Annotated in this window: 46 protein-coding genes, 1 tRNA gene and 1 riboswitch (1 of these 48 running past the window's edge); of the genes, 26 read left to right on the top strand and 21 right to left on the bottom strand. The window is 64.1% G+C overall.

Annotation, left to right across the window (positions count from 1 at the left end; genetic code table 11):
• Positions 1–1090, top strand: the final stretch of a protein-coding gene (locus VGN46_RS12115; protein WP_331643954.1) for a TonB-dependent receptor. It extends 1922 nt beyond the left edge of the window; 1090 of the gene's 3012 nt are visible here — the last part of the coding sequence; the start codon falls outside the window, past its left edge; its stop codon occupies positions 1088–1090.
• A gap of 10 nt (positions 1091–1100) precedes the next feature.
• Positions 1101–3044 carry a CocE/NonD family hydrolase gene (locus VGN46_RS12110; RefSeq protein WP_331643953.1) on the top strand — a complete coding sequence of 648 codons (1944 nt, stop codon included), beginning with the start codon at positions 1101–1103 and terminating at the stop codon, positions 3042–3044.
• A gap of 110 nt (positions 3045–3154) precedes the next feature.
• Here the strand turns inward: VGN46_RS12110 and VGN46_RS12105 are convergent, their stop codons facing one another.
• The gene (locus VGN46_RS12105) at positions 3155–8581 is read right to left on the bottom strand and encodes an autotransporter outer membrane beta-barrel domain-containing protein (RefSeq protein ID WP_331643952.1); all 5427 of its coding nucleotides are present in this window, start codon (positions 8579–8581) and stop codon (positions 3155–3157) included.
• Positions 8582–8855: 274 nt separating this feature from the next.
• On the opposite strand from VGN46_RS12105, the gene asd reads away from it, so the two are divergent.
• Both asd and VGN46_RS12095 read left to right on the top strand, forming a co-directional pair.
• The gene (gene asd, locus VGN46_RS12100; protein WP_331643951.1) at positions 8856–9701 is read left to right on the top strand and encodes an archaetidylserine decarboxylase; all 846 of its coding nucleotides are present in this window, start codon (positions 8856–8858) and stop codon (positions 9699–9701) included.
• A 138-nt stretch (positions 9702–9839) separates the two neighbouring features.
• Entirely contained in the window at positions 9840–10283 is a 444-nt protein-coding gene (locus tag VGN46_RS12095) for a hypothetical protein (RefSeq protein WP_331643950.1), read from the top strand.
• 18 nt (positions 10284–10301) lie between these two features.
• Here the strand turns inward: VGN46_RS12095 and VGN46_RS12090 are convergent, their stop codons facing one another.
• Positions 10302–11882, bottom strand: a complete 1581-nt coding sequence (locus VGN46_RS12090; protein WP_331643966.1) for a lytic transglycosylase — start codon at positions 11880–11882, stop codon at positions 10302–10304.
• Between the two features lie 133 nt (positions 11883–12015).
• On the opposite strand from VGN46_RS12090, the gene VGN46_RS12085 reads away from it, so the two are divergent.
• The 3 genes from VGN46_RS12085 to greB are packed head-to-tail and all read left to right on the top strand — an operon-like array spanning position 12016 to position 15283.
• A complete protein-coding gene (locus tag VGN46_RS12085; RefSeq protein WP_331643949.1) occupies positions 12016–13515 on the top strand; it encodes a helicase HerA-like domain-containing protein in 1500 nt (499 codons plus the stop codon).
• A gap of 2 nt (positions 13516–13517) precedes the next feature.
• Entirely contained in the window at positions 13518–14786 is a 1269-nt protein-coding gene (locus VGN46_RS12080; protein WP_331643947.1) for a hypothetical protein, read from the top strand.
• Positions 14783–15283, top strand: a complete 501-nt coding sequence (greB, locus tag VGN46_RS12075; RefSeq protein WP_331643946.1) for a transcription elongation factor GreB — start codon at positions 14783–14785, stop codon at positions 15281–15283. Before VGN46_RS12080 ends, greB begins: the two co-directional genes overlap by 4 nt.
• 85 nt (positions 15284–15368) lie before the next feature.
• On the opposite strand, the gene VGN46_RS12070 is transcribed toward greB, so the two are convergent.
• Positions 15369–18866, bottom strand: a complete 3498-nt coding sequence (locus tag VGN46_RS12070) for an ATP-binding protein (protein WP_331643944.1) — start codon at positions 18864–18866, stop codon at positions 15369–15371.
• A 157-nt stretch (positions 18867–19023) separates the two neighbouring features.
• Between VGN46_RS12070 and VGN46_RS12065 the strand changes: the two genes are divergently transcribed.
• On the top strand, positions 19024–19659 hold the full coding sequence (locus VGN46_RS12065; RefSeq protein ID WP_331643943.1) for a response regulator transcription factor: 636 nt from the start codon (positions 19024–19026) through the stop codon (positions 19657–19659).
• On the opposite strand, the gene VGN46_RS12060 is transcribed toward VGN46_RS12065, so the two are convergent.
• The 3 genes from VGN46_RS12060 to VGN46_RS12050 form a co-directional block, all read right to left on the bottom strand.
• Positions 19644–20456, bottom strand: coding sequence for a DUF3025 domain-containing protein (locus VGN46_RS12060; protein ID WP_331643942.1), 813 nt, complete (start codon positions 20454–20456; stop codon positions 19644–19646). The genes VGN46_RS12065 and VGN46_RS12060 overlap by 16 nt on opposite strands.
• 5 nt (positions 20457–20461) lie before the next feature.
• Complete coding sequence (rimO, locus tag VGN46_RS12055; protein ID WP_331643941.1) at positions 20462–21784, bottom strand: 30S ribosomal protein S12 methylthiotransferase RimO; 1323 nt, start codon at positions 21782–21784, stop codon at positions 20462–20464.
• Between the two features lie 108 nt (positions 21785–21892).
• Positions 21893–22960 carry a serine hydrolase domain-containing protein gene (locus VGN46_RS12050; RefSeq protein ID WP_331643940.1) on the bottom strand — a complete coding sequence of 356 codons (1068 nt, stop codon included), beginning with the start codon at positions 22958–22960 and terminating at the stop codon, positions 21893–21895.
• A gap of 142 nt (positions 22961–23102) precedes the next feature.
• Here VGN46_RS12050 and VGN46_RS12045 point away from each other — a divergent pair, with 142 nt between their 5' ends.
• Entirely contained in the window at positions 23103–23774 is a 672-nt protein-coding gene (locus tag VGN46_RS12045; protein ID WP_331643939.1) for a dienelactone hydrolase family protein, read from the top strand.
• Positions 23771–24181, top strand: a complete 411-nt coding sequence (locus tag VGN46_RS12040; RefSeq protein WP_331643938.1) for an HIT family protein — start codon at positions 23771–23773, stop codon at positions 24179–24181. Before VGN46_RS12045 ends, VGN46_RS12040 begins: the two co-directional genes overlap by 4 nt.
• Before the next feature lie 115 nt (positions 24182–24296).
• Here VGN46_RS12040 and VGN46_RS12035 read toward each other — a convergent pair whose 3' ends face one another.
• The 3 genes from VGN46_RS12035 to apbC all read right to left on the bottom strand — a co-directional run bounded on the left by VGN46_RS12035 (position 24297) and on the right by apbC (position 26595).
• Complete coding sequence (locus VGN46_RS12035) at positions 24297–24797, bottom strand: hypothetical protein (protein ID WP_331643937.1); 501 nt, start codon at positions 24795–24797, stop codon at positions 24297–24299.
• An 86-nt stretch (positions 24798–24883) separates the two neighbouring features.
• Positions 24884–25450: a dCTP deaminase gene (gene dcd, locus VGN46_RS12030; RefSeq protein ID WP_331643936.1), complete on the bottom strand. Its 567-nt coding sequence runs from the start codon at positions 25448–25450 to the stop codon at positions 24884–24886.
• A gap of 59 nt (positions 25451–25509) precedes the next feature.
• A complete protein-coding gene (gene apbC, locus VGN46_RS12025; RefSeq protein ID WP_331643935.1) occupies positions 25510–26595 on the bottom strand; it encodes an iron-sulfur cluster carrier protein ApbC in 1086 nt (361 codons plus the stop codon).
• Between the two features lie 219 nt (positions 26596–26814).
• Here apbC and VGN46_RS12020 point away from each other — a divergent pair, with 219 nt between their 5' ends.
• From VGN46_RS12020 to nth, 4 genes are all read left to right on the top strand, one after another.
• The gene (locus VGN46_RS12020) at positions 26815–27261 is read left to right on the top strand and encodes a DUF2147 domain-containing protein (protein ID WP_331643934.1); all 447 of its coding nucleotides are present in this window, start codon (positions 26815–26817) and stop codon (positions 27259–27261) included.
• A gap of 150 nt (positions 27262–27411) precedes the next feature.
• Positions 27412–29517, top strand: a complete 2106-nt coding sequence (gene metG / locus VGN46_RS12015; protein ID WP_331643933.1) for a methionine--tRNA ligase — start codon at positions 27412–27414, stop codon at positions 29515–29517.
• Positions 29518–29542: 25 nt separating this feature from the next.
• Positions 29543–30151, top strand: a complete 609-nt coding sequence (locus VGN46_RS12010; RefSeq protein WP_331643932.1) for an RnfABCDGE type electron transport complex subunit B — start codon at positions 29543–29545, stop codon at positions 30149–30151.
• Positions 30148–30783 (top strand): endonuclease III, encoded by a 636-nt coding sequence (nth, locus tag VGN46_RS12005; RefSeq protein ID WP_331643931.1) that lies wholly within the window; start codon positions 30148–30150, stop codon positions 30781–30783. The genes VGN46_RS12010 and nth overlap by 4 nt, the downstream gene beginning before the upstream one ends.
• 96 nt (positions 30784–30879) lie before the next feature.
• Here nth and VGN46_RS12000 read toward each other — a convergent pair whose 3' ends face one another.
• The 4 genes from VGN46_RS12000 to VGN46_RS11985 all read right to left on the bottom strand — a co-directional run bounded on the left by VGN46_RS12000 (position 30880) and on the right by VGN46_RS11985 (position 35309).
• Entirely contained in the window at positions 30880–32397 is a 1518-nt protein-coding gene (locus tag VGN46_RS12000; protein ID WP_331643929.1) for a SulP family inorganic anion transporter, read from the bottom strand.
• Positions 32398–32409: 12 nt separating this feature from the next.
• On the bottom strand, positions 32410–33099 hold the full coding sequence (locus VGN46_RS11995) for a carbonic anhydrase (RefSeq protein ID WP_331643928.1): 690 nt from the start codon (positions 33097–33099) through the stop codon (positions 32410–32412).
• Between the two features lie 216 nt (positions 33100–33315).
• Entirely contained in the window at positions 33316–33657 is a 342-nt protein-coding gene (locus VGN46_RS11990; protein WP_331643927.1) for a hypothetical protein, read from the bottom strand.
• Between the two features lie 263 nt (positions 33658–33920).
• The gene (locus VGN46_RS11985; protein ID WP_331643926.1) at positions 33921–35309 is read right to left on the bottom strand and encodes a carbohydrate porin; all 1389 of its coding nucleotides are present in this window, start codon (positions 35307–35309) and stop codon (positions 33921–33923) included.
• A gap of 215 nt (positions 35310–35524) precedes the next feature.
• Between VGN46_RS11985 and rnt the strand changes: the two genes are divergently transcribed.
• The 6 genes from rnt (at position 35525) to phoU (ending at position 40934) form a co-directional block, all read left to right on the top strand.
• Positions 35525–36184, top strand: coding sequence for a ribonuclease T (gene rnt / locus VGN46_RS11980; protein WP_331643925.1), 660 nt, complete (start codon positions 35525–35527; stop codon positions 36182–36184).
• 145 nt (positions 36185–36329) lie between these two features.
• Complete coding sequence (gene pstS / locus VGN46_RS11975; RefSeq protein WP_331643924.1) at positions 36330–37352, top strand: phosphate ABC transporter substrate-binding protein PstS; 1023 nt, start codon at positions 36330–36332, stop codon at positions 37350–37352.
• Between the two features lie 118 nt (positions 37353–37470).
• Positions 37471–38502 carry a phosphate ABC transporter permease subunit PstC gene (gene pstC, locus VGN46_RS11970; RefSeq protein ID WP_331643923.1) on the top strand — a complete coding sequence of 344 codons (1032 nt, stop codon included), beginning with the start codon at positions 37471–37473 and terminating at the stop codon, positions 38500–38502.
• Positions 38502–39368, top strand: coding sequence for a phosphate ABC transporter permease PstA (gene pstA, locus VGN46_RS11965; RefSeq protein ID WP_331643922.1), 867 nt, complete (start codon positions 38502–38504; stop codon positions 39366–39368). The genes pstC and pstA overlap by 1 nt, the downstream gene beginning before the upstream one ends.
• An 82-nt stretch (positions 39369–39450) precedes the next feature.
• Positions 39451–40194: a phosphate ABC transporter ATP-binding protein PstB gene (gene pstB, locus VGN46_RS11960; RefSeq protein WP_331643965.1), complete on the top strand. Its 744-nt coding sequence runs from the start codon at positions 39451–39453 to the stop codon at positions 40192–40194.
• Between the two features lie 23 nt (positions 40195–40217).
• Positions 40218–40934 (top strand): phosphate signaling complex protein PhoU, encoded by a 717-nt coding sequence (gene phoU / locus VGN46_RS11955; protein WP_331643921.1) that lies wholly within the window; start codon positions 40218–40220, stop codon positions 40932–40934.
• Between the two features lie 109 nt (positions 40935–41043).
• On the opposite strand, the gene sugE is transcribed toward phoU, so the two are convergent.
• The 4 genes from sugE to rnr form a co-directional block, all read right to left on the bottom strand.
• Positions 41044–41361 (bottom strand): quaternary ammonium compound efflux SMR transporter SugE, encoded by a 318-nt coding sequence (gene sugE / locus VGN46_RS11950; RefSeq protein ID WP_331643920.1) that lies wholly within the window; start codon positions 41359–41361, stop codon positions 41044–41046.
• Positions 41362–41593: 232 nt separating this feature from the next.
• Complete coding sequence (locus VGN46_RS11945) at positions 41594–41866, bottom strand: CBU_0592 family membrane protein (protein ID WP_331643919.1); 273 nt, start codon at positions 41864–41866, stop codon at positions 41594–41596.
• The gene (gene rlmB / locus VGN46_RS11940) at positions 41863–42609 is read right to left on the bottom strand and encodes a 23S rRNA (guanosine(2251)-2'-O)-methyltransferase RlmB (RefSeq protein WP_331643918.1); all 747 of its coding nucleotides are present in this window, start codon (positions 42607–42609) and stop codon (positions 41863–41865) included. Before rlmB ends, VGN46_RS11945 begins: the two co-directional genes overlap by 4 nt.
• Positions 42610–42612: 3 nt before the next feature.
• Positions 42613–45492 carry a ribonuclease R gene (gene rnr / locus VGN46_RS11935; protein WP_331643917.1) on the bottom strand — a complete coding sequence of 960 codons (2880 nt, stop codon included), beginning with the start codon at positions 45490–45492 and terminating at the stop codon, positions 42613–42615.
• 126 nt (positions 45493–45618) lie between these two features.
• Here rnr and VGN46_RS11930 point away from each other — a divergent pair.
• A tRNA-Leu gene (locus VGN46_RS11930) sits at positions 45619–45703 on the top strand.
• 62 nt (positions 45704–45765) lie between these two features.
• Positions 45766–46110, top strand: coding sequence for a hypothetical protein (locus VGN46_RS11925; RefSeq protein ID WP_331643916.1), 345 nt, complete (start codon positions 45766–45768; stop codon positions 46108–46110).
• A 191-nt stretch (positions 46111–46301) separates the two neighbouring features.
• Here VGN46_RS11925 and VGN46_RS11920 read toward each other — a convergent pair whose 3' ends face one another.
• The 4 genes from VGN46_RS11920 to VGN46_RS11905 all read right to left on the bottom strand — a co-directional run bounded on the left by VGN46_RS11920 (position 46302) and on the right by VGN46_RS11905 (position 52026).
• The gene (locus VGN46_RS11920) at positions 46302–46892 is read right to left on the bottom strand and encodes a hypothetical protein (RefSeq protein WP_331643915.1); all 591 of its coding nucleotides are present in this window, start codon (positions 46890–46892) and stop codon (positions 46302–46304) included.
• 85 nt (positions 46893–46977) lie between these two features.
• The gene (locus VGN46_RS11915; RefSeq protein WP_331643914.1) at positions 46978–47856 is read right to left on the bottom strand and encodes an ADP-ribosylglycohydrolase family protein; all 879 of its coding nucleotides are present in this window, start codon (positions 47854–47856) and stop codon (positions 46978–46980) included.
• A 162-nt stretch (positions 47857–48018) separates the two neighbouring features.
• The gene (locus VGN46_RS11910) at positions 48019–49815 is read right to left on the bottom strand and encodes an RICIN domain-containing protein (RefSeq protein ID WP_331643913.1); all 1797 of its coding nucleotides are present in this window, start codon (positions 49813–49815) and stop codon (positions 48019–48021) included.
• Between the two features lie 234 nt (positions 49816–50049).
• Positions 50050–52026, bottom strand: a complete 1977-nt coding sequence (locus tag VGN46_RS11905; protein ID WP_331643912.1) for a CocE/NonD family hydrolase — start codon at positions 52024–52026, stop codon at positions 50050–50052.
• Between the two features lie 156 nt (positions 52027–52182).
• Between VGN46_RS11905 and VGN46_RS11900 the strand changes: the two genes are divergently transcribed.
• From VGN46_RS11900 to gcvP, 4 genes are all read left to right on the top strand, one after another.
• Positions 52183–53040 carry a LysR substrate-binding domain-containing protein gene (locus tag VGN46_RS11900; RefSeq protein ID WP_331643911.1) on the top strand — a complete coding sequence of 286 codons (858 nt, stop codon included), beginning with the start codon at positions 52183–52185 and terminating at the stop codon, positions 53038–53040.
• A 14-nt stretch (positions 53041–53054) separates the two neighbouring features.
• A complete protein-coding gene (locus tag VGN46_RS11895; protein WP_331643910.1) occupies positions 53055–53678 on the top strand; it encodes a LysE family translocator in 624 nt (207 codons plus the stop codon).
• A gap of 121 nt (positions 53679–53799) precedes the next feature.
• Positions 53800–54321 (top strand): type II toxin-antitoxin system HigB family toxin, encoded by a 522-nt coding sequence (locus VGN46_RS11890; RefSeq protein WP_331643909.1) that lies wholly within the window; start codon positions 53800–53802, stop codon positions 54319–54321.
• 253 nt (positions 54322–54574) lie between these two features.
• Positions 54575–54668, top strand: a riboswitch (glycine riboswitch).
• A gap of 41 nt (positions 54669–54709) precedes the next feature.
• Positions 54710–57580 (top strand): aminomethyl-transferring glycine dehydrogenase, encoded by a 2871-nt coding sequence (gene gcvP, locus VGN46_RS11885; protein WP_331643907.1) that lies wholly within the window; start codon positions 54710–54712, stop codon positions 57578–57580.
• The last annotated feature ends 91 nt before the right edge of the window (positions 57581–57671 follow it).

Raw genomic sequence — 57671 nt, 5'->3', positions numbered from 1 at the left:
GGCGGGTTCGCTCGCGACCAACGAGTACTTCACCTATACCGGCATCGGCGCGGATGGCCTGCCCACCGGCGTGAACTTCATCAAGTCGGCCACCGGTGGCGCCGTGTCGCCTAACGGCGAATACGGCCAGCCGCCCGACCCCAAGACCGTCAGCGCGAAGAACATCAAGTCGGAATACCAGGACGAATTCATCCTGGGCGCGGACAAGCAGATCAATGCGAACTGGGTGGCCGGTGTGAAGGCTACGGCGCGCAAGCTGCGTAACGCACTGGACGACGTCTGCGACAACGGTGCGATCAGCCGCGCCGCGATCGCCCAAGGTGCCGATATCGACGCGGTGACGGTCGGTAGCTGCTACCTGTCGAACCCGGGCCGCGCCAACGTGTATTCGCTGGCCAATGCCAACGGCGGCTACACGGATGTCACGGTGACCAACGCCGACTTCGGCTTCCCGCACCTGAAGCGCAACTACTACGGCCTCGACCTGTACCTGTCGCACCCGTTCGATGGCGTGTGGTCGGGCAAGGTCGATTACCTGTGGTCGCACAGCTACGGCAACACCGAAGGCCAGGTGCGTTCGGACGTGGGCCAGGGCTCGGTCGCCGCCTCGCGTGACTGGGATTACGCCACGCTGATGAACTACGCGAACGGTGACCTCGGCAACGACCGCAAGCATCAGTTGAAGCTGTACGGCTCGTACCAGATCGCACCGGAATGGCTGATCTCGGCCAACATCCTGATCCAGTCCGGCCTGCCGAAGTCGTGCCTGGGCCGTTACGGCGCGAACGAGAGCGATCCCTCGGGCTACGGCAGCTACTACCACTTCTGCTTTGGCGTGCCGTCGGCGTACGGCGCCAAGGGCCGCGAGCCGTGGGAAGAACTGGTCGACGTGAGCACCGAATACCGCCCGCTGTGGGCCGACAAGAAGCTCGCCTTCTCCGTCTCGGTGTTCAATATCCTCAACCAGCAGCGTTCGCAGCGGACCAACCCGGTCTCGGGCAGCACGAACTCGGTGAACGATGGCTACCAGCAGGTCATCGGCTACACCCAGCCGCGTTACGCCCGCTTTGGCATCACGTACGACTTCTGACGGAGTTTCCATGCATCCACTCATGCGACTGGGTATCGTCGCGCTTGCCGCCGGGGTCCTCGCGACCCCGGCGGTCGGCGGCGAGAAGACCTACAAAGAGCTGCCCACGGAAATCCCGGCGCATTTCGCGCCCACGAACCCGGGCTTCACCTACGAGCGGCGTACCGTCGATATCCCGATGCGCGATGGTGTGAAGCTGCACACCGTGATCCTGGTGCCGAAAGGTGCCACGCACGCCGGCATCCTGCTCACCCGCACACCTTACGGTGCCGATGGCATGGGCCATCGCGCCGATAGCCCGAACCTCGGGCCGACGCTCCGCGGTTACGACAACCCCGCTGACATCATCGTCCAGGATGGCTATATCCGGGTCATCCAGGACATCCGCGGCAAGAACGGTTCCGAAGGCGACTTCGTGATGAACCGGCCGCCGATCGGCCACGGCAACCCCACGGCGATCGACGAATCCTCCGATATCTACGACACGATCGACTGGCTGGTGAAGCGCGTGCCCGAGTCGAACGGCAAGGTCGGCATCATCGGCATTTCCTACGATGGCTTCGAGGCGATGATCGCCACGATCCATCCGCACCCCGCGCTGAAAGTGGCCGTGCCGATCAACCCGATGATCGATGGCTGGATGGGCGACGACTGGTTCCATAGGGGCGCCTTCCGCCAGCAGATGATCCCGTACATCTACGGCATGGTGAACTCGCGCAAGAGCAACATCGGCTGGACCACGGGCTACCGCGACGATTACGACCTGTACCTCCAGGGCGGTTCGGCGGGTGATATTGGCCGCGCCTACGGCATGGAAGCGCTCGGCTTCTGGCAGAAGGTGCTCGCTCACCCGGCTTACGACAGCTTCTGGTCGGAGCAGGCGCTCGACAAGATTGCCGCGAAAGAACCGATGACGGTCCCGACGATGCTGGTGCACAGCCTCTGGGACCAGGAAGACAACTACGGCGACATGGCGGTCTACCGCGCACTCGCTCCACGCGACCCGAGCCACGAGAAGCTGTGGCTGGTGCTCGGTCCGTGGCGCCACGCCAAGACCTGGGAAAACGCCAGCACCATCGGCGCGATCGAACTGGGCAGCGACACCGGCAAGACCTTCCGCCAGACCATGCTGCGCCCGTTCCTCGCCCAGTACCTTAACGATGACGCGCCAAAGGCGAACATCGCCCCGGTGAATGCCTTCGTGACGGGCGAGAACGCGTGGCGCCAGCTCGACACCTGGCCGTCATCATGCCGCTCGGGATGCGCCCCGACACAACAGCGCTGGTATGCGGAGCCGAACGGCGGCCTGGCCACGACCGCTCCCGCGAGCGGCGACGACGAGTACATCTCGGACCCGGCCAAGCCAGTGCCTTACCGCGTGCGTCCGATCCAGTCGTGGTCCCATGGCGTGGCCGATCGCGAAGACTCGTGGCCGGAATGGCTGGTCGATGACCAGCGCCAGTTCGCCACGCGCACCGATGTGCTCACCTACGTCTCGCCGGTGTTGGACAAGCCCATGGGCGTCTCGGGTGAACCACGGGTGCACCTGCTCGCATCCACCAGCGGCACGGATAGCGACTGGGTGGTGAAGCTGATCGATGTGTATCCCGATGACGTCGAAGAGAAGCCTTCCATGGGGGGTTACCAGTTACCCGTGGCCATGGAAATCTTCCGCGGCCGCTATCGCGAGGGCTACGACAAGCCCAAGGCGCTCGAAGCCAACAAGGCCCTGCCCTTCAGCTTCCCGCTACCGACGGTCAATCATGTGTTCCAGCCCGGGCACCGCGTGATGGTGCAGATCCAGTCGAGCTGGTTCCCACTGTACGACCGCAACCCGCAAACCTTCGTCCCGAACATCTTCAACGCCAAGCCTGGCGATTACGTGAAGGCCACGCAGAAGATCATCCGCGACGGTGAAAACGGTACCTACCTCGAACTCCCGGTAGTGCACTAACCCTGTAGGAGCGCGCTTGCGCGCGATAGGGGCTCGCGACAAGCCCCATCGCGCGCAAGCGCGCTCCTACAACATCATAGATCCTGGCGGCGAGGCCGTTCCCGATACCCTCAGAAATCCCAGCGCAGACCCAGGTTCGCCGCCCAACCCCGTGCGCCGGCGCTGCCGATCTTGTTCTGCCAATCGGCCTCTCCGTAGACAGACAGCTTGTTCCGCCACGCCCAGGTCCCGCCCAGACCCAGCTCCACCATCTGGCCGAACTTGCCACCGCCGAACTGTTGTGAGATGTCGAAGCCTTCGGCGCCCACCACCACTTTCGACACACCGCCCCAGCCCTTGATGTAATTCGCCCGGGCGTACGGTGTGAACAGGCTGCCCGCATCCGTGGTCCATGTGCGATCGAAGCGCAGCCCTGCGCGACCTATCGTCTGCTCGAAGGGTGAGTAACGGGTGGTCACATGATCCACATCGACCTGGTCACGTAGGCCGATGTGCTGGCGGGTGAGCTGCAACTGCGGTTCGAGTTCCCAGCCGCCATCGAAGCGGAATGGGTAGCCGGATTCAACCGAGCCGGCCCAGCCCGAACCGCGGATGCGTGCGGCATCCTTCGCGCGCGCCGTGTCGACGTCACCGGTGTGGCGATCGCCAGATGCCACGACGTCGATGTAAAAGCCGCTCACGTGCTGCCAGGTGACGAACATCGCGATGGAGTTGGTGGTCAGCTTCGCATGGCTGTAACCATCCGCCGCTTTCGGGTCCAGCCGTGTCGTGCCGTGCGTGTACGCCACGCCGGCACGCAGGGTGGATCGCTCGGCATCCAGCGCGAAGATGTTGGTGCCGACCTGCACCGCGCGCATGTCCACGTCGTAGTCGTAGCCGTAGTCGCGGAACGAACGGTTGGTGGCGTAGTGATAATCGCCGCCAAAGTAACGTACGAAGGTCTCGCCACCGAGGCCTTCGCCCTGATCATTCATGTTGCGTACTTCGCCGAGCCGGCGGTGCAGGTTATCGATCGCGCGATAACCATAAAACGCCAGCGCCGAGGGCGAGACGATCGAGACCGGCACCTGGGGCACCACAGCGGGGCGGGAATCCGCCTCGGCAAGTGGGCCGGTCGCTGGTGGCGGCGCGATATAGGCCTGCCCCGGTGGTGGCGTGGGTGCCGGCGATTCGGTCGTCGGTGCCGGGCAAGGGCCGTTGCAGACGATCACGTTACCAAGGCGGTAATCCCAGAACGCGTCGCCGGATGTCGTTCCACCGACCACGCGTTGCGCGGCGTCACTCGAACCCGGCTGGAACGCGTACAGGCCGTACTGGTACGGGCCAAAGGCGAGATAGCCCCCATCGACGCGGAACGCACCACCCGTCGAAGCGCCCGCAACCTGGACCACCGAAATGCCCTCGTCGGCGCCGACGTAGCCGTTGTGGTTGACATCGGTAAGCGCGCCGCTGCTCAGCACGGATGGCGTGATGTCGAGGACGGTCTCGCCACTGGCATCGCCCTGGACCAACAGGCGATCCGTGGTCTGCGCAGCCAGTGAGCCACCCGCATCAAGGGTTGTGACTAGCTTCAACGTACCGGTGTTACCCGTGTAGTTTCCGTCGATCGTTAGCGTGTTGCCTGGTGAACCCGCACCGTTGGTCAGGTCGATGGTGCCTGCGTTGGTCACGTTGGCGTCGCCCGGCATGGCGGCGGAGATCACGGGGTGCACGTTATCGCCCGCGAAGAGTGTGGACGACGCATCAATGTTGACGTCGCTGCCGGCGAGGACGAGCTTGTCGGTGAGCGTGAACGCCGCACCTTGCGTAAGATTGAACGTGTTCCAGCCTTGCAGGTTGATACCCTTGCCCAAGGTATCCGCGTTGAAGGTGCCGCCGCGCGCCGCTGTGCCGACCAGGGTCAAGGTGTTACCGCCGCCGCTGCCAGCCAGCAGGTGATACGTGCTCGAGGTATCCACGGCGCCCAGCGTGGCGCGATTCCCGGCGCTACCCATCGTCAGACCACCGTTGAGTGAACCTCCGCTCCAGTCGAAGGTATCGCCGCCTTCGCCCGTGGCGATCTCGCCCTGCACGCTGCCGCCGGCGAGCGTGACCGCGTCGCTACCTGCGCTGCCGCGGACCGCCGGGGCTGAAGGGGAAATCGCGGAGATGCTGCCGGTATTCGTCAGCGATGTCCCCGTACCGTTCGCGAGATCGACCACTGGCGCCACCGTGCTGGCCGACGACAGATTACCGCTGTTCGCTACGGAAGATGCCGTGCCAGCGACGAGGGCGGAACCACCCACGGCGTTGAGGATGCTCACGTTCGCCGCGGTATTCACCGCACCACTCGTCAAGGCCTGGATACCGGTGCTCCCTGCACCATTGCCGTGGATCGTGAAACCACTGCCAAGCGTGAGATCTGTGGTCGCAGCCGAGCGATCCGCCTTGCGGAACGCATAGCCGACGCCACTCCCATCGACCTCGAATGTCGCGGTCGATGCCGGGTCGATCGCTGTGGCCGTTCGCAGCCCGGCGCCATTGCCCGAATGCAGGGTGACGCCGTTCAAGGTGACTGCGCCGGTCTCCGCGGCGTTCTCGATCGCGTTGCCCGTACCCAGCGTGGAGATCGTCGTGCCGTTCGCGACGAGTGAAGTGGCGCCTGCATCCACAAGCACGCCATGGGCACTGCCCTTCGTGGTGATCGCCGCATTGCCGCTACCCAGGGTAAGGCTCGCGCCGGATGCCAGCCACACACCAGCGTGCCCGTCATTAACAGTGATGGTTCCCGCCGGATTGAGCGTGCTGCCAGCGCCCTCCACACGCACGCCGGTGCCGTTCGCGACGACGATGCTTCCGTTGTTTGCTAGCGAGCCGGCCGAGCGAAGGATGGCTCCGGTAGCTTCGGGGCCACCGAGATTTACCGATCCGCTGTTGGTCGCGACGGCGCTGGTTTCGACGATCAGGCCCGTCGTGTTCGCACCGCTGAAGTTGAGTGCACCGGCGTTGACCAGGGTCGCCTTGTTGCGGGCGATCAGGCCGATCACACCCGCAGTAGACGAGTTCAACGTCGCCAGGCTGTTCACCGAGGTCGCAGTGGACACGGCACCGCTGGCGGCACCCGTAAGGTCATGCTTCTGGCCATCCGCCACGCCGGCGATCGCGCCCGCACCGGTCAGCGACATGGTCGTTGCCGCGTCGATGGTCGCCTTCGAACCGCCTTCGGCCACGACACCCTGGGCACCCGCACCGGTGACGTTGATCACGGCGTTCTTCGTGCTCAGCACGGAACCGGTGCCCGACCCCACGACGCCCGTGGCCTGGGCTCCGGATACTGTCACGGTCAGTCCGGTACCATCGAAGTCCGCACCGCTATCCAGGCGGAACAGGGTCGATTGCGGGGTCGAGACATCCAGCGCCGACCCGGCGCCCACATTGATCTTCGCGTTGTCCCCGAAGGCGTAGAAGCCGATCTGCTTGCTACCCGACTGAAAGGTCGGCGCCGCCCCCGCTGCGACGTTCACCGTGGCCCGGCCGCGCGCGTGGATGCCGATAGCGCCATCGCCCTGTAGGTTGACCGGACCCTGGATATCGCCGGTCGCGGTCGCGCTACCCTGACCTTCGACCCATACACCGTAGTTACGCGTGCCGCTGGCCGGGTCAGCGCCGCCAGCGACGTTGACCGTGCCAGTGGAATGAATGAGCGACGCGGTCCCTGCCGTCGAGACCGCCTTCAGGCCCGTGCCATTGACGCCGGTCACATTGATGGTGCCGGTGTTACGAATGCCCGGGCCCGTGGCCCCGGCATTCACGACAGAAATGCCGATGTTTTCCCGCGGAACAGCCGCCGCGCGCCCATTGATATTGATCGTACCCGCATTGGTCACATTCGCCGCAGGCGCGGTCACCAGGATGCCTGCCGCGTTCTGCGTACCCGTCCCGATCGTGATGGTGCCCTGGTTGTTGACCAGCGCCGCCGTGGGTACGTTGATGCCCGTCGTGATCGTTCCCTGGTTGACGGCAAGATCGGCAGGGGCGTCACCCGGTGCATATTGCGGCCCACGGCCAATGTAGATCAGACCACTGGCACCGTTGGTGAACGAAGCCGTCGCGTCGTTGAGATAGATCCCATCCATGGATCCGTTCGAGCGGGAGCCGGTCACGCCGACGTTGACGAAGCCGTTGTTGGTCGCGACCGCATTGGAACCGACACGGATGCCGGTCGATTTGCCAGCTCCGTTCGTCGTACCCGTCGCAAGGTTGATGATGCCACCCGCGACGTTGTTGAACGTACTGCCCGTTTGCACATCGACGATGTTCGCGCCGAAGGCACCGCTGGATATCCCGCCACCCGCGTTCGGGAAAAAATTACCGTTGATCACACCCGCATTCGTGCCGCTGCTTGCGCCGGTGAGGACCAGGGCCGAGCCATCGCCACTGCTGTGTTGCGCGCCAAGCGAGCCGTTGTTGACGAACGAGGCACCGCTATCCGCACGCACGGCACCGCCGTTCGCGTTCACGACCTCAAGCACTGCGCCTGCATTGATCGTCCCATGCGCATTCGGCCCGACCAGGCGCATGACGATACGATCGCCAATCGGCTGGGCGACATCATCCGGCGGGCTATCAGCGGTGATGCCGTAGGTGATTTGTTCGGTCGTCGAGGTATAGCCGAGCGAGAACAGCGTGATGTACTGCGCGGGGTCGAGTTTTCCAGCGCTTATCTGGTTAATGAGGAACGTGTTGTAGTCACGCAGCTGCGCATCGTTGGTGACCGTGTGTGATGCCGTTCCATCCGCGGTCGTTACGTTGAAGGTGCCGCCATAGTGGGCGACGAACGAGACACCGTAGCTACGCGGCTGGGTGGGGTCGGCGACCTCACCTGTAAACGTGATCCGGTTCTGTCCCGCCCAGGTAAGGTTGCTTGCAGCCGTACCCGTGCCATCCGCATAGAAAAGGTTGGTTTGCTTCGCGGCCATCGACCAGCTGTTCGTAGGGTCCTGGCTGTTCGCACCGGAACCCAGCGCCACTGTCAACGTGCCGCCACCGGGACCGACCTGGCCCACGCGTGCATCGATGTACTGGTTGTCGCCGACGTTGATGATGTCCGGGACGACCGTGGAATACGCCACGACCGGCAGCGCGAAGAGATTATTGTTGTTGAAGACAGAGACCACACGGTTAGTACCCGTGATCGGATCCTTCACCGTGATGCCAAGGTTCTGCGCGCCGGGATTGAGGCGCCCGACACCGATCCACTGCGACCCGGAAATGATCCGGCCAAGGTCACTCAGCTGCTGCAACGTCGTGTCCTGGCCGCCCGTCTGCCCGGCGGCGAACTGCTGGGGCCCGTTGATGGTGACGCTGGCGCCGGCAGCCACATCGGTACGGCCGACTTCCTGGTCGTTGTCGATGGGGTTGTAGGGAGGTACCGCGACGGTCTGCGCCTGCGCCTCGATCCAGGGGCCGAGCAGCGCGGTGGCGATCGCAAGGGCAAGCACGACCCGGGGCGCGCCGCCCGTGGCCGGGCGACGGAGATACGCATCACAGGTTGTCATGATTGTTTTCCCGTTAGCGCCGCCGTCCGGAGCGACATGGCGCACGGGGGCAATCAAGTGCCCGGGTACCGCTGCAAAGGCCCCCTCCTCCGCTCCCACCCCCGGGGCCTCCTGGCCCTTCCGTGCAGAGCGGCGGACCGCACGTTTTCGTGGCGGCTCGCCTCCGCAACCGTCTATAGGTGCGGCCAGATGAAGGAAATGTGCACGCGCCCCGTCGGCGAAGCCTGCCGCGGGGGTGCTGGTGCATCGGCGCCAGTCCCCTATACTCCCCGCGATGAAACCCAGTGTCCTGTTGCAGTACATCCTCCCGCACCGGTTCCTCTCCCGGATCGTCTACCAGGCGACCCGCTGGGAGTGGGCGCCGTGGAAGAATTTCCTGATCGAGACGATCGTGCGGAACTACAACGTGGACATGGGCCAGGCCGCACAGCCTGATCCGCTGGCCTACCCCCATTTCAATGCGTTTTTCACCCGCAAGTTGAAACCGGGTGCGCGCGCTGCCGATCCCGATCCGCAGGCGATCCTCTGCCCGGCTGATGGCCGCATCAGCCAATCGGGGCGGATCCGCGATGGGCGTATCTTCCAGGCCAAGGGCCAGGAGTACACGGCCGCCGAATTGCTGGGCAGCGAAGAGGCCGCCGTGCCCTTCCGCAACGGCAGCTTCGCGACGATCTATCTCTCGCCACGCGACTACCACCGCGTGCACATGCCGCTCGAAGGCGAACTCACCGGCACCACGCACGTGCCCGGCCGCATTTTCAGCGTGGCGCCGTTCGCGGTGGAAGCCATTCCGCGCCTGTTCGCACGAAACGAGCGCCTGGTGTGCAGCTTCGAAGGCGCACATGGTCCGTTCGTGTCGGTGATGGTCGGCGCGATCCTCGTATCGAGCGTCGCCACGGTATGGGATGGCCTCGCCATTCCGCCCTACGCGTCGGACATCATCCGTACCGACTGCCGCAGCCGCGGGCTGAAGCTCGAACGGTTTGCCGAAATGGCCCGTTTCAACATGGGCTCTACCGTAATTCTACTGCTTCCCGAAGGGTACGAATTCGACAATCTCCAACCGCAACAACAAGTTGTCGTCGGACAGCGCCTGGGACAGTGGGCTGGTAGCGTCTAAAAGCGGTTGACCATACGCGTCACATTGTGACGAAAACGTCTTACATTTGACGTACCAGCACGGTATGCTTCGACCCTCGGACGCCATGGGGCAAAGGGTTGGCGTCCAGACACGCAGTGCCGTATAGGGGAAGCCGTCATGCGTCTGGTTACACATCTCATTGCCGTAAACCGCGAAATCCGCCTTCGCCGCCAACTGGCGGATATCGAGCGCGTGGTGCTCGCCCTGCCCGTCCGCACCCATGCGGATCTGCAGCAACTGGTTCGTCGTGAGATGGAACAGGCCGCCGCCTGCGATTTCCCCCACCTGTATGGCACGCCGCCGGAAGAGCGTTACAGCACGTATGGTCACGGCCCTGACCTGGGCCTGGGCAAGGCCCGCTCGGACAACCCGCTGATCGCCACCCGTGGCGTGGCATTGTGGATCGCGGCCGTGTACCACGAGACCCTGGATTCGCGTCGCCCCGGCATGGAAGAACTGCACCGCCAGGTGCTGCGCCTGATGCGCCAGATCAAAGAGCTTTCCGCCCCGGATCGTCGTGACTTCGGCGCCGAGTGGATGGAGCCTTCGGCGCTCGCCTGATCCTGATTCTGCCGCGACCTAGCGGCAGACCGGCACCTTGAGCGACTGCCCCACCCTGAGGGCATGGGTCTTCAGCCCATTTATCTTTGCGATGTCTTCCACATCGGCACAGCTGCTCTTACGCGCGATGCTCACCAGGGTATCGCCCTTGCGTACCGTGTAGCTCTTCGCACCCCCCGACGATTTCGAGGATGACGACGAACCGCTGCCGTACTGGTACTGCGGGCCCGGACCGTTCGGCCCGTTGGCGCCACCGTTGGCCAGCGCAGCCGAGGTAGCGGCCGGTGGCGGCGGGGCAACGATCTTCACCGCGCTATGCAGGTCACTGGCGAGGATCGGCCAGGGGCCGGTGGTGCAACTGGCCATGTATGCCCTTTCGAGCTGCTTGGGTACGTCGAGTCGTGTGCCAGCCGGTTGGCTCACCTGCGGATCGAGGCGCGGGTTGAGGTTGCGCAGCGTGCGGAACCAGCCCTCGGGCATATCGTCGGAGGAGCCCAGGCACACGGTCAGTTCGGTCAGCGACGCGGAGCGGGTCAGCGTGATCTGCCCCGCCACGCCATCGACCTTTGGCCATTTCAGGTGGTAGCTATCGGGGTGCAGGAACAGCCACGCGGCGGCGAGCACCATCGGCACATAGTCGCGCGTTTCCGCGGACATCTGGCTATAGATCGATGGATCGTAGAAGCCGGCACCGGGGCTGCTGGCCGCGATGCGGCGCATGCGCCCTTCACCACCGTTGTAGGCGGCAAGGGTCATCTCGAGATTGTTATTGAACGCGCCAAGCTGTTCGTTGATGTACTCGGCGTTGGCCTGGGCGGCAAGCATGGGGTCGAAGCGCTGGTCGAAGCCGCCATCGCTGGACAGGCCGAAACGCAGGCCCGTGGCATACATGAACTGCAGCGGGCCGGAGGCACCCGAGCGCGACACGGCGTGGACCTTGCCACCCGACTCCTTGGCCATGATGCCGAACAACAGCGCCTCGGGCAGGTCACCCTTCTGATAGGCCGGCCACATCTTGTAGCGCATCATCTGGTAATTGACGTACGCATCCATCAGGTTCGGGCGCAGCTGGGTCAGCCACATCTCCAGCGCGGCCTTCACCGGGCCGTTCATCACCATCATGTCGGAGAATTTCTGGCCCTTCAGCAGCGTGACGCTGCGCTGGGCTTCCGGGAGCGAACCGAGCGCGACGGATCCGGCCGCATCACCTGGCTGCTCGCCCACCTCGGCGGTCTGCTCGGTGTCATCCGAATCCTCGCCTTCGATGAAGCTGCCGTCCTTCAGGCGGAGCAGCCGGTCGAACACCGCGGCGAAACGCTGCGGATCGCAGCCAGGGGTCAGGCCGCAACGGGCCGAGGCATCCTTCAATTGATCCAGCGCCTGCTTGCGGGTCGTCGCCGCCTGCTGGGTATCGCCACGACGGGCCTGGTCGATCGCCGCCTCGTACCCCTTGCTCGCCTGGTTCATCCGGTCGTACAACGCATTCACTTCCGGCGTGGCCTTGCCACCCTTGCCGGGGCGGGGCGAACCGCCGGAAGCGCAACCCGCGAGGATCGCCAGGGGCAGCAGGAGAAGGGCGTAACGTGCGCGCAGCGGCATGCGTGGGACCAGGTCAGACAATGCCGGCAACGTTACGCTGTAACCCTACGTGACTCAAGCCGCTGAGCGGAAAAATCGCCGTAGTGGCGCATCCTTGCGTAGACTTGTTCAGGACATTCTTAAGGAACGGACCATGCCAGCCATCCTCATCGGACGCAACGACACCACGGCCGTCGAACTGGACTCCCGCTACGGCAACCGCCACGGCATGATCGCCGGGGCCACCGGCACCGGGAAGTCCGTCACCCTCATGCTGCTGGCGGAAGGCTTTTCACGCCTGGGCGTGCCCTGCTTCCTCGCCGATGCGAAGGGTGACCTCGCCGGACTGTCGCAGCCTGCCGGCGCGCCATCGGACAAACTGAAAGACCGCCTGGCAAAACTTGGCCTGAGCAGTTGGGCGCCCCAGGCGAGCCCGGTGGTGTTCTGGGATATCTACGGCAAGCTCGGACACCCCGTACGGGCGACCGTCTCGGAGATGGGCCCGACCCTCCTGTCACGCATCCTGGAACTTAACGACACCCAGGAAGGCGTGCTCGAGGTGATCTTCCGCGTCGCCGATGACGAGGGCCTGTTGCTGCTCGACCTGGCCGACCTGCGTTCGATGCTCGGCTTCGCCTCGGAGCACGCGAAGGACATCTCGGCGAAGTACGGCCTGATCAGCGCGCAGAGCGTGGCCGCCATCCAGCGCGCCCTGCTGAAGCTGGAACAGGACGGTGCCGATCATTTCTTCGGCGAACCGGCACTCGAACTCAGCGACCTGATGCGCCAGGACATGAATGGCCGCGGCGTTATCAACGTGCTCGCCGCCGATACGCTTATTTTGAAGCCACGGCTGTATTCCACCTTCCTGCTCTGGCTGCTTTCGGAACTCTTCGAACAACTGCCCGAAGTCGGTGATCTCGATGTGCCGAAGATCGCGTTCTTCTTCGACGAGGCGCACCTGCTGTTCGATGATGCGCCGCCTGCCCTGCGCCAGCGCGTGGAACAAGTGGTGCGCTTGATCCGCTCGAAGGGCGTGGGCGTGTATTTCTGCTCGCAGAACCCGGATGACGTGCCGGGCGAGATCCTCGGTCAGTTAGGCAACCGTGTGCAGCACGCGCTGCGCGCGTATACGCCACGCGACCAGAAGGCGGTGAAAGCAGCGGCCGAAACCTTCGCGAAGAATCCCGCGCTCGATGTGGTGGAAACCATCGGCACGCTGGGTACAGGTGAAGCGCTGGCTTCCACGCTGGGCGAAGGTGGCGTACCGTCACCGGTACAGAAAGTGCTCGTTGCCACCCCGCGCTGCCGCATTGGCGCTATTACCGCCGAGGAGCGCACGACGGTCCGCTCCCGTTCGCCGGTGGGTGCGAAGTACGACAATGCGGTGAACCGCGAGTCCGCCGAGGAAATGCTCGCCGCGCGCGCGACGGCGAAGAACGCCGACGATGCACCCCCGGTACGGAGCGCCGACAAGGGTGAGGACGAAGGCAATGGCTGGGGTGGTGCCGTGCGCGATGCCGTGTTCGGTACCAAGCGTCGCCAGGGCATGCTGGAAACCATGGCCAAATCGATGGTGCGCACGGCTGGCTCGCGTGCCGGCCAGCAGATCGTGCGCGGCATCCTTGGCAGCATCTTCGGCGGGAAACGCTGACCATGCCGAGGGTCGCACTGGCCGATGCGTCGACCCCGTTCTTCCGGCGTATCGTCAGCGGATTCCGCTATCCGATGCGCGGGTCGGCGATCGTCACCATCCTGGGTGTCACGGCGCTCGACCTGCTCGCCTTCTTTCCGATCGCGATACTGCGTTTGCTGGTGATCGGCGTGGGCTGGATCGCGCTCTACCGGTATGCGTTCGCATGCCTTCGCCACACGGCTGATGGCTTCGACGATCCGCCGGAGCTGGCCATGCACTCGGAGGGCGACGCGACCAAGGCGCTCATCCTCATCCAGATGTTCGGCAACGCGATGATGTTCCTCGTGCCGTGGCTGCTCGAGATGCCGGGGTTGCAGCTGCCGCTCGCCGTTGCGATGGCTTTCGTCCTCCCCGTGGTCACGATGTCGCTGACCTTTGACGGTGCGGGAACGGCCTTGAATCCACTGACCTGGGTGGCCGTGATCGGCCGCATCGGCGTCGACTATTTCAAGCTGTTCGGTGTCACCCTGGTCGCCAGCCTGTTACAGGCCAGCGCGCAATACGCGATGCAACAGCGCGGCCCGGTCTTCCTCGCCACCGCCGCGTATTACGGCATGGCGAACTATCTGGCGATCTATACGTTTCACCTGATGGGCGCGTTGATCCATCACCATCACGAACGGCTCGGCTATCGCCCGGAATCCGATGCCCTGGTCGAAGCGAGGTATCCTGACGACGACAATGCGCTGCTTGCGCACGTTAACGAGATCGCCCGCGACGATATCCCGGGCGCGACCGATATCCTCACCGAACGCCTGCGTGAAGGCCTTGCGCCCGCATCCATGCACACCCGCTACCGGCAACTGCTGCGCGCGCAGGAGCGCCTGCCCGAGCTGCTGGTGCATGGCCAGATCTGGATCGCGGCGCTGGTCGTCGGTGGCGAAACCCGCCGCGCGCTTGGCGTGGTGCAGGATTGTCTGGGTGTCGACCCCGGGTTCGTGCCGGACGCGCCCATCACCTGCGGCCCGCTGGCCGATACCGCGGCGCACGGCGGCATGCCGCGCCTCGCGCTACAGCTGGCCTTGGGTTACCTGCGCCTGTGGCCCGGGGATATGGGTGCGCCGAGCTACGGCCTGCTCGCCGTACGCATGCATTTTCAGTTGGAGGAGCGTGAGCAGGCGGCGACGCTGGCGCGATCGCTGTTGCATGCTTACCCCGGCCACCCCGTTTCGCAGGACCTGATGGATATGCTGGACATGCTCGACCCTTCCCGCCCGGTGACCCCATGAGCCGTTGGCGCCCACCTTCGCCATCGTCCACGGCCATCATCACGCGTGATGGCTTCGAACGACTGAAGGCCGAGCTCGACCACCTATGGCATACGGTGCGGCCGGAGGTCGTAAAGGCACTCGCCGCCGCCGCGGCCGAAGGGGATCGCTCGGAGAACGCGGAATATATCTACCGCAAGAAGCAGCTCGGCGAAATCGACCGCCGGGCGCGTTACCTGAGCAAGCGGATTCCCGTGCTGAAGGTGGTCGAAGCGGCGCCCTCGCAGGCTGATGCGGTGTTTTTCGGCGCGGTTATCGAACTGGAGCATGTAGAGACCGGGGACACGGTTCGCTACCGGATCGTCGGTCCCGACGAGACCGATGCGAAGCTGGGGTGGATCAGCATCGACTCGCCGCTGGCCCGCGCCGTGCTGAAAAAGCGTGTGGATGATGAGTTCGAGGCCGTACTCCCCGCCGGGCCGACCCGCTTCGCCGTGCTGTCGGTTGAGTATGTGTAGGAGCGCGCTTGCGCGCGACATCTTTCGCGAAAGAGCAACAGGGCCTGCTGCGTTGAGGCGAAAGATGTCGCGCGCAAGCGCGCTCCTACAGGGGGAGTTTCGCCAGGATCTTGGTGAACGCTTCGACGTCCGCGGCAAATTTGCGGACCGCGTCGACATCCAGCGCACCACCTTCTCGCAACGCCAGCTCCAGTGCCTCGCCTTCGCTAGCCACCGCCGACTCGCCGTAAACATTCACCCCGCCCAGCACGTGATGGATCCATCCGGCGATGGTGTTGGCATCGCCGCTGGCGATCACCTCGTCGAAACGCGCCAGCGCCCCGCGTGTGGCGTCGATGCCAGCCTGGATCACCGTGGCGACGTTAGCCTCGGAGCCAAACGCACGGCGCATGCGTTCCATGTCGATCGGTGCTGGCACGGATGGCGAGGCGGGCACGCCGGGAAATTCGGTGGCCGCCACCCCCAGCCAGCGCGCGACCGTCTCATGGAAGAGCTCGAGGCGAATGGGTTTGCGCAGAAGATCATCCATCCCCGCCGCCGTGCAGCGCTCACGCTGGTCCGCGCGCGCATCCGCCGTCATCGCCACGATCGGCAAGTGGCGCCCCGTGCCCTGCTCACGCCGGCGCACTTCGCGAGCCACCTCATACCCATCTACCTTCGGCATGTGGCAATCGACGAGTAACAGGTCGTAATCCGCCACCGCGAGTGCGGCAAGCGCCGCCTCGCCGTCGTCTACCATCTCGCAGCCAAGCCCGTGCATGCCGAGTTGCGCACGGACCAGTTGCTGGTTCACCGGATGATCTTCTGCGACGAGGATACGCACCGCGGCCACGGGCTGCGATGCCTGCGGCATGGCCGCCGCCGGGGAAGACGAAGCCACCGCGAGCGGATCCCCGATCGGTAACTCCACGGTGGCGGTCACGACCGTGCCCTTGCCCGGCTCGCTCTGGATCACGATGTGGCCGCCCATGCGCTCGATCAGGCGGCGCGAGATACTCAGGCCCAACCCCGTCCCGCCGAAGCGTCGCGTCGTCGACGATTCCGCCTGGCTGAAGGGCGCGAAAACATGGCGCAACTTCGCCGCATGGATCCCGATACCGGTGTCGCTCACCACGAAGCGGATGCGCTGCCTGCCGGCGTGTTCCTGGTCGACGTGCACGCCCACGCTGACGTAGCCCGCGGCGGTGAACTTGATCGCGTTCCCCACCAGGTTCAACAAGACCTGGCGAAGGCGGCCATCATCCACGAGTACCACCGGTGCGAGTGCATCATCGATGCGGACCTCGATGGCCAGCCCCTTGGCCTGCGCTTGCGCCGCCATGATCGCTACCGCATCGTCAACGAGCGCGCGCGGATCGGTGGGGCGTGGATCCAGCGCGAGGTGGCCCGCCTCGATCTTCGAGAAATCGAGCACATCATCAAGGATGTGCATGAGCGCCTCAGCCGAGTGTTCGATCGTGGCGACCATGCGCCTCTGCTCGCCATCCAGCGACGTGCGTTCGAGAACGTCGAGCAAGCCGATCACGCCATTCATCGGCGTGCGGATTTCATGGCTGATGGTGGCAAGGAAATCGCTCTTCGCGCGCGTCGCCGCTTCGGCCTCGTCTCGTGCCTTGGCCATGCCACGCGAGGCCAGTTCCTGCGCGGTCACGTCCACCCAGTAGCCATTCCAGCGTACGTTGCCATCAGCCGCCGCCAGCGGCACGGCATCGGAGCTGAGGTAACGCACGCGCTCGCCGACCTGCGCGCGCACGGTGACGTGCAACGGCGTGGTATCGCGGGCCGAGCGCTCAAAGGCATCGCGCAAGGCATCGCGATCCTCGGGCGCCACCGGCGCAGGAAGACCATCGCGATCGCCACCGCCGAGCAACTCGCCTGGTTCCATGCCAAGCAGGGTCTGCGGATCGCCACCGACGTAGGCCATGCTGTACTGCCCGTCGGGATCGCGCACGGCTTCATACACCACCGCCGGCACGTGCGCCGTGACTTCCGCGAGCCGACGCTCAGTCCGCTCTCTCCGGCGGGTTTCACGCCGCAGGTTGAGGTAGGCATAGCTGATGGCGATAAGCGAGGCCAGCAGCACGGCCACGAAGGGCAGGACGCGACTTGCGATCTCGCGCCAGGTCGGGCCCACCACATAGTGCGAGGCGAACCAGGTATTGCGGATTTCCTGCTGGCGATGCGTGGGAAGATTCACCAGGACGCGGTTGATGAGCGGCAACAACGGCGCCAGCTCACGGCGCACGCCGATCGAGATAGCCTCGCTATCGCCCGTGGGCGCAGCCACTTTCAGCTGGCCCAGGAAGTGCTCGCGAATAAGGTAATCGACCGAGGCGAGATTGCCGACAAACGCATCGCCCTCGCCCGCCGCCAGCCGGCGCAGGCCATCCTCTTCGGTACCCACCGGCACCACGGTCAGGCCCGGGATGCGCGCGAGCAGGCGGCGGATGGGTTCACGCGTCGTGTTGCCAAGCACGAGCTTGCCAGAGAGGTCGTCGCGCCCGGCGATCACCGGCGCGCCCTCGCGGGTGACGATCATGATGGGGAAATCGAGGTAGGAGGTACTCGGCTCCAGGTAGGGCCAGGTGGCGCTCTGCGGATTGATCGCGGCGACCAGGTCCACCTCACCACGCTTGACGCTCGCCACCGTCCCCGCCCAGTTCTCGCTGGGCACCTGGGTGAGGCGCAGGCCGAGTTCGGCGGCGATCTCACGTACGTAGTCCAGGGCCAGGCCTTCCGCCTGGCCCTGGCCGGTAATCAGGCTGAAGGGGGCATAGCTCGGATCCACGCCAAGGCGCAGGGGCGGCAGGTCGTGTAGCCAGGCCTTTTCACGCTCGCTGAGCGGGATGGCGAACTGGCGCGGCCGCGGTGCGATGTCACGTCCCACCCACGGTGCGCGGAGGCGACCATGGTCGGCGGCACTCAGCTCGGACAGCGCGTGGTCGATCGCGCGCCCCAGCGGCGCCTCTGTGCTCGGCACAGCGAACGCCAGCGCGCTGATCGGCAAGGCCAGCGGATCGCCGATGTGCAGCTCATGCTCCATGCCCAGACGGGCGACGAACTCGCGTGCCGAATACGGGTTATCGATGTACGCGCTGACCTCGCCCATGCGTACCCGCTGCAAGGCCTCGGCCGTGGAACCGACCTCCACCAGGGTGGTGTCGGGCAGTTCACGGCGAAGGGCAGCCATGTCGAAGTAGCCCGCGTGGACGGCCAGGCGCTTGCCCGCCAGTTCGCTGGTGCGGTGAATAATCGGAGCGTCGTTCCGCTGGACCAGGGACGGCAGGGATTCGAAGTAGGTCGCGCCGACCCGAATACCCGGCATACCCAGCTCCAGCGGGGTCACGCTGGTGGCCACATCAATCTCACCACGCGCGAGAGCGGCGAGCAGCTGCGGCCAGGTGGCGAACACCTTGGTCTGGAACGTGACCCCGAGCTCGCCTGCCACCTCATGCAGGTAATCCGGCCCCAGGCCCTCCAGCTGGCCGTCCTTCAGCTCTTCGAACGGCGGGTAACCCTCGCGGTAGGCACCGACCGTGAGGACCGGATGGTGGCGTAACCACTCGGCGTCTTCCTTGCTCAAGGGCAGGTCAGGAGCCGCGTAGGCGATCCCTGACAGCACAAGTAGCATTAACGGCAACAGATATCGGGTCACTAGGCGGGCTTCGTCAGGGGGGCCATCGTGGGCATAATCGTCCTGAACCCTATGGCGTCGCTAGGTAAGAAGGAGAAATACACACATGCCACTGAAAGTCATTCTGGCAGACGATCACCCGCTCGTACTCGTGGGCGGCGCTCTGGCGCTGGAAAACGCCCATCTGGACGTGGTCGGTAAGGCCAAGGCAGCCGATGAGCTTCTCGCCATGCTGGCGGAGCGTCCCTGCGATGTCGTGATTACGGATTTTCTCATGCCGAGTGACCGGGAGGACGACGGATTCGCCCTGCTGGACACGCTCGCCAAGATGTATCCTGATCTCGCGATCATCGTGCTGACCATGGTCAACCGGCCCGCCGCCCTACAGTCCATGCTCAAGCACGGTGCCCGCGGCATCGTCGATAAACGCGCCCCCATGGACGAGCTGGCAGTCGCCGCCAAGGCGGTGCACGACGGCGAAACCTACCTCAGCGAAACCCTGCTCGACATCCTCAACGAGGCGGACGATACGTCGGTCGCGATGCCCGGCGCGACGCTCTCTGCGCGCGAGAAAGAGGTCATCAAGGCCTTCGTCAGCGGCCAGTCGTTGCAGCAGATCGCCGATCGCGAAGGCAAGTCGGTCAAAACCATCAGCCGGCAGAAGCGCGACGCGATGCGCAAGCTCGGCGTGGACCACGACACCCTGCTAGGCGATTACGTCCGCGATCACGGGCTCGCCTGATCGGGTGAGGCGACAAGGGCGGCTGGGTAGAGCCGCCCCGCCCTCACCGGCTGGAAGCACGGCGCCGTCGTGTAGAACGATTCGTCCGCGGTATCCGCGTGCCAGCCCGGCACGCCTGACACCGGCAAGGGCCGGAGTTCCTGCGGGTCATTGAGGACATCGCCACGGGCGATGGCTTCCGCGCAGGTCGCGGCGGCATCCGCCCCACCGATCACCACCAGCGCCTTGCCGACGAGCAGCTTTTCGGGTGTGAGCGCGTGCTCGAGCAAGGCATGCCCGAACACCTCCGCGCGCGCGTCGCCACGCAACCACGCCTCCCGATGCGTCCAGAACAGCGCATGCCAGTCGTGTCGGTCCCATGCCGCCAGCATCGCGGTATCGGGCAAGGTGACAATGATGCCCGCTTCGTCGAAATGGGTGAGCGCACACTGTGGGCGCGATCGTTCGCGCGGACCCATGCGTGCGATTTCGGCGACCTGGCGGGCATTGAGCGCGCGCTTCAACGCGGGGTAACGCAGCCATACAAACGCGTTGAACAAGTCATGCCAGTTGGCAGGCCGGGTCGCTATAGAACCGTTCGCGATGCGCTGTTCGTAATGCAAGCCATCGTCGAGCAGCGCCTTGTCTTGCGCCACGAAACGCAGGTCACTGTCGTCCGGCAGCAGCGCATTCAGCCCGGTGGCTTCCGGCCACGCCTCACCTTCGATCAGGGGCGCGAACCCCGCCCAGTGCGACAACGGCGGCGACGCCAGCACGCGGCGATCAAAGACCTCGCGTGCGGGCGCCACGTGACGCATGGTGCTTAGGCCAGGCGGCCGTACAGGTCGTGCGCGTCGGCTTCTTCGACCAGCACGTCGACAAACTGACCCGGCTTCAGCAACTGGCCATCGTCGATGCGAACGGCACCGTCGATTTCCGGCGCATCGGCGCTCGAACGTCCCCATGCGCCGTCGGCGTCGATCTCGTCGATCAGCACCTTGATCGTCTTGCCGACCTTGCGCTGCAGCTTCGCGGCCGAGATCTCGGCCTGCACCGCCATGAACTGCTCCAGGCGATCTTCCTTCAACTCTTCGTCGATCTGGCCCGGCAAGTCGTTGGCCTTCGCACCATCGACCGGTGAGTAAGCGAATGCGCCGACGCGGTCGAGCTCCGCTTCACGCAGGAAGTCGAGCAGTTCGTTGAACTCGGCGTCGGTCTCGCCGGGGAAGCCAACGATAAACGTGCTGCGGATCGTGAGGTCCGGCACCTGGCGACGCCAGTTCTGCACGCGCTCCAGCGTCTTGTCGACGTTGCCGGGGCGCTTCATCAGCTTGAGGATGCGCGGGCTGGCGTGCTGGAACGGGATATCGAGGTACGGGAGGATCTTGCCATCCGCCATCAGCGGCATGATTTCGTCCACATGCGGGTACGGGTAGACGTAGTGCAGACGAGTCCACACGCCCAGTTCCGAAAGGCCTTCGCATAGCTCGGTCATGCGGGTGCGGTACGACTTGCCACGCCATTCGTGCGCGGCGTAGCGGGTATCCACGCCGTAGGCGCTGGTGTCCTGCGAGATCACCAGCAGTTCCTTCACGCCGCCCTTCACCAGCTTTTCCGCTTCCATCAACACCTGGTCGACGGGGCGGCTGACGAGGTCGCCGCGCATCGACGGGATGATGCAGAAGCTGCAACGGTGATTGCAGCCCTCGGAAATCTTCAGGTACGCGTAATGCTTCGGCGTGAGCTTTACGCCGATGTCGGGCACCAGGTCGAGGAACTTGTTGCGCGCCGGCGGCAGTGCCGAGTGCACCGCGCTCATGACCGAGGCGTAATCCTGCGGGCCGGAGATCGCGAGCACATCGGGGTAGCTTTCGCGAATCAGCTCCTGGCGCTTGCCAAGGCAGCCGGTCACGATGACCTTGCCGTTCTCGTGCAGGGCTTCACCGATCGCATCGAGCGATTCCTGCACGGCGGAATCGATGAAGCCGCAGGTATTCACCACCACGGCATCGGCCTCGCCGTAGCTGGGCACGATCTCGTAGCCCTCAACCTTGAGCTGGGTGAGGATGCGTTCGGAATCGACCAGAGCTTTAGGACAGCCAAGGCTGACAAAGCCGATCTTCTGGGTCTGGGCGGCCTGGGACATTGCCTTGGGTACCGGGGATAGGAAGCCGATCATTATACCGGCTATTTCGAGCCCGGAATTTTACCCAGCCTTAATTATCTCCCATCATCAAAACTGCCGGCTGCGCTATCAGCGCGGCACAGCGAGCACCTGCACCGAGTCGACCAGGGTCCCCGACCACACATCGTCACGATTGCCGTTGGTCAGGTAGACGATGACGTAGTGGTCATCGAGGTTGGCGCCGTACAGGATGCGGACGCGAACCTTGGTGCCACCATCGTGGCCCAGCTCGTGCCAGCGCCCTGCTTCGCCGTAGTCCCAGCCGGAGGCAAAGCCGCCCTGGTTACCGTTCGGAAACTGATAGAGATGCCAGTGTTTCAGTAGCGCGGCTTTCGGAACGAGCTTCCCATCGGCGATGGCTGACATAAAGGTAGCCATGTCCTCCAGCGTGGAAACGATGCAGCCTTGGGCGATGGCGTAATCGGGCCAGTTCACTGGCGGATCGATAACGGCACGCCCATTCTCCGCGTGGTAACTCTCGACCATACCGGCGGGCGGGTGGGAGATATCCAGCGACGTATGATGCAAGCCCAGTGGATGGATGATCCGTTCTTCAACCAGCGCCCGATATGGCATGTGCGTCACACTCTGCAGCACCGCCTCAAGCACGAGATAGTTCGTCCCCGAATAACGTGTCTGCACGTTGGGTGCCGAGGTGACGGGCATTTTGCTTACAGCGGCAAAGGCGGCCTCGAGTGTCGGCGGGAATGGCCGGTCCAGATGCTGTGGATCAAAGAAGTTCGGCAAGCCGCTTACGTGGTTCATGAACTGCTCGATGCGAAGGGAGCGCCAGGCATCGGGGAGGTTCGGGACGTAACGCGAGGCGGGTGCGGTCAGGTCGATCTTGCCCTCTTCCGCGAGCTGCAGCACCAGCGTGTTGGTGAATAACTTGCTTACCGAGTAAATGGGGAATGGCGTTTCTCGCGCAACCCGCTTTCCGCCGCCCATGACCGTCGTCCCCGTGGTCCCCTCGTAGATAAGTTCATCATTGTGGGTCACGCGCACCGCCTGGGCCGGAATGCCGTGGCCCAGGGCATTGGCCTTGAGCTGCGCGTCAAGGGCATCCTGCAGCTCGTTTGCATGCACCGGCCCAACGGCCGCGAGCCAAACGCCGACGACGACAAGCCATGTCTTCATATATCCACCCTGATAGTCAGGGGCGTAAGCATGCCATAGGCATCAGGCATCTATCGCACGGCGGATCGCCGCATGCTCACCCCCACAGGACGGCAGGCCGGGTAAGCTCCGCAGATCACTCTTACGCACCTGGAGATTTTCCATGGGTCGCACATTGATCCTCGATACGTCCCGTCCGCACGAAAGCATGGATGCCTACCTGGCTGAGCCCTTGGGCACGCCGCGGGGCGGCATCGTCGTCATCCAGGAAATCTTTGGCGTGAACGCGCATATCCGCAGCGTGGCGGAGCGCTTTGCGGCCGAGGGCTACGTGGCCATTGCGCCAGCACTGTTCGATCCCGTCGAAAAGGGCGTGGAAACCGGCTACGACCAGGAGGGCATGACCAAGGGTGTGAAGATGGTCGCCGAGCTGGGCCTGCTCCGGCCGCAGCAGGATGTTGCGATCGCCGCGTCGTGGCTGGCCGATGCCTACAAGGTGAAGGTGGGCACGGTCGGTTATTGCTGGGGCGGCACGGTGGCCATGCTGGCGGCGTTGCGCCTTGGCCTGCCCTCCTCCAGCTACTACGGCTCGCGCAACGTGCCGTTCCTGACCGAGCCGGCGAAGGCGAACGTCATCTTCCACTTCGGCGAGCGCGATCACTCGATACCGCCGGAGATGGTCGAGAAGCACCGCGAGCTGAAGCCGGAGATGGATACCTGGGTTTACCCGGCCGACCATGGCTTCAACTGCGACGCGCGCGGCAGCTACGACGAGCCGAGCGCAACGCTGGCGTGGGAACGCACGCTCGCCTTCTTCGCCCGCGAGCTCGCATGAGCGCAGCGTTCGAACTCGATGCGCGGCTTGCCGGCGATACCGTGGTCGTCGGCGACTTGCCGCTGTGCCGCGTGTTGTTGATGCGGGACAGCCGGTTTGCGTGGCTTGTGTTGGTGCCGCGGCAGGCGGGCTTGGTGGAAGTGTCGGATCTTCCCGACGCCGACCGGGCAGCGCTGTGGCGCGAGGTGGACCAGGCCAGCGCGGCCCTGCGTGCGATAGCGCCGTGCGACAAGCTCAATATCGGTGCGCTGGGCAATATCGTGCGGCAGTTGCATGTGCACGTGGTGGCGCGGGTGGAGGGTGATGCGGCGTGGCCGGGGCCGGTTTGGGGCTCGGGGAAGGCTGAGGCTTATGCGGATATTGAGGGATTGGCCAGTCGTGTGCGTGGCGCGCTGTTGATAGGTTGATCGCGCGCAAGCGCGCTCCTACAGGGTCTGCGCAGGTCTGGTGTAGGAGCGCGCTTGCGCGCGATTCGCCGAGCGCTACAGACGAAAAAAAGCCGGCTTGCGCCGGCTTTTTTTGTTACTGCTGGGTCTGCGGATCGTATGCGCCGCTGGAGGCTTCCTTACCCTTCATGCGGTCAGGCAGGTCGGCCTTGTGCGGGGTATCTTCCAGCTGGCGGGCTTCGCTTTCCACGGCGTTCAGGCGGACCAGCTCGCCCTTCTTGTCGTAGTACACGGCAAAGCCGTAATCCAGCGCCATGCGGGCCATGAAGCCCAGATGGTTATCGCGGATCTTCGAATCGTCGCTGGGCAGCAGGAGCACGGTCTTCGGCAGCTTGCCCGTGTCCTTCATATAGGCGAAATGGCTGCCTGCGTCCGCGGCGGAGAGCACGGCGCCATCCAGGGTCTGGAACTGGCCGCTCTTGAACGCCTTCAGGGTGTAATCGAACTTGCCCTGCTCGGCACTGGTGGCGATCACGTCGTTCTTCGACGCGCCACGGTGGCAGCCGGCGAGCACCAGCATGCTGGCGAGGAACAGCGCGCCGGCAATGCGGGCCATCAGGGTGGGTACTCGGGTCATGCGTGTCTCCGTGGATCGTTGGTACGGGCGGAAAAGGCGAGTCTACCGCGCCCGGGTGTCGGGCGCGGATGCGACCGTGAAGGCGTTCAGGTGCTTGGCAGGGTCACGCCGCGCTGGCCCTGGTACTTGCCGCCGCGATCGGCGTACGAGACCTCGCAGACCTCGTCCGATTCCAGGAACAGCATCTGAGCCACGCCTTCGTTGGCGTAGATTTTTGCGGGCAGCGGCGTGGTGTTCGAGAACTCCAGCGTCACGTGGCCTTCCCACTCGGGCTCGAGCGGGGTCACGTTCACGATGATGCCGCAGCGGGCATAGGTGCTCTTGCCGAGGCAGATGGTGAGCACGTTACGCGGGATGCGGAAGTACTCAACCGTGCGCGCCAGGGCGAACGAATTGGGCGGAATGATGCACACATCGGACTTCACGTCGACGAAGCTGCCCTTATCAAAGGCCTTCGGGTCGACGATGGTCGAGTTGATGTTGGTGAACACCTTGAACTCGTCGGCGCAACGGACATCGTAGCCGTAGCTGGATGTGCCGTAGGACACCAGGCGGTGGCCGTCGCGCTCCCTGACCTGGCCACGGGCATATGGCTCGATCATGCCGTGTTCCTCGGCCATGCGGCGGATCCACTTGTCGGACTTGATGCTCACTTACGGTCTCCCTCGTTGAAGCAGGAAAGGTATCGGAACGGCGACTAAGGCGCCACCGATCAGGTGTTCTGGATAACGATCTTCGGGAACGAGATCGCCTTGTTTCTGGCCTGGAGCGACAGCTTTGCCGCAGCACCGCGGGCGATCGCCCGGTAGCGCGCCGCCAGGTCGGAATCCGGCATGGCCACGACCGTGGGCGTGCCCTCGTCGGCCTGCTGGCGGATACGGATGTCCAGCGGCAGCTCGCCGAGGAAGGCGATACCGGCCTCCTCCGCCATGCGGGCACCGCCACCGTGGCCGAAGATGTGCTCCTCGTGGCCGCAGTTCGTACAGACATGGGTCGCCATGTTCTCGATGACGCCGAGGACCGGCACCTCCACCTTGCGGAACATGCCCAGCGCCTTCCGTGCATCCAGCAGCGCGATGTCCTGCGGCGTGGTGACGATCACCGCGCCGGAGACCGGGACCTTCTGCGATAGGGTGAGCTGGATATCGCCCGTGCCGGGCGGCAGGTCGATGATCAGGTAGTCGAGCTCTTCCCAACGGGTGTCGTTCAGCAGCTGCATCAAAGCCTGGGTGACCATGGGGCCACGCCAGATCATCGGCGTGTCCTCCTCAATGAGTACACCGATGGACATGGCCTGCAGGCCATGCGCACGCATCGGCTCGATGCTCTTCCCATCCGGTGAGACTGGCTTGCCGGAGAGCCCGAGCATGCGCTGCTGGCTGGGCCCGTAGATATCCGCATCGAGCAGGCCGACCTTGGCGCCTTCGGCCACCAGGGCCAGGGCCAGGTTGACCGAAACGGTGGACTTGCCGACGCCGCCCTTACCCGAGGCTACGGCGATGATGTTCTTCACGCCCGGCATCGGGGCCAGTTGGCCCTGCACCTTGTGGGGATGGATGCGCCAGGTCACCGAGACAGCGGCCGCGGCGATGCCCGGCTCCGCCTCCAGCGCCGCCCTGGCGTCCGCTGCGGCCTGGGCGACATAGCCCTCCGCCGGGTAGCCCAGCTGGATATCGACCGAGACACGGTCGCCATCGACGCCCACGGCGCGTATGGCGGCACCAAGCGGCTGCCCGGAATAGGGGTCGATGACGCGGTCAAGTACGCCGCGTACGAGGGTTTCGCTGGCCTGGGACATGGGGAAATGAGGAAAACCTAAGATGAAGCAATTATGGCACGCCGAGCCGCAGCCGCCCCTGTAGTAGCGCGCTTGCGCGCGATCGGCCTTGCCGCGAGCCCCTGTCGCGCGCAAGCGCGCTCCTACAAAAAGCCGGGGTGGCGCGTTGCAGCTTGACGTGCCGGGGCGGCTTTCGTCAGTCTCCGGCCGTACCTGACCGTATGGGGAGCCAACCAGCCTATGAAGCACCTGATCCGTACCGCCGCCGCCCTCGTCTTCGCGACGGCCGCCCTCCCCGCCCTTGCCGCCACCGATACCCCGGTCGGCAAGTGGAAGACCATCGACGACAAGACCCACGAGACCAAGTCGATCGTCGAGATCACCGAACACAATGGCTTGCTCGAGGGCAAGGTGCTGGAAGTGCTCAAGTCCGACAAGGGCCCGCACCCGATCTGCGATGAGTGCTCCGGCGATCGCAAGAACAAGCCCATCGAAGGCATGACCATCATGTGGGGCCTGAAGAAGGACGGCGACGAGTGGTCCGGCGGCCAGATCCTGGATCCGGCCAAGGGCAAGATCTACAAGGTCACCCTGAAGCTGGAAGACGGCGGCAAGAAGCTGGACGTCCACGGCTACATCGGCTTCTCGCTGATCGGTCGCAGCCAGGAATGGGTTCGCGCCGAGTAAGCCGCCCGGCCGATCGCGCGCAAGCGCGCTCCTACAGGGCTGCGGTTGTAGGAGCGTGCTTGCACGCGATAGCTTCGGCAGGGCCCGGCCCCGCTGCACCGCAGCGCAGGCATGCCATAATCCCCGGTCCTACAGCCGACCGTGCAAATCATGGCCCGCCGCATCCTCGTCACCAACGCCCTCCCCTACGCTAACGGCCCGCTTCACCTTGGCCACATGCTCGGCTATATCGAAGCCGATGTCTGGGCGCGTGCGCAGCGAATGCAGGGCAACGAGGTCTGGTATGTGGCAGGCGAAGATGCCCACGGCACGCCGATCATGCTGGCCGCCGAAAAGGTCGGGAAGACCCCCGAGGATTACATCGCGGGCATTCGCGCCAGCCATGAAGCGGACTTCACCGATTTCCACTTCAGCTACGACCAGTACCACACCACGCATTCACCGGAGAACCAGGAGATCGCCACCGCGATCTACCTGAAGCTGCGCGAGGGCGGCTATATCGCCCGCCGCGACATCCAGCAGCTATACGACCCGACCCGCGACATGTTCCTGCCGGATCGCTACATCAAAGGCACCTGCCCGGTGTGCGGTACACCGGACCAGTACGGTGACAACTGCGAGAACTGCGGAGCCACCTATGCGCCGACCGAGCTGATCAACCCGTACTCGGTGATGTCCGGCGCCACGCCGGAACTGCGCGATTCGGAACACTACTTCTTCGAGCTCAGCAAGTTCGATCGACTCCTGCGCGACTGGTTCGCCGGCAAGTACACCGGCGGAAACCCCACGGCAGATAGCAGCGTCGTCGCGAAGCTCGGCGAGTGGATTGAAGGCGGCCTGCGCGATTGGGATATTTCCCGCGACGCACCCTACTTCGGCTTCCCGATCCCCGATGCACCCGGCAAGTTCTTCTACGTGTGGCTGGATGCACCGGTTGGTTATCTCGCCTCGTTCAAGGCCCTGTGTGAGCGTAAGGGCCTGGTCTTCAATGATTTCCTCGGCAAGGACAGCACGGCCGAGATGCACCACTTCATCGGCAAGGACATCATCAATTTCCACGGCCTGTTCTGGCCAGCCATGCTGCACGGTGCTGGCCTGCGCGTGCCCACGGCGCTGCACACCAACGGCTACCTCACGGTCAACGGCGCGAAGATGTCGAAGTCGCGCGGCACCTTCATCCAGGCACGTACGTACCTGGATGCGGGCCTCGACCCGGAAGCGCTGCGCTACTACTTCGCCACGATGCTTGGCCCGACGCCGGTGGACGTCGACCTCGACCTGAAGTCGTTCGAGGATCGCGTGAACTCGCACCTGGTCGGCAAGTGGGCGAACATCGCCAGCCGTACCGCGGGCTTCATCCACACGCATTTCGCCGGCACGCTGGCCGATCGTTTCGACGATGAAGCCACCGCGCTGTGGCGTGACCTGCTTGCGCAGTACGAGGGCATCGAGGCCCTGTACGAGACCGATGAATACGCCGAAGTCACACGCCGCTTCGTCGCGATGTCGGATGTGGTGAATGGCTACATCGCCGCAAGGGCGCCGTGGGTCATCGCGAAAGACGAAGCACGTCGTGATGAATTGCAGCAGGTCTGCACCTTCGCATTGAACGCGTTCCGCCTGCTCTCCGGCCTGCTGAAACCGATCATCCCGGTGACCGTCGCCGCCGCCGAAGATTTCCTCGGTGCGCCGATCGACACCTTCGCCGATGCGCGCCGTGAACTGTTCGGCCACACCGTCAACGCCTTCACCCCGCTGTTCAACCGCCTCGATCCGAAGAAGATCGAAACGATGGTCGAATCGTCGAAAGAATCCCTTAGCCCCGCTGAGCAGGCCCGAGAGGCCGCGAAGGCGGATGCGAAGAAAACCAAGCCCAAAGAAGCTCCGAAAGCCATGACCGACGCCGCACCCGCTACCGAAACCACCACCATCTCGATCGACGATTTCGCCAAGCTCGATCTGCGTATCGGCAAGGTGCTCGCCTGTGAATTCGTGGAGGGTTCGGACAAGCTGCTGCGCTTCGAACTGGATGCCGGCCCGCTGGGCAAGCGCCAGATCTTCTCGGGTATCCGCGCCGCTTATGGCGAGCCGGAAACGCTGGTGGGCCGCAACGTCGTGTTCATCGCGAACCTCGCCCCGCGCAAGATGCGTTTTGGTCTCTCCGAGGGCATGATCCTCTCCGCCGGCGATGGCGGTGCGGATCTGTTCCTGCTGGATGCCGACCAGGGCGCGGCGCCGGGCGCCACCGTCCGCTAAACCTGCCTGCGGCTTTGCGCCAGCCATGACGCCAACGCTTGCCGACCGTATCGACGACCTGCTGCCGCAGACCCAGTGCGAGCAATGCGGGTTCCACGGCTGTCGCCCTTACGCCGACGCTATCGCCACGGGCGAGGCAGCGATCAATCGCTGCCCGCCAGGCGGGGCGTTGGGTATCGAGCGGCTGGCCGCCCTGCTAGGCGCACCGGTGCTGCCGCTGGATACGTCACGTGGCGTAGAGAAGCCCCGCACCGTCGCCCGTGTGATCGAAGCGGATTGCATCGGCTGCACCAAATGCATCCAGGCCTGCCCGGTCGATGCGATCCTCGGCGCCGCCAAGGTGATGCATAGCGTAGTCAGCGACCTGTGCACGGGTTGCGAACTCTGCGTGCCCGCATGCCCGGTCGATTGCATCACGCTGGATCCGATGCCGCTGGCCCAGGCCGACGACCGCGCGCACGCGGACGCAGCCCGCCAGCATTTCCAGCGCCGTGAGGCTCGGCTAGCCCACGACCGCGACGCGCGCGAACAACAGCTCGCCGGCAGCAAGCGTAATGTCGGTGCGCCTGCGGCGCGCAATGCCGTGCTGGAAGCCCTGGCACGTGCCAAAGCCAAGAAAAAGGACACGCCGTGAAGAAGGCCGACATCGTCGAGATGTTCACCCGCCTGCGCGAGCTGAACCCGCACCCGAAGACCGAGCTCGAATACACCACACCCTTTGAGCTTCTCTCCGCCGTCGCGCTCTCCGCCCAGGCCACCGATGTGGGCGTGAACAAGGCCACGCGCAAGCTGTTCCCCGTGGCGAACACGCCGCAGAAGATCCTGAAGCTCGGCCTGGAAAAGCTGAAGGGCTACATCAGCACGATCGGCCTGTACAACAACAAGGCTAAGAACCTCATCGCCATGAGCCAGATCCTCGTGGATCAATACGGCGGCGAAGTACCGCAATCGCGTGAAGCGTTGGAGTCGCTCCCCGGCGTGGGCCGAAAGACGGCCAATGTGGTGCTCAACACGGCCTTCGGGCAGCCGACGATCGCCGTGGATACGCACATCTTCCGTGTCGCTAACCGCACCGGTCTTGCACCAGGGCCGGATGTGCGCAAGGTGGAAGACAAGCTGGAAAAGGTCATCCCGAAAGAGTTCCTGCAGGATGCGCACCACTGGCTGATCCTGCACGGTCGCTACGTGTGTAAGGCACGCAAGCCGGAATGCCCGACCTGTGCGATCACCGACCTCTGCGCGTACAAGCAAAAAACCAAGGCGTAACGGAAACACCTTGCGGCCAACCGACGGTGTAGGAACGCGCTTGCGCGCGATGGGTGCTTGCGGCAATCCCATCGCGCGCAAGCGCGCTCCTACAAGCTAGGCGGCTTGGCGTGAGCCCTCGACGCGGCGGTTCAGTTCCTGCCAGTCGACGATCAACTCACAACCTCGCTTGGAGGCGTTACGACCCCATTCGCGCAGCAGTTCCAGTGAGGCCTGATCGACATGCAGCAGCTGGTCCATGGATACCTGCAGGCGGGTGTTCGGCGGGACACCTTCCAGCGTACGGGCCATGGTCGGCACCTTCAGGAACGTCGCGGAACCTTCGAGATGCAGCGTGGCATGGCCCGGTTCATCGTGGTGCTTCACGTCCATCTTCAGCTTCGACGAAAGCAGCGCCAGACGGAACAGCGACAGACCGAAACCGACGATCACACCGGTCAGCAGATCGGTCGCCACGATGGCGACGGTCGTGGCGACATACACCGCCGCGGTGCCCTTGCCGTAGGCGGCGAGCTCCTTGATCTGTTTCGGGTTCACCATCTTGATACCGGTGAACACCAGGATGCCGGCCAGGCACGAGACCGGCGTCATGCGCATCAGCCACGGCAGCAGCACCACGAAAGCCAGCAGCCAGCCGCCGTGCAGGATGGCCGCCATGCGCGTGGCCGAACCGGCCTGCACGTTGGCCGCACTGCGCACGATCACGCCCGTCATCGGCAGCGCGCCGAGGAAGCCGCAGATCATGTTGCCCACGCCCTGGGCGGTCAGCTCACGGTCGTACTTGGTGCGCACGCCATCATGCATGCGATCCACCGCCGCGGCCGAAAGCAGGGTTTCCGCACTGGCGATGAAAGCGAACGTCACCGCGGCGATGAGCAAGCTGCTATCGAACAACCCAAACAGGCTGCCCATGCTCGGCAGGCTCACGGCCGAAGCCAGGTTCGCCGGCACATCGACGCGCTTGATGTCGAGCGCGCCCAACTGCGCGGTCAGGGTCATCGCGATCACGGCTAGCAAGGCGCCGGGGACGAAACGCAGTTTCGCCGGGCGCAGCTTTTCCCAGCCCAACATGATGGCGATGGTGCCTGCGCCGATCATGAGCGCTGTTGCGCCCTGGCCTTCGCCCGCACCGGTGACCGCTTCGAGCGCCGCGGCGGGGAGTGCCGCAAAGTTCTCGAGGCCACGCGCCATCGGGATCGCATCCATCAGCACATGCGCCTGCGACGCCACGATGAGGATGCCGATGCCGGACAACATGCCGGCGACCACGGCGGGCGACGTCATGCGGAACCACACACCGACCTTACACAGGCCGGCGACCACCTGGATGAGGCCCGCGAGCAGCACGACGGGGCCGAGGGCCGCCACGCCGTGCTCACGCACCAGTTCAAAGACCAGGACCGCGAGCCCCGCCGCCGGGCCGCTGACCTGCAGCGGTGAACCGGCGATGGCGCCGACGACAAGACCACCCACGATACCCGTGATCAGACCGGCGCTGGGCGGCATGCCCGAGGCGATGGCGATACCCATGCACAACGGCAGTGCGACAAGAAAAACGACCACCGAGCCGAGGAGGTCGCGGCCAAACAGGCCCTGGGAGAAATAAGTGCGCATGTGGAGCTTCCTTTAAGCGGCAGACGCGACAGCCACAGGCACCGAGAAACGGGCGTGCGGCGTGGCGTCACGGACGTCGGCCGGATTCGTCGCGAGCTGATTGAACCGGCCTTCCAACGGATCGAAGGCGGTGATCTCCGTCTTCGCGATGTCGTAGATCCAGCCGTGGATACGCAGGCTACCGTTCGCCATGGCGGCCGCCACGGCAGGCAAAGTGCGCAGGTGTTCCAGCTGGCCCACGACGTTTTCTTCGGTGAGGTAACGCAGGCCTTCCTCGCCCTGGATCGTCGGGCGATTTTCGGCGACGACGTAGCGCGCCACATCGGCATGCTTCAACCACTGCTCGACCGAGGGTTTGCCCTTCAGCGCGGCAGGATTCTGCAGGGCCTTCATCGCACCGCAATCGGAATGGCCGCAGATGACGATGTGCTGCACCTTCAGTGCGGTCACGGCGTATTCAATCGCCGCGACGACGCCACTGACGTGCTGGGCATAAGGCGGCACGATGTTGCCTACGTTGCGGTAGACGAACAGGTCGCCCGGCTGCGCGTTGAACATCAGCTCCGGCATGATCCGCGAATCGGCGCAGGTGATGAACATCGTGTGCGGGGTCTGGCCGGAAGCCAGGCGCGCGAAGGTCTCGCGCTGCTCGCTGGTCATGTCGCGGCGGAACTGGTCGAAGCCCTGGATGAGACGGTCCATGGTGGTTTCTCTCTTTGCGTGAGGGATGGGGGTTGCAGGCACAGGGGCCCGCCGGCGTGCCGTCAAAACGGCGCGCACATGTATTCGGTGAGGAGTTGCTACGGGTCTTCTGTAGGAGCGCGCTTGCGCGCGATCGCTCCTCGCCTCGATATCGCGACGTAACCGGATGTTCCGGCACGGACATCGCGCGCGAGCGCGCTCCTACAGGGGGGGCGGTTACGCGATGGGGGGGCGCAGCTCGAAGCTGTGGTGGTGCGCGTGGGGATCCGGCGTCATCGCCGTGGGGCGCGTGGCGATGCCACGCGCGACGTGCAGCGCGTGCTCGCGCGGTACGTCGAAGGTGTCGTCGAGGCTGACGGTGTTGTCCTCGAGCGAGGGTGCCGGCTCGATATCGTCGCCCGTGGCGGTGTCATCCAGGGCCAGGGTGGCGTGGATGGCGTGCTCCAGTGGTGCATCGCAAGGCGTGGCCTGCACCGACACGCATGCGACGAACAGCGCGAAAAGCACGAAGGTCGTGCTTGCTGCGCGGCGCATGAAGGTGGTGAGGAAGTGGCCCATGTAGGCGAACCTAGCCAGCGTTCATGACAGTTGCAAGTGGTGCGGGGCAGCACATTCAGGATTTCCCACGTGCAAGCTCCAAAAACAAGGCGCAGCGCACACTTACGAAGCCATGCACACCGGAATGACACGGCTTTGGTTCAGCATTTGGCCGTCTTTACGACGCACCACGGCGTGAGACGATTCGGAGCGAGATCAAAAAAACGGCGGGCTTGCGCCCGCCGTTTGGTTCTTCCCTGAGTAGAACTCCGTTCTGATACCGCTTAGAAGCTAAGCATGCCCCAGACGCCCACTTCGTTCGTCTTGTAGTGGTACGGGGTAGCAACCGGGCCGTCGAGCTTGTTGTGCTTGTAGACGAGTGCCATCTTCAGATTCTTGAGAACGTCGTAGGAAACACCGGCGTTGTAGTACTTGTCCTTGATCTTCTCTTCCACGTCCGTCAGGTTCGTGTACTTGTAATCGAGGTTGTCGTAGCGAGCGAACACGGCCCACTGGTCCATGAACTTCCAGTCAGCCCACAGCGAGTAACCGTCGGCCTTGTCCTTCTTGGTGTTGTTCGCCGCGCCAACGCCCGGGGTCAGGCCGGTGCCGGTGTAACGCAGGATGTCGTCCCAGTTCTCGGAGTGGAAGTATTCCACGCCCGCGCCCCAGGTCTTGTCGCGCCATGCCAGCAGGGCGTCGCCGCGCGTCGCGGTGCGGGTATCCGCGCCGTTCTCGACGTCGTTACCGCGCTTGCCGCTGTAACCACCGACGGCGATGACCATCTGCTCGATCGGCGAGTAGCCGAAGCGGGCTTCCGTATCCACCGACTTCGAACGGCTCAGGTTGCGGTAGCCGCGACCATTGACGACGGAGAGCTGGTAGTTGACCGAGTTGTCACCGGTCGTCGCGCCGAGGGCATGGATACCCCAGTCGGACGAGTTGCCGAACGCGCCAACGCCGCCAGCGGTCGCCGTGCCGCCGCTACGGCCGCCTTCAAACGAACGGTCGGTGATGGTGTTCTCGACGTAGCGGTAGCCGTACCACTTCTCGACGAACGGGATCCAGGGCATGTCGGCCGCACCGAAGCGCACCGTGAAGAGCGGATCGAACTTGCCCTGCACGTAGGCCTTCTTCACGAACAGGCTGGTGGACGACAGCGACGACTGGTAGCTGAAGTCGGTGGTCAGGTTAGCCGACCAGACGTCATCGAACTTGTGGTCGACGGTCAGGTAGAAGCGCTTGACGTCGAAGCCGGTGCCGTTGGTGGAACCGTGGCCGTCCTTCTTGGTGCTCGGCGCGGCGCCGACCTTCTCGTCGTGATCCTGGTTGGTCACGTCGAAGAACATGGTGCCGCCGATCTTGGTGTTGTCGACCAGCTTGTTCAGGGCGTCGAGCTTCTTGGCGAGCTCGTCGGTCGGCTTGGCCGAAGCAACCTGCACGTCATTGACGGCCTTGGCGGTCTCGACCTGTGCGTCAGCCTGGGCTTCCTGCTTCGCCTGCAGGTCAGCGACCTGGGACTGCAGGGCGGCCAGCTGAGCCTGGAGCTGCTGAAGGGTGGCGGCGTCGACCGTGACGCGAGCCGGCTGCTGCTGCTTGGTAGCAGCCATGGCCGAGAGGCTCGTCACGCCCAGACCGGCAGCGATAGCCACCGTGAGCAACTTGGAACGCATGGGATTTCTCCGCTAGGTATGGAAAGTGTGTGTGTGGACCCCTGTGTCCCCGCTTGAGATATTTCTGTCCGAAACTTCTCAAGCAGGTCCAACGGCGCGAAGGATGGGCGCTGGGTTTTACGGTTCGATGGTTTTTTTGTGACAAGATGACGACACGAGCACATTGGCTTAACGTCTGGTGCCGCTCTGACCGGGGGACTGGTATCCTTCACGGCATGGATACGACGAGTAACAGCACCGCCACGGCCATGGCCGGACGGTTCCGGGGGTTCCTGCCGGTGATCGTGGATGTCGAAACGGGTGGCTTCGATGCCGAACGCGACGCCCTGCTGGAAATCGCGGTCGTCTGTATACGGATGGACGCCTCGGGGCTCCTGGTGCCCGAACCGGCCGTCGCGGCCAACGTGGACCCCTTCCCGGGTGCCAATATCGACCCGCGATCCCTGGAGGTGACCGGGATCGACCCGGACCACCCGTTTCGCGGCGCCCTGCCCGAGCGGCAGGCGCTGGACCACGTATTCAATGCGGTACGCGATGCGGTGAAGGTCGCCGAGTGCCAGCGGGCGGTACTGGTCGGCCACAACGCCGCGTTCGATCTCGCCTTCCTTAATGCAGCGGTGCGGCGGGTCGGCCACAAGCGCAATCCATTCCATCCCTTCAGCTGCTTCGATACGGCGACCCTGGGCGGGCTCGCCTACGGCCAGACCGTGCTTAGCAAAGCTGTCATCGCCGCGGGGTTATCCTTTGATACCCGTGAGGCCCATTCCGCCATTTACGACGCGGAGCGCACGGCCGAACTGTTCTGCGAAATCGTGAACCGCTGGCGCCGGCTGGAGCTCGCCGAGGCCGATCGCGTGACCTCCATCGCAGTTTGAGCGATTTCGTAAGCAATTGAATATGACAGCAAATCGGCCGCTGTCATCAGCTTGAAACATTCGAAACATTTCATTGCAACACGGCAGGGCTGGAATACGGCCCGGGCGGGCTTCGCCTGACACTCATTCAACCGAGGATTCCTCCGTGTTCACACGTAAACTCCGCATCGCCGCACTGGTGGCTGCTTCGCTGTTCGGCATGGGCGCTGCCCAGGCCACCGACATCACCGGCGCCGGCTCGAGCTTCGTCTACCCCGTCCTCTCCAAGTGGTCGGCCAAGTACGCCGAAGCCACGGGTAACAAGTTGAACTACCAGTCCGTCGGTTCGGGTGCCGGTATCGCCCAGATCAAGGAAGGCACCATCGACTTCGGCGCGTCTGACGCCCCGATGAGCAGCGAAGACCTCACCAAGTTCGGCCTGGGCCAGTTCCCCAGCGTCGTCGGCGGCATCGTGCCGGTGGTGAACCTCCAGGGCGTGCAGGCTGGCCAGCTCAAGCTGACCGGCGCCGTCCTCGCCGATATCTACCTCGGCAAGATCGCCAAGTGGGACGACCCGGCCATCGCCGCGCTGAACCCGGGCCTCAAGATCCCCAGCAACAAGATTACCGTCGTCCACCGCTCGGACGGTTCGGGCACCTCGTTCAACTTCACCAACTACCTCTCGAAGGTGAGCCCGGAGTGGGCTTCCAAGGTGAAGTTCGGTACGGCCGTCGAGTGGCCGGCTGGCGTGGGTGGCAAGGGTAACGAAGGCGTGTCGCAGTACGTGCGCCAGATCCCGGGCTCGATCGGTTACGTCGAGTACGCCTACGCCAAGAAGAACAACATCTCGTTCGCGCAGATGCAGAACGCCGCCGGCAAGTGGGTCCAGCCGAACGCTGAAACCTTCGGCGCGGCCGCGGCCACCGCTGACTGGGCGTCGGCCAAGGACTTCAACCTGATCATGACCAACGCCTCGGGTGACCAGGCCTGGCCGATCACGGCGACGACCTGGATCATCATGTACAAGAAGTCGAAGAACGCCTCGCACACCAAGGTCGCGTTCGACTTCTTCAAGTGGTCGCTCGAGAAGGGCCAGTCGGACGCCGCCGCGCTCGATTACGTCGCGCTGCCGCCGACCCTGGTCCAGAAGATCGAAGGCTACTGGGCTTCGGACTTCGGCAACAAGTAATAGGCCGCTGCCATCCGGCTGACATCTAAGCCGGTCACGGTAACGTCCAACCGGGGGTCGCCGCCTAAGATCAGGCGGCGACCCTCCCGTTTGCACAGGCCCAGGAATCCGCATCCACATGCACGCCTCCGTCAGCAACGCCGTTCCCAGCGCCGAGCGCACCGCAGAAGCGGCCCGCAACGCGAAGGATACGCGCGACGACCGAATCTTCGGCTGGGTCCTCAAGGGCTGCGCCCTCATCGTGCTGCTCGCCCTGGTCGGCGCTGCCGGCTCCACGCTGTGGCTGGGCTCGGACGCGTTCCGCACGTTCGGCTTCGGCTTCCTTACCAGCGCCACCTGGGATCCGAGCAACGACCAGTACGGCGCGCTCGTCCCGATCATGGGTACCATCGGCACCGCGTTCATCGCGCTGCTTTTCGCCGTGCCGGTCAGCTTCGGCATTGCCCTCTTCCTTACCGAGATCGCCCCGCAGTGGCTGCGCGGTCCGGTCAGCTCCGCCATTGAACTGCTCGCCGGCATCCCGTCGATCATCTACGGCATGTGGGGCCTCTTCATCTTCGCCCCATTCGTGGCCGAGCACATCAAGCCCTGGCTGATGAACCACTTCAGCGCCGATCCGCCGGATGGCCAGGTGTCCTGGCTCGTCACGCACGTCCCGGCCATTGGCAAGTTCTTCTCCAGCGAATACCCCTTCTTCGGCGCTGGCGTGCTTACCGCGGGTCTGGTACTGGCGGTGATGATCATCCCGTTCATCTCCTCGGTGATGCGCGAAGTGTTCCAGACCGTCCCGACCCGCCTGAAGGAATCCGCCTATGCGCTGGGTTCCAGCACCTGGGAAGTGGTGTGGGACATCGTCGTGCCATACACCCGCACCGCGGTGATCGGCGGCGTCTTCCTCGGCCTGGGCCGTGCGCTCGGCGAGACGATGGCCGTGGCCTTCGTGCTCGGCAACACGTTCAAGTTCTCGCTGTCGTTCCTTGAAACCAGCAGCTCGATCGCCTCGACCATCGCCAACCAGTTCGGCGAAGCCCAGGGCCTGCAGCGCTCGGCGCTGATGGCGCTGGCCTTCTTGCTCTTCGTGGTGACCTTCATCGTGCTGCTGATCGCGCGCCTCATGCTCCGCCGCATGGCCGTGAAGGAGGGCAAGTAATGTCCGCCTCGCTCTACACCAAGCGCCGCGTCAAGAACGTCATCGCGATGGCGCTGAGCATGCTCGCCACGGCGATCGGCCTGTTTTTCCTGGCCTGGATCCTGTGGGAAACCCTGAGCCAGGGTCTTGCCGGGCTTAAGCCGCAGCTGTTTACCCGGATCACGGTCGACCGCGAACAAGGCGGCCTGGCCAACGCCATGGTCGGCAGCCTGATCCTCAACCTCCTCGGCATCCTGATCGCGACCCCGATCGGCGTCTGCGCGGGTACCTGGCTCGCCGAGTACTCGATGCGCTCCAAGCTCGGCCCGACCATCCGCTTCCTCAACGACATCCTGCTCTCGGCACCGTCGATCGTACTGGGCCTGTTCGTCTACACCATCGTGGTGCTGCCCTCGAAGTACCTCACCAATGGTGACGTGACCTTCTCCGGTATCGCTGGCGGTATCGCGCTGGCGCTGATCGCCCTGCCCGTCATCGTCCGCACCACGGATGAAATGCTGCGCCTGGTCCCGGGCACGCTGCGCGAAGCGGCGTTGTCGCTGGGCGTGCCACAGTGGAAGCTGACCATGCAGATCCTGGTGCGCGCCGCGCGCTCGGGCATCGTCACCGGCATCCTGCTGGCCCTGGCCCGCATCAGTGGCGAAACCGCCCCGCTGCTGTTCACGGCCTTCGGCAACAATTTCATGACGTTCAACCCGCTCGACAAGATGCCGAGCCTGCCGCAGATCATTTACGAGTACACCAAGGATCCGAGCCCGGACATCAACGTCCTGGCCTGGGCCGGTGCCTTCGTGCTGACCATGTTCGTGCTCGCGTTGAGCCTCATCGCCCGCTTCGCCTTCCGCTCCAAGGTGTCCCATGACTAACATGAACGAAGTCGCCTCCCAGCCGGGCTTCGGTACGTCGCCGCACCATGCCGGCGTCGACCTGGGCCAGGTGCCCGCGAAGATGACCGTGCGCGACCTGAACTTCTACTACGGTGAATTCCACGCGCTGAAGCACATCGCGCTGGACGTACCGGAGAAGAAGGTCACCGCGATCATCGGTCCCTCTGGCTGCGGCAAGTCCACCCTGCTGCGCATCTTCAATCGCATCTACGCGATCTACCCCGGCATGCGTGCCGCGGGCGAGATCGTGCTCGATGGCGAGAACATCCTGGATCCGAAGTACTCCATGAACCGCCTGCGCAGCAAGGTCGGCATGGTGTTCCAGAAGCCGGTCCCGTTCCCGATGACCATCTTCGAAAACGTGGCCTACGGCATCCGCCACCACGAGAAGCTCAACCGCTCGACCATGGAAGAACGCGTGGAGCAGGCCCTGCGCGGCGCCGCGCTGTGGGACGAGGTGAAGGACAAGCTGAAGCAGAGCGCGCTCGGCCTCTCCGGCGGCCAGCAGCAGCGCCTGTGCATCGCCCGCGGCATCGCCCTGAAGCCGGAAGTGCTCCTGCTCGACGAGCCGACCTCGGCGCTTGACCCGATCGCCACCAGCCGCATCGAGCAGCTGGTCGAGGAGCTCAAGAAGGACTTTACGATCGTCATCGTTACCCACAACATGCAGCAGGCTGCGCGTTGCTCGGACATGACCGCCTTCATGTACATGGGCGAGCTGATCGAGTTCGACAAGACCGAAAAGATCTTCACGAAGCCGGACAAGAAGCAGACCGAAGACTACATCACCGGCCGTTTCGGCTAAGCCCCTACTTCCCGAGGCATGCGATGAACACCCCGCACCAGCACATCATCAAGAGCTACGACGACGAGCTGAAGCGCCTGACCGGCGAAATCGTGAAGATGGGCGAGCTCGCCGTCGCGCAGCTCGAAGCCGCGATCGACGTGGTCCAGCGCCGCGACGAACGTGCCGCCCAGCGCATCGTCGATAACGACGACGCGATCGACGGCATGGAACACGATATCAGCCAGGACGTGGTCCGCCTGCTCGCCTTGCGCGCGCCGATCGCCGGTGACCTGCGCAACGTGTTCGCCGCCCTGCGCATCGCAGCCGACATCGAGCGCATCGGCGACTATGCCGCCAACGTGGCCAAGCGTTCCATTCCGCTCAGCCGCGTGGCGCCGATCAGCGCCGCGGGTGGCCTGGCCAACCTGGCCGAGCTTGCCGCCGAGCAGCTGCGTAACGTGCTCAAGGCCTACGACGAGCAGGACGCCGAGGCGGCCTACGAAGTGTGGAAGTCTGACGCCGATCTCGACGAAGCCTATACGGTGGTGTTCCGCGCCCTCCTCACCTACATGATGGAAGATCCGCGCAATATCACCCCGTGCACGCACCTGCTGTTCATGGCCAAGAACATCGAGCGCATCGGTGACCACGCTACGAACATCGCGGAGAACGTGTGGTTCGTTGTCCACGGCGAACCGCTCGTTGCGCCGCGCAACAAGAAAGACGACACGGCCAGCCCGGACTTCACCGTCAAGTAAAAACATCACTTGTAGGAGCGCGCTCGCGCGCGATGGGGCTTGCGGCACGCCCCATCGCGCGCAAGCGCGCTCCTACACGCGTTGTGGCGCCCGCAGGCAGCAGGGTATTTCAGGCGGTGGTGAGTTTGAGGCCGATGATGCCGGCCACGATCAGCCCCACGCACAGCAGCCGCAAGGGCTGCGCGGATTCGCCGAAGAGCATGATGCCGAGCGTTACGGCACCGACCGCGCCGATACCCGTCCACACCGCATAGGCAGTGCCGAGCGGTAGCTTCTTCGTCGCCAACGCAAGCAACACGATGCTGATGACCATGGCCGCCCCGGTAAGGACGCTTGGGACGAGCTTCGTGAAGCCCTCGGTATATTTCAGGCCAACGGCCCACGCGATCTCGAAAAGACCCGCGACGAAAAGGATGACCCAGTACATGCTAGTGGCTCCGCCAGGGCGGGGTCGTCCCCGCGGCGTGTGTCGCGCCACCGGGTCGTCCCGGTGGGGAAACCCGCATTGCGCAGGTTCATTGGGCATTTTACCAAGCCAGCCTGACCGCCGTGTAACCCCGTGGCCGGGGAACACCTATCCCTGTAGGAGCGCGCTTGCGCGCGATGGGGGGTTACCGCAAGCACCCATCGCGCGCGAGCGCGCTCCTACAAGAGGCCGGTTACGGCAGGATTTGCGCGGCTTTGCGCGTGCGCACGCCGCGGACGATGCCGTAGACGCTGATCAGGAACCACGCCATCTCCTGCAGGAACGCAGGGAGGTTGAACGTGCCGAAGATCAACGAAAGCAGGATGCCGAACGCACCGAGCAGGTTCATCACCTGGTACGGATAGCCCTGCCCCGAGAGCTTGTGTGCCTGGAGCAGGAAGAACGCGACCAGGACCAGGGCAACGCCCAGGAGGCCACACCAGTCATGCCACAGCAAGCTACTCATTTTTTCACACCTCGCTGGCGCAGGGCCTCGAACAACACCACGCCGGTCGCCACGGAAACGTTGAGGCTCTCCATGTTGCCCGGCATCGGGATCTTCGCAACGAAATCGCAGATTTCACGGGTGAGATGGCGCATGCCATCGCCCTCGCCGCCGAGCACCAGGGCCGTCGGGCCCTTCAGGTCGACCTGGTAGATCGACTTGTCGGTTTCACCGGCCAGGCCAGTGATCCAGACGCCAGCGTCCTTCATCGTGCGCAGCGCACGGGCGAGGTTGGTGACCGCCACCAACGGCACGATATCCGCACCGCCGGCCGATGCGCGACGCACCGTGGGCGTAAGGCCCACGGCACGGTCCTTTGGCACGACGACCGCGGTGACCTTCGCCGCCGCGGCGCTGCGCAGGCAGGCGCCGAGATTGTGCGGATCGGTCACGCCATCGAGCACGAGCACGAGACAATCCGGGCCCGCCTTTTCCACCAGGCTTTCCAGGTCGTTCTCGCCGAGCATGGGCGGGGTTTCATAGCGGGCGACGACGCCCTGGTGGCGCGCTTCGCCACTCATCTTCTCGAGCTGATCCTTGCCCATCGTCCGTACCTGGATGCCGTGCTTGCGCGCGGCGGCCAGGATCTCGCTGATGCGCGCATTCTTTGAGTTCTGCTCAACGAGCAGTTCACGAATGCGCTCCGGGTCGTTCGCTAGCGCGCCTTCAACCGGGTTGATGCCAACAATCCACGTTTCAGTCATGACTTACCGCTTGCCTTTGTTCGGTCGCGGCGCGGCTTTCTTGGCCGTCGCCTTCTTCGCGGGGACCGGATGTTCGCCCGTCGCCTTCGTTGCTACGTTCTTCGCTGCGTGTTTCGTAGCGGCCGGCTTCGGTGCACCGCCCTGCTTCGCCGGCGGCCGGTTCGAGGCAGCGGGCTTCGCCGAGGGGGCGTGCGCGGTCGACTTCTTCGCCTGCGGCACGGGTGGCAGCGCGGGCAGCGGCTGGCTCGTCGCCGGGGCGGACGGAGCAGCCTCGTTACGACGTTTCGCCGCGGGCGCCTTGGCCGGCGGTGCCTTCGCGGGGTGAGCCTTCGCAGCCGGTGCCTTCGGCGTCGCCGCTTTCACGGGGGCTGCCTTGACCGGCGCGGCTTTCGCAGGGGCGGCCTTAACCGGCGTCGGAGCCTTGACCGGTGGCACCTTCGCTGGCTGCGCCCTGGCTACAGCTGCCTTCGCCGCGGCTTTCTTGCCCGCCAGCTTCTCAGCCACCTTCTTGACCACGCGGCCGAAGGCGCGGCCCACCTGGGCCACGGCACCGGTCTGCACGACCGGCGGCGGTGCCACCGGCGGCGCAGGTACAGGCTTCGGCAACGACTGCAGGCGTGCCTTCAGGCGGAAGTCGATCTTGCGGTCTTCCATGCTTGCGCGCAGGACCTGCACGCTCACGTAGTCACCGAGGCGGTAACGCTCGCCCGTGCGATCACCCGCCAGCAGGTGGCGTACCGGATCGAACTTGTAATAGTCGTTCGGCAGCTGCGAGACATGCACAAGGCCGGAGACACGCGACGCAGCGAGTTCGACGAACAAGCCGAACGACGTGACACCGGTGATCGTGCCCGCGAATTCTTCGCCCACATGCTTTTCCATCCACGCGCACTTGAAGCGCTCGTCGACATCGCGCTCGGCTTCTTCCGCACGGCGCTCACGCTGCGAGCAGTGCACCGCCATCGCGGACATCTGCGTTTCGGTGTACTCGTAGTCAGCCGGCTTGCCCTTGGTGAGCGCGTAACGGATCGCGCGGTGCACGAGCAGATCGGGGTAACGGCGAATCGGCGAGGTGAAGTGCGCGTATGCATCGAGCGCAAGGCCGAAATGGCCATCATTGCTCGGCAGGTACACCGCCATGCTCTGTGCGCGCAGCAGCACCGACTGGATCAGCTCGGCCTCGGGGCGATCGTGCACCTTCTTTAGCAGTGCCGAGAAGTCTGCCGGGGTGACTTCGTCATTCGGCGGCATCTTCAGCTTGAATTCGCGCAGGAACTGCAGCAGGTCTTCGTACTTCTCGACCGGCGGCGGCGCATGGACGCGATACAGCGCGGGAATCTTGCGTTTGGAGAGGAACTTGGCCGCCTGCACGTTCGCGGCGATCATGCATTCTTCGATCAGCTTGTGCGCATCGTTACGATCCGTGGCGCCCATCGCCATGACATCGCCTGACGGCGTCAGACGGAACTTCACTTCCGGCGTTTCGAAATCGATGGCACCGCGACGCTTGCGCGCCTTCGCCATGGCCTTGTAGAGGCGATGCAGGGTTTCAACCTGCGGCAAGACCTCGGCGATTTCCTCGCGCACGGCCGGGTTGCGCTCGCCGACGGCCTGCCACACCTTGGTGTAGGTAAGCCGCGCGTGGGAGTACATCACCGCTTCGTAGAACTTCGAATGCTGTACTTCGCCCTCGGCGTCCACTTCCATGTCGCAGACCATGCACAGGCGATCGACCTTCGGGTTCAGCGAGCAGATGCCGTTGGAGAGGGTCTCCGGCAGCATCGGCACGACGAAGCCGGGGAAGTACGTTGACGTGCTGCGCTCGTAGGCTTCCGCATCGAGCACGGTGCCGATGGGCACGTAATGCGACACGTCGGCGATCGCGACGATCAGGCGGAAACCACCGTTCTTCAACGGCTCGGCATACACCGCATCGTCGAAGTCGCGGGCGTCCTCGCCATCGATCGTGACCAGCGGCAGGTCGCGGATATCGACCTTGCCCTTGCGTTCGGCGGGGGTGACCTTCGGTTCCACCTCTTCCGCCTGGCGGATCACCTGTGGCGGCCACTCGTGCGGGAGGTCGTGGCTGGCGATGGCCATTTCGACCACCAGCGACGGCTGCAGGCGGTTGCCGAGGACGGCGCGAATGGTGCCCAGCGGGCCACGGTGCGGCGTCGGCGGATCGGTAATCTCGGCGACCACGATCTCGCCCGAACGCGCACCGGCGTCGCGGCCGGCGGGGATCATGATGTTCTGATGCAGGCGGCGATCATCCGGCTCGACCAGGGTCACGCCGTTTTCGACGACCACACGACCGACCAGGCGCGGCGAGCGACGCTCCAGCACTTCGACGATGGCGCCCTGGCGGCGGCCCCGGCGGTCGATACCGACCACGCTGGCCAGCACCCGGTCGCCATGCAGCACGCTACGCATCTGGGAGGGCGACAGGTACAGGTCTTCCCCGCCCTCGTCGGGGCGCAGGAAGCCGTAGCCCTCGGCATTGGCAATCACGCGGCCCGGGATCAGGTTGAGCTTTTCAGCCGGCGCGTAGCCGTTGCGGCGGTTACGCAGCAACTGGCCGTCGCGGACCATGGCACCCAGGCGCTTGTCCAGGGCATTGATCTCGTAATCGGTGAACAGGCGCAGCGAGCGGGCGATGTCCTCGGCCAGCATCACCTCACCGCGTTCCTCCAGCAGGGCCAGGATCGCCTCGCGGCTGGGGATGGGATTCTCATAGCGCTGCGCTTCGCGCGCGGCGTGCGGGTCGGCGACCGCCGAGGCCGGCGGATGGCCGCCGAACTTGGCCAGCGCCTTTCCGGGGCGGCTCGCCTTGGGCTTACGGGGCCCCTTGCGGGCTCCGGAAACTTTGCTTTTCTTCGTCACGTAAAGACCTTGAAGGGGGGAAGTGACAGTTTTCTACTTCCCGTTTTGGAAAATCGTTGACAAGTGTATCTGACCTGCCTAATCTACGCGGCTCACGGGGCAGCAACTGCTGTCACCGAGACACCTGCCCAGGTGGCGGAATTGGTAGACGCACTAGTTTCAGGTACTAGCGGGTAAAACCGTGGAGGTTCGAGTCCTCTCTTGGGCACCAATTATAAGACAAAGCCTCGCAGCGATGCGGGGCTTTGTTGTTTCCGGGGTTCGAAAACGCATATGACCCGTCAGCCAAGTCATTCAACGGCCGAACTTTCGCCGGAAGCCACGGCCCTGCTCGCACAGGCGCAAGAAGCGCGAGCCGCCATGGAACGTGCTGCGCGCGACACCACCACGGCCGCGGACGAGTTGCGCCGTTACGCTAAATTTTCGAAGCCCGGTCAGCCCTCGGCGCACATCGTGCAACTCCGCCAGAAGCAGGCGGCGGCACGTATCGATTCAGCGCGGGCCAGGCAAGCGTTCCTGAAAGCCTCCCAGGCCTTCGTCCACGCCGCCGCCCTGACCCTCCCACCCCGCACCCCACTCGAAACCTACATGCAGCAGTGGCTCACCCCACCCCTGTAGGAGCGCGCTTGCGCGCGATGCTTTTGCACCCCACTCCGTAAGGCGTACCACCCGCGAAAACCATACGCGAGGTAATTAAGGATGACCGCCTTCCTGTCGTATCACCTGACGCCTCTAGCACCGGCTCGTCGCTTGTCCACGTTGTATTCCCGCCGAAAGCGACGCGTCACCGCAAGCGGGAAAGTAGTCCACTAAATCACGCGCGACATCCGCCTCATATCGCCGTTCTCGAAACGAGCCACGCTGGCCTGCGTGGCGGAGCCCGTGAACTCCCGAACAAAAGCACGCCCGATATCATCTTGCTCAATCACACCGAAGCGTCCCGGAACAAGCCGACCGAGCCAGGCTACATAGCCCGGCGTATGCGCATTGCCAGCGATGATGCCAGGCCGGAAGATCGCGAGGCGCTCGAAGCCGATCGCCTCAATCGCCGCCTCCTTCATACCCATGACGCGCACGTAACGGAAACGACTCTTCGGATCGCTGCCTACGGCCGACAATAGCGAGAAGTGGTTAATCCCGCCCGCATGACACCCGCGGGCAAAACCGCCGACCACGCCAACCTCAAGCGCTTTCAACTGATCCTCGGTCCATTTCATGCTGCCACTGCCGACGCCGACGCAGGAGGCCGCGTAGACCGGGTCACCCTGCCCTACCAGGTCCTGGGCAAGCCTTGCGACGTCGTCCGTGAACCCGTTAGCACGGGTGTCCAGCGCGACCTGCCGCACACGAGGGTCGGCGGAAGCGGGCACCTCCCTGCGATTCACCATGACCACTTCCACGCAGGCGGGCTCCGCAAGCGCTGCTCGTACCACAGCGGCCCCAACCTGCCCCGTACCACCGATGATCAATACGCGGAATGCCATGTCATCCAGCCTCGTTCAAAAGCGCTTCAAGCAATGGCCTACCGCGGAGCGCCTCGCGCCAGGCGAGGGGAATGCCCTCCAGGCCGAATCTGATCCCCGCGATGCCGCCGGTAACCGCAGCCGTCGTATCGGTGTCGTTACCCAGGCTTATGGCCCCGCGAACCGCTGATGAAAAATCCGCCGCCCTGTCCATGGCTTGCTTGGCGGACCACAAGCAGTCGACAACATATCCGGTGCCGCTCACGGCTGAAGCGTTAACAGGGTCCAGGACACGTTCCACCTCTTCGTCTGGAAAACCAACGTCGGGCGCTTCCCTCCGCAATACCACCTCGGCATCCACCCAGCTCTGTACCGAACCCGCCATTTCCGCCCGGGCCCACAAGCAATACATCGCACACGCGACACCCGAGCGTGGATGGCCGTGTGTCGGGAGGCTCTGTTCCCACGCCATCTGGATCAACGAACGATCGTCGCCCTCGTGCCAGAGCGCCAGCGGAAGCACCCGCATCAGAGCGCCGTTGCCGTTCGATCGTTCCGTCGCGGGCCCTGACTTCCGCGGAGACGCGCCGCTTCGGAGTGCCTGCATCGCCGCACCCGTTTGCAGGCCCACATCGAAAACATGGCCATCCACCGCCATGTAGCCCCAGTCAATCCAGTTGACCAGGCGCCGTGAAAAGTCATCAAGATCAAGCGTGCCGCAGTGCTTTAACGAAGCAAGCAGGCACAGCGCCTGCGCACCATCATCCGACCACGTGCCGGAAGGCACATCCGAATGCGAGCGATCAAAGTCTTTCGGCGGGACGAATTCAATCAGCGAGGCAGCCGGAATGTCGAGTGGATCATGGAACTCATAAGGGACGCCCAAGGCGTCGCCAATCAAGAGCCCCTCCAATCCCGGCCGGAGCCTTTGCGACATCTGTCCCACGCTTCCTCCTGGAGATTCGCCTGAGCGACTTGTCGCCCAGCACGGTAGGAGAAAGATAGTGCCTGCGCCGCTTTACGGTAAAGGGCGGCCTTCATACCGCCCTTTACCTACCCCTTATTACGCTTCAGGCACGATGCCGACGCGTAGCACGATGGGCGTCCAACGTTGCTCAGGACCGGTCGCGCCGTAGATGCCCGCCCAACCGGCCGGGATGCCTCCGGCAGCCGTACCGAAGGGCGCGGGCTGGAGCTCCCCTTCCACCGGCGCGCGCGGATACCCCGCCCACGGTTTCAGAAGTGCGTTGTGCGGGTTCTCGGGAATATCATCAAATCGGCCGGGGTCGGCGACTACGCGTAACTTGCCGTCGTCCACGAATAGGCGGTTCTGGCTATTACCCATCGCGCTATGGATGCGATCCGCGCGCCATTGCCAGGTTTGGCTCGTACCGAGCGAACATGCTCCCATGGCCACGCTCCCACCGGCAATGTCGGCCTCAAGGCACTCACCGCTCTGTCGATTCACGTAGCGTCGCTCGCTATCCAGGCCCCACATCTGAGCGCGATCCCGCGCATCACAGGCCGCCATCACGACATTGCCCGAGCGCTGCGCCATACACTGGCCGTCTTCAGCGGCGGAGCGCAGGAGCACGGTGATTTCCCGGGTCAGATAAGGGCTGGAAAGGTCCAGTTCGAAGGACGCCGACGCCTCGACCGGACGAACCTGATGACCACTCGACATCCATTCTGAGCCCTGCCACCACCACTTGTGTTCATCGATGTCGTAGCCACCCGATACCGTGACCCGAGCCATGCCCTCGTAGACACCTGGCACTTCCCAGACGGACCACGCCGGGAGACGGGCCGTGCGCATCATGGGCGTCATGCGCTTTTCGCTGAGTTCCACGCTGTCCGCATGTTCGGCTTCAATCAACGTATCGAATAGCCGCTCGCTCAACGGCGCTTCCCAGCGAACCACACGGGCCGAAGACACCGCGCCCGCAGCGAGCGAGTAATCCTGGAAATCGAGGCGGAATTCTTCCCGTTCCGTGTGCGTGAAACCAACCGATACATTGAACGGGATCTTCGAGGCCAACCCGGCATCCGCTTTGCCATCTTCTGAGGCCCCGCTGCCGACATTCCCGCCGATGCTGATACCACGCTCCTGGATCTTGGTGTACTCGATCGTCGTACTGCCATCCGAGTGCGGGAAAAAATCGACCATGACGGGATCGTTACCCGACGCGGTCACCTCATGCGATACGTGATATCGCACCGGCAGGTAGAGGGCGCTGAGATTCCGCCCCTCTGCATGGCCGGCGTCAATGCCTGCATTCTCGGGCTTGATGTCATGCCACGTGGACACGTGGATTTCCTTGTCATCGTCGGTGCGCGTCGCGCTACGAACGACCACGATGGTGGCGCGACCGGTGATCTCATCAGACCCGGTCTCGAATACGCCCTCATGGAAGCGCTGGAGCGGCGTGATGGATGATCCGTCCGGCACATGTGTCGGGGCATTCGCCTGCATTATCGCGAGTGCCTCAGTGGCCCGCGGCGTCCATTGCGGTCGCCACGGGACAGTGGTGTCAGTGGTGTCAGTGGTGTCAGTGGGTCTGAGCATGGACACGTCCCCGCCCGTGCCACGCACGAAGATCGTATCGCCGATGCGCGGCGAGATCCCGAAGAAGCGGGCGACCGGGCTGCGATCCGGGGTATCCATGCGGACGAGGATCGGCACGCCAGCCTCGAACTGCTCAGAAAGCCACGCATGCGCGTCACCCGGCTCGTCAAGCTGGCTGGCTCGCGCCTCAATGATGCCGCGGACATTCTGGAACGTCGCATGCGCCGACTGCGCAAGTAGGGCAAGGCTGATGGCAGCGGTAAGGGAAAGGATGGAACGGGGGGCAGATTTCATAACGTCTCCTTGTCGTGTAAGGCCCGGTGCGACCATAGGGCATTGCCTGACAAGAAGGATGAAACGCCGCACATATCTAGCCTGTGCGGCGATGTTTACAACCCCGCTGCATCGGCGACGATTGCCGACGCAGCGAGCCAATGTCGATAGTTCCGCCGGTATACGTCAGCGAAGGCTTACAGGATTTTCAGCCTTTGCGGACGTCGTTACTCGGCGCCGGCCTTGGTGCGCAGTTCAATCGACACGGTTTGCGCCACGCCCGACGACCGGCAACCACACCGCGCTCGGCTGGCTATCCGAGCGAAGAACGCTGATCGTCGCCGCCCGGTAGTCAGCTGGTTTCGCATTGAAGATGTTCGGTACGTAGGTCTGCGGGTTGCGGTCGTAGAGCGGGAACAAGGACGACTGAACCTGCACCATGATCCGGTGACCCGGCTGGAAGACGTGGTTTACATTGGGTAGTTCGAACTTGTAGGTCTGCGGTGTATTAGCCGGGATCGCCGATGGATGTTCGAAGCTCTCGCGATAGCGGCCGCGCAGGATGTCCATGGCGATTGCCATCTGGTAGCCGCCTATCGAGGGGTCGCTGGGTACCGATGAGGGGAAGACGTCGATGAGTTTCACAACGAAGTCGCCGTCAGTGCCCGTCGTCATCGCCCGCAAGTCGGCAACGGGAATGCCCTGCACGCGCACCGCCGAGGTCAGCACCGGTGTCTCGTACGAGAGCACGTCGCTGCGACCATCGACGAAGCGCTGGTCGTGCACAAGCCATGAGCTCCACGGGATGTACCCGGCGTAGTCCGAGCCATAGCCGAAGAACGGGTCGAGCACCGGGCGAGGGAGGAAGGGAACCGGCTTGGCGGGATCGCTGACATAGGTATCGGCCGCCTCTGCGTCACCGGGCTTGTTGAACGTTAGCCCGGCGTCTTTTGCGAGGTACAGCGGCTTCAGGTGGGTACCGCAGCCGCTCGCACACGCTGTGGGCCAGTCCTGGAACGACTCCCAGCGATCATCGCCGGTGTTGTAGATAGTCACGCGGGCCAGTTTGGCGGGCTGACCGTCGCGCAGGTATTGCTCGAAGAACGGCAATACCATCTGGCGGTTGTACTGCCGCGCGGTGTCGCCCTCCCACTTGAAGGCGCCCACGGCATACCCCTTGCCATTGACCTGGCTATGCGACCACGGCCCCATCACCAGCCAGTTATTGGCGGTATGCCCGGCGGCCTTCAGTGCAAGCCAGGCGTGGTTCGCGCCCCACATGTCTTCCTGGTCGAACAGGCCCTGCTCCCACAGCGTCGGAACCGTGGAAGGTTTGGCGGCCAGGCGACGGGCCAGGTCCTGCCCCTGCCAGAAGTCGTCATACGCTGGATGCGCCATCATGCGCGCCACGAACGGCAGCTTGTCCAGGCCCCGGCTGCGGATGTAATCGCCCACCGAACCGGCGCGAAGGTATTCCTCGTATTTGTCGTAGGTGTCGGTTGGCGTCACTGCGCCCGCCCCCTTCTGCATGGTCTGCATATGTACGTAACCAAGCATCATCTGGCGGAAGGCGCCGTAGTGGAACCAGTCGTCGCCCATGTAGGTATCAACCATCGGGCTTTCCGGCACGGCGGCCTTGAGTGCCGGGTGCGGATCGAGCAGCGCCATGACAATGGTCTCGCCTTCGTACGATGAGCCGATCATGCCGACGCGGCCATTTGATTCAGGCACGTGCTTCACGAGCCAGTCGATCGTGTCCCAGCTATCGGTCGTTTCGTCGGTCTTGGTGGGATTCAACGGGCCGCGCGGCGGATACATCATGATGTACTTGCCTTCGGAGCCGTATTTGCCGCGCACATCCTGGTAAACGCGGATGTATTTCGCTTCGACAAAGGCGGCATCAGCGTGGGGCAGTGCCGTCGCCATGGAAGTGGCTTTGGCGCTACCTGCACGCTCCGCTGCGTTATACGGCGTGCGGGTAAGGATGATCGGCGCATCCTTCACACCCTTCGGCACCACGATCACCGTAAACAGTTTTGTCCCATCACGCATTGGCACCATGACTTCGCGCCGGGTGAAATCCTGCCCACCGGGGACGACGTCGTCGAACTTCTGCGGAATGTCGTCCTTGCTCACCAGGGACGCATCCTGCGCCTGAACCATGAAGGCCATACCCGCGAGGGTCGCGCCCATGACAACCGCCAGACAAGCCTGCTTCACGAATGCGTGCATCGTTCGTCCTTTCATCGGTGGAATCCCCTGAGTCGGCCCGATCTTAATCACAGCCCGTGAGTCGCGGGCAGCAAGAAGTTCTAATGCGGGCCATAAGTGCCGCTTGTACCTTACGCCAGCGCTTGCAGCCGCGCACGCTTGCCGTAGGATGGCGCCATGACCGTGCGTCTTGATATCGCCCCGCTCCGCAACTTCGTCGCTATTGCGGAAGCCGCAGCCATGAGTCGAGCCGCTGATCAGGTAGGCCGGACGCAGGCAGCGCTTAGCCAGCAGATCAAGAAGCTAGAAGAGGCTGTCGGGCAGCCCCTTATGACCCGTGGCGGTCGTGGTATCACGCTTACGGTTCACGGTGAACGCTTGCTGGCACATGCGCACAAGATCCTCCGTGCGCATGATGAGGCAGTCGCCGAGCTGACCGGCGCGAGCCTGTCAGGCCGTATTCGTTTTGGCTGCCCGGATGATTACGCACGAATCTTTCTGCCGGAATTGCTCGACACCTTTGCACGCCAGCATCCCCAGGTATTTATTGAGGTCGTATGCGCCTCGACACCCCGGCTGGTCGAGCAGCTAAAAGAGCAGTCCATCGACATCGCCGTCGTATCGTTACCGGATAGCCTGGAACGTGATCAGTTCCTGCGCTGCGAGCCTTTCGTCTGGGTGGCCGCCAAGGGCAGCGATGCTTACCGGCGTGATCCGCTGCAGCTGGCGTTATCCGATCCCGATGCGCTGGACCACATCGCCGCCACCTCCAGCCTGGAGAAGGTGAGCCGCCGTTACCGCATCGCCTACGCGAGCGGCAGTGTCGCAGGGCTAACCGCCGTCGTCCGCTCCGGCCAGGCCATTACGGTGATGACGTTGACGGGCGTGCCACCCGACTTGCAGGTGCTTCCGCCGGCCAGTGGTCTGCCAATACTCCCGTCGGTCGGCATCACGGTGGTGACGGCACGTAAAAACCCCTCGCGATTGCTGCATCTGTTCGAAGCGCACGTCCGCACCGTCCTCCCCACCCTCTAGGGCCACCCGCCGACATGGATCTGCATACCTGCCTGCTGTTCGCCGGGGCGAGTGTTGCCCTCTTCCTGATACCAGGGCCGGACATGTTGTTCCTGTTCGGACGGACCATGGCGTACGGGCGCCGGGCTGGTGTGTCGGCAGCGCTGGGGATCAATCTCGGGTCTTATGTGCACTTGTGTGCAGCTGTGACCGGGCTTTCTGCCTTGATCCTCACGTCGGCCACGGCATTCGCTGCCGTCAAATACGCCGGCGCCGCCTATCTCCTCGTCCTCAGCTGGCAGGCGTTCCGTTCAAGCAGCGCTTTCGCGACATCCGCGGGTCGTCCGGCGGCGAGCACCGCGCAGCATGTGTGGCACGGCTTTCTCAATGATGTGCTCAATCCGAAAGTGGCCTTGTTCTACCTGGCGCTCTTGCCGCAGTTCATCAACGCAGGTGACCCGCATTCGGTTCGGCATCTGCTGCTCCTCGGGCTGATTGCCAGCGCTATCGGCCTCGTGATGAGCCTCGGGTATGTATTGCTTGCCGAGCGGCTCACGCATGCGGTGCTGAGCCGGCCCGCGATTTCGCGCTGGCTGAACCGGACGCTGGGCGCGTTGTTTTTCGGGCTAGGGTTACGTCTTGCGGTCGAAAAACTGTAGCGAAAGCGGCATAGGGACTACAGAAGATCAGCGGATGCCCACACGAGCGAAGGGCGATCGCTGAAGCAACGAGCAAATTTCATCGACGAAACTAGCGCATCTTGTGTACCAGGAAACAACGATGCTTCTCAGCGGGTCGAGAATACTCCGGCAATTCGCACGAAAGCATCCCGATGCCAGACGCGCGCTCGATACGTGGACAAACCTCATTGAGTCAGGCACGTTCCGGAACTTCGCAGATCTGCGAAATGCATTCGGCAGCGCTGACGTTGTTGGTAAGTTCGTCGTTTTCGACATCCGAGGCAATCACTACCGCCTGATCGCTAACATCACGCTCCTAACGCAAGCGTGCCATGTTCTATCCATTTTCACGCACGCCGAGTACGACAGGAGACACTGGATGAAACAGCTGGTAGTTAAGGACGCTACTCCCCTGCGCTGGGAGGAATGCCGTCGGCATGCCGTTCTGCCGATCTTCAACGAGGCCGCCTACGACGTGGCGCTTGTTGCGATCAGGGAGCTTGTGATCCGAGGCGCGGGCGAGGACTCCCACCCGGAGAACGGCGAGCTCAGCCGGATCATTCTCGGATTGCATGCCTACGAGCAAATTCACCATCCGTGGCCGGCGGCTAACGAGCTTTAAGGAAGACCCGGCGCCCTGGTAAGCCCTGGGCTGGCCCGAATGCACCGGGATGGTGCTTCGGGCTGACGTGCCGCAGCGGTGTCGGGCCGGGGAGTCGCGCGCAAGCGCGCTCCTACAGGGTGAGGGGCAGGGACGCTGCGCCGGGCCGGGTTGGCTGTATAATCCCGGCCTTACCGTACGGTGGGAGAAGCGGATGGACCCGCTGCCGAAGGCGCAACGCCCGTAATCGCTCAGGCTCCCATACCATCGCGCGGCATATCACTCTGGAGAGACCGGTTAAATCCGGCGCCGAAGGTGCAAGGGGTTTCTGCCCCCAAACTCTCAGGCAAAAGGACAGAGGGGCGCCCCACGTGCCGGCACGGCACGTATTTCCGGACGCCCCTACGCCATGAGCCAGAACAACACCCCCTCGCTGCGCGATCTCGAGAACCACGGTGCGTTCATCGAACGCCATATCGGCCCGAATGACAGCGAGATCGCCGAGATGCTTACCGTGGTCGGCCACGGCTCGCTCGATGCGCTGACCGACGCCATCGTCCCGGGCTCGATCAAATCGCCCGCCCCGCTCTCCCTGCCCCGCGCGGTGACCGAAGAAGAGGCGCTGGCCAAGATCCGCAAGGTCGCCGACCGCAACCAGGTCTTCAAGAATTTCATTGGCCAGGGCTATTACGGCACCCTGACCCCGAACGTCATCCTGCGCAACGTGCTTGAGAACCCGGCGTGGTACACGGCTTATACGCCGTACCAGGCGGAGATCTCGCAGGGCCGCATGGAGGCGCTGATCAATTTCCAGACCATGGTCACCGACCTGACCGGCATGGATATCTCCAACGCGTCGCTGCTCGATGAGGCCACGGCCGCTGCCGAAGCGATGACCCTGGCCAAGCGTTCGGCCAAGTCCAAGTCGAAGGTCTTTTTCGTCTCGAAGGACGTCCATCCGCAGACCATCGAAGTGCTGCGTACCCGCGCCGATGGCGTGGATATCGAAGTGCACGTGGGTGACGACGCCGACGCTGGCACGGTCGACAGCTTCGGCGTGCTGCTGCAGTACCCGAATACCTTCGGCCGCATCAACGATTACAAGGCCCTCGCCGACGCGACCCACGCCCGTGGCGGCATTGTCTGCGTCGCTACCGACCTGCTCGCCCTCACCGTCATCGCCTCGCCGGGTAGCTGGGGCGCGGATATCGTCGTCGGCAACACCCAGCGTTTCGGTGTGCCGTTCGGCTTTGGCGGCCCGCACGCCGCCTACCTCGCCTGCCGCGACGCGTACAAGCGCTCGATGCCGGGCCGCCTGATCGGCGTTTCCGTGGATACCGAAGGCAAGCCGGCCTACCGCCTGACCCTGCAGACCCGCGAGCAGCACATCCGCCGCGAGAAGGCCACGTCGAACATCTGTACCGCGCAGGTGCTGCTGGCGGTCATGGCAAGCATGTACGCCGTGTACCACGGCCCGGAAGGCCTGGTGCGCATCGCCCGCCGCGTCCACCGCATGGCCACGATCCTCACCGTCGCCCTGCGTCGCGCCGGCGTTGCGGTCGGCAACGATTTCTTCGATACCCTGCACGTCACGGGCATCGATGCGAAGGCGATTCACGCCAAGGCCGTCGCGGCACGCATCAACCTGCGCGCGATCGATGCCGGCAGCGTCGGCATCAGCCTCGATGAATCCACCACGCGCGCCGATATCGTCGCGCTTGCCGCGGTGTTTGGCGCCGACAACGTCGACATCGATGCGATCGACGCCGAAGTCCACGACGCGCTGCCGAAGGCCCTCCTCCGCGACCAGGACTTCCTGCAGCACCCAGTCTTCAACACGCACCACAGCGAGCACGAGCTGCTCCGCTACCTGCGTGGCCTGGCCGACAAGGATCTGGCGCTGGATCGCACCATGATCCCGCTCGGCTCGTGCACCATGAAGCTCAACGCCACCGCCGAGATGATCCCGGTGACGTGGCCGGAGTTCGCCAACATCCATCCGCTGGCCCCGGCCGACCAGGCCCAGGGTTACAAGCAGCTGATCGACGAGCTCGAAGCCATGCTCGTCGAGTGCACCGGCTATGACTCGGTCAGCCTGCAGCCGAACTCCGGCGCTCAGGGTGAATACGCCGGTTTGCTCGCCATCCGCGCTTACCACCGCTCGCGCAACGAAGGCCACCGCGACATCTGCCTGATCCCGGAATCGGCCCACGGCACGAACCCGGCCTCGGCGCAGATGTGCGGCATGACCGTCGTCGTGACCCGCTGCGATGCCAACGGCAACGTCGAAGTCGAGCACATCCGCGAAATGGCCGAGAAGTACTCGGACCGCCTCGCCGCGATCATGATCACCTACCCCTCGACGCACGGCGTGTTCGAGGAAGACGTGGTCGCCATCTGCGACATCGTGCACAAGCACGGCGGCCAGGTGTACACCGACGGCGCCAACATGAACGCGCTGGTCGGCGTGGCCAAGCCGGGCAAGTGGGGCTCGGACGTCTCGCACCTCAACCTGCACAAGACCTTCTGCATCCCGCACGGCGGTGGCGGCCCGGGCGTGGGCCCGTGCGCGGTCAAGTCGCACCTGGCTCCGTTCCTGCCGCGCGCGTTTGGTAGCGAAGGCGAAGTCGGCATGGTCAGTGCCGCAACCTTCGGTTCCGCCTCGATCCTGCCGATCTCGTGGATGTACATCACGCTGATGGGTACCGAAGGCCTGCGCAAGGCGACCCAGGTCGCCCTGCTCAACGCCAACTACATCGCCAAGCGCCTCGCCCCGCACTACAAGACGCTCTACACCGGCCGTAACGGCCTGGTGGCGCACGAGTGCATTCTCGACCTGCGCCCGCTGAAGGACGCCACGGGCATCGGTGCCGAAGACGTGGCCAAGCGCCTTATCGACTTCGGCTTCCACGCCCCGACGCTGTCGTTCCCGGTGGCCGGCACGCTGATGGTCGAGCCGACCGAAAGCGAATCGCAGCACGAGCTGGATCGCTTCATCGACGCCATGATCCAGATCCGCGACGAAATCCGCGCCGTGGAAGATGGCCGCCTGGACCGGGAGGACAACCCACTGCGCAACGCCCCGCACACCGCGGCGATGGTCACGGGCACCGAGTGGACCCACGCCTACCCGCGCGAGCTCGCAGCGTTCCCGCTGCCGTCGCTGAAGCTGTCGAAGTATTGGCCGCCGGTGTCGCGCGTGGACAACGTCTACGGCGACAAGAACGTGATGTGCGCCTGCATCCCGATCGATGCCTATAAGGAAGACGCCGAGGTCTAAACCCTCGGCCATGACGGACCCGGTCGCGCCCGCGCCCGGGTCTTCTGTAGGAGCGCGCTTGCGCGCGATGGGGGTTGCCTCAAGCACCCAT

The organism is Luteibacter sp., assembly GCF_036500425.1.
Lineage (GTDB): Bacteria > Pseudomonadota > Gammaproteobacteria > Xanthomonadales > Rhodanobacteraceae > Luteibacter.
This window is presented reverse-complemented; position numbering and strand designations above follow the sequence as displayed.

Bases quoted from the DNA above. Each gene is read 5' to 3' on its own strand.
- VGN46_RS12065 (WP_331643943.1), top strand. From the start codon at position 19,024: ATGCCACTGAAAGTCATTCTGGCAGACGATCACCCGCTCGTACTCGTG.
- sugE (WP_331643920.1), bottom strand. From the start codon at position 41,361: ATGTACTGGGTCATCCTTTTCGTCGCGGGTCTTTTCGAGATCGCGTGG.
- VGN46_RS12110 (WP_331643953.1), top strand. From the start codon at position 1,101: ATGCATCCACTCATGCGACTGGGTATCGTCGCGCTTGCCGCCGGGGTC.
- VGN46_RS11925 (WP_331643916.1), top strand. From the start codon at position 45,766: ATGACCCGTCAGCCAAGTCATTCAACGGCCGAACTTTCGCCGGAAGCC.
- VGN46_RS12085 (WP_331643949.1), top strand. From the start codon at position 12,016: ATGCCAGCCATCCTCATCGGACGCAACGACACCACGGCCGTCGAACTG.
- VGN46_RS12010 (WP_331643932.1), top strand. From the start codon at position 29,543: ATGACGCCAACGCTTGCCGACCGTATCGACGACCTGCTGCCGCAGACC.
- VGN46_RS12040 (WP_331643938.1), top strand. From the start codon at position 23,771: ATGAGCGCAGCGTTCGAACTCGATGCGCGGCTTGCCGGCGATACCGTG.
- VGN46_RS11910 (WP_331643913.1), bottom strand. From the start codon at position 49,815: ATGAAATCTGCCCCCCGTTCCATCCTTTCCCTTACCGCTGCCATCAGC.
- VGN46_RS12080 (WP_331643947.1), top strand. From the start codon at position 13,518: ATGCCGAGGGTCGCACTGGCCGATGCGTCGACCCCGTTCTTCCGGCGT.
- VGN46_RS11895 (WP_331643910.1), top strand. From the start codon at position 53,055: ATGGATCTGCATACCTGCCTGCTGTTCGCCGGGGCGAGTGTTGCCCTC.
- VGN46_RS11905 (WP_331643912.1), bottom strand. From the start codon at position 52,026: ATGCACGCATTCGTGAAGCAGGCTTGTCTGGCGGTTGTCATGGGCGCG.
- VGN46_RS12090 (WP_331643966.1), bottom strand. From the start codon at position 11,882: ATGCCGCTGCGCGCACGTTACGCCCTTCTCCTGCTGCCCCTGGCGATC.
- gcvP (WP_331643907.1), top strand. From the start codon at position 54,710: ATGAGCCAGAACAACACCCCCTCGCTGCGCGATCTCGAGAACCACGGT.
- VGN46_RS12050 (WP_331643940.1), bottom strand. From the start codon at position 22,960: ATGAAGACATGGCTTGTCGTCGTCGGCGTTTGGCTCGCGGCCGTTGGG.
- VGN46_RS12020 (WP_331643934.1), top strand. From the start codon at position 26,815: ATGAAGCACCTGATCCGTACCGCCGCCGCCCTCGTCTTCGCGACGGCC.
- VGN46_RS12045 (WP_331643939.1), top strand. From the start codon at position 23,103: ATGGGTCGCACATTGATCCTCGATACGTCCCGTCCGCACGAAAGCATG.
- pstC (WP_331643923.1), top strand. From the start codon at position 37,471: ATGCACGCCTCCGTCAGCAACGCCGTTCCCAGCGCCGAGCGCACCGCA.
- VGN46_RS11900 (WP_331643911.1), top strand. From the start codon at position 52,183: ATGACCGTGCGTCTTGATATCGCCCCGCTCCGCAACTTCGTCGCTATT.
- phoU (WP_331643921.1), top strand. From the start codon at position 40,218: ATGAACACCCCGCACCAGCACATCATCAAGAGCTACGACGACGAGCTG.
- VGN46_RS11990 (WP_331643927.1), bottom strand. From the start codon at position 33,657: ATGGGCCACTTCCTCACCACCTTCATGCGCCGCGCAGCAAGCACGACC.
- pstB (WP_331643965.1), top strand. From the start codon at position 39,451: ATGACCGTGCGCGACCTGAACTTCTACTACGGTGAATTCCACGCGCTG.
- metG (WP_331643933.1), top strand. From the start codon at position 27,412: ATGGCCCGCCGCATCCTCGTCACCAACGCCCTCCCCTACGCTAACGGC.
- VGN46_RS12035 (WP_331643937.1), bottom strand. From the start codon at position 24,797: ATGACCCGAGTACCCACCCTGATGGCCCGCATTGCCGGCGCGCTGTTC.
- greB (WP_331643946.1), top strand. From the start codon at position 14,783: ATGAGCCGTTGGCGCCCACCTTCGCCATCGTCCACGGCCATCATCACG.
- VGN46_RS11945 (WP_331643919.1), bottom strand. From the start codon at position 41,866: ATGAGTAGCTTGCTGTGGCATGACTGGTGTGGCCTCCTGGGCGTTGCC.
- VGN46_RS12060 (WP_331643942.1), bottom strand. From the start codon at position 20,456: ATGCGTCACGTGGCGCCCGCACGCGAGGTCTTTGATCGCCGCGTGCTG.
- VGN46_RS11985 (WP_331643926.1), bottom strand. From the start codon at position 35,309: ATGCGTTCCAAGTTGCTCACGGTGGCTATCGCTGCCGGTCTGGGCGTG.
- pstA (WP_331643922.1), top strand. From the start codon at position 38,502: ATGTCCGCCTCGCTCTACACCAAGCGCCGCGTCAAGAACGTCATCGCG.
- VGN46_RS12095 (WP_331643950.1), top strand. From the start codon at position 9,840: ATGCGTCTGGTTACACATCTCATTGCCGTAAACCGCGAAATCCGCCTT.
- apbC (WP_331643935.1), bottom strand. From the start codon at position 26,595: ATGTCCCAGGCCAGCGAAACCCTCGTACGCGGCGTACTTGACCGCGTC.
- rimO (WP_331643941.1), bottom strand. From the start codon at position 21,784: ATGTCCCAGGCCGCCCAGACCCAGAAGATCGGCTTTGTCAGCCTTGGC.
- rnt (WP_331643925.1), top strand. From the start codon at position 35,525: ATGGATACGACGAGTAACAGCACCGCCACGGCCATGGCCGGACGGTTC.
- VGN46_RS12000 (WP_331643929.1), bottom strand. From the start codon at position 32,397: ATGCGCACTTATTTCTCCCAGGGCCTGTTTGGCCGCGACCTCCTCGGC.
- VGN46_RS12105 (WP_331643952.1), bottom strand. From the start codon at position 8,581: ATGACAACCTGTGATGCGTATCTCCGTCGCCCGGCCACGGGCGGCGCG.
- VGN46_RS11995 (WP_331643928.1), bottom strand. From the start codon at position 33,099: ATGGACCGTCTCATCCAGGGCTTCGACCAGTTCCGCCGCGACATGACC.
- asd (WP_331643951.1), top strand. From the start codon at position 8,856: ATGAAACCCAGTGTCCTGTTGCAGTACATCCTCCCGCACCGGTTCCTC.
- rlmB (WP_331643918.1), bottom strand. From the start codon at position 42,609: ATGACTGAAACGTGGATTGTTGGCATCAACCCGGTTGAAGGCGCGCTA.
- VGN46_RS11890 (WP_331643909.1), top strand. From the start codon at position 53,800: ATGCTTCTCAGCGGGTCGAGAATACTCCGGCAATTCGCACGAAAGCAT.